The organism is Noviherbaspirillum sp. (assembly GCF_036563305.1).
Lineage (GTDB): Bacteria > Pseudomonadota > Gammaproteobacteria > Burkholderiales > Burkholderiaceae_D > Noviherbaspirillum.
This window is the reverse complement of sequence record NZ_DATCMQ010000008.1, coordinates 1-55,390: the sequence shown is the minus strand read 5'-3', so window position 1 is coordinate 55,390 and position 55,390 is coordinate 1. Positions and strand designations below refer to the sequence as shown.

57 protein-coding genes and 1 pseudogene (1 of these 58 cut by a window edge) are annotated in these 55,390 nt (G+C 65.1%); 24 read left to right on the top strand and 34 right to left on the bottom strand.

The genetic code is table 11. The features are described 5' to 3' along the window. From VIM12_RS05875 to VIM12_RS05840, 8 genes are all read right to left on the bottom strand, one after another. Positions 1 to 2, bottom strand: partial view of a head-tail connector protein gene (locus VIM12_RS05875; RefSeq protein ID WP_331940687.1) — a 2-nt sliver only. 583 nt of this gene lie to the left of the window's left edge; a 2-nt sliver of its 585-nt coding sequence is all that appears in the window; the start codon is cut by the window's left edge — 2 of its three bases fall inside, at positions 1 to 2; its stop codon lies off the left edge, out of view. Beyond that, a complete protein-coding gene (locus tag VIM12_RS05870; RefSeq protein ID WP_331940686.1) occupies positions 2 to 298 on the bottom strand; it encodes a hypothetical protein in 297 nt (98 codons plus the stop codon). The genes VIM12_RS05875 and VIM12_RS05870 overlap by 1 nt, the downstream gene beginning before the upstream one ends. 66 nt (positions 299 to 364) lie before the next feature. Next, entirely contained in the window at positions 365 to 1,693 is a 1,329-nt protein-coding gene (locus tag VIM12_RS05865) for a phage major capsid protein (protein WP_331940685.1), read from the bottom strand. A 9-nt stretch (positions 1,694 to 1,702) separates the two neighbouring features. Next, positions 1,703 to 2,389 carry an HK97 family phage prohead protease gene (locus VIM12_RS05860; protein WP_331940684.1) on the bottom strand — a complete coding sequence of 229 codons (687 nt, stop codon included), beginning with the start codon at positions 2,387 to 2,389 and terminating at the stop codon, positions 1,703 to 1,705. Next, positions 2,379 to 3,680, bottom strand: a complete 1,302-nt coding sequence (locus VIM12_RS05855) for a phage portal protein (protein WP_331940683.1) — start codon at positions 3,678 to 3,680, stop codon at positions 2,379 to 2,381. The genes VIM12_RS05860 and VIM12_RS05855 overlap by 11 nt, the downstream gene beginning before the upstream one ends. Beyond that, entirely contained in the window at positions 3,677 to 5,350 is a 1,674-nt protein-coding gene (locus tag VIM12_RS05850; RefSeq protein ID WP_331940682.1) for a terminase large subunit, read from the bottom strand. The genes VIM12_RS05855 and VIM12_RS05850 overlap by 4 nt, the downstream gene beginning before the upstream one ends. Further along, positions 5,347 to 5,736, bottom strand: coding sequence for a hypothetical protein (locus tag VIM12_RS05845; protein ID WP_331940681.1), 390 nt, complete (start codon positions 5,734 to 5,736; stop codon positions 5,347 to 5,349). The genes VIM12_RS05850 and VIM12_RS05845 overlap by 4 nt, the downstream gene beginning before the upstream one ends. 409 nt (positions 5,737 to 6,145) lie before the next feature. Beyond that, positions 6,146 to 6,481, bottom strand: a complete 336-nt coding sequence (locus VIM12_RS05840) for an HNH endonuclease signature motif containing protein (protein WP_331940680.1) — start codon at positions 6,479 to 6,481, stop codon at positions 6,146 to 6,148. Between the two features lie 320 nt (positions 6,482 to 6,801). Here VIM12_RS05840 and VIM12_RS05835 point away from each other — a divergent pair, with 320 nt between their 5' ends. Then, positions 6,802 to 6,981, top strand: a complete 180-nt coding sequence (locus VIM12_RS05835) for a hypothetical protein (RefSeq protein WP_331940679.1) — start codon at positions 6,802 to 6,804, stop codon at positions 6,979 to 6,981. Positions 6,982 to 7,584: 603 nt separating this feature from the next. Here the strand turns inward: VIM12_RS05835 and VIM12_RS05830 are convergent. From VIM12_RS05830 to VIM12_RS21285, 13 genes are all read right to left on the bottom strand, one after another. After that, a complete protein-coding gene (locus VIM12_RS05830; RefSeq protein WP_331940678.1) occupies positions 7,585 to 8,073 on the bottom strand; it encodes a response regulator in 489 nt (162 codons plus the stop codon). Positions 8,074 to 8,116: 43 nt separating this feature from the next. Beyond that, positions 8,117 to 8,758: a hypothetical protein gene (locus tag VIM12_RS05825; protein WP_331940677.1), complete on the bottom strand. Its 642-nt coding sequence runs from the start codon at positions 8,756 to 8,758 to the stop codon at positions 8,117 to 8,119. Position 8,759: 1 nt separating this feature from the next. Next, on the bottom strand, positions 8,760 to 8,954 hold the full coding sequence (locus VIM12_RS05820) for a hypothetical protein (RefSeq protein WP_331940676.1): 195 nt from the start codon (positions 8,952 to 8,954) through the stop codon (positions 8,760 to 8,762). Then, positions 8,951 to 9,307 (bottom strand): winged helix-turn-helix domain-containing protein, encoded by a 357-nt coding sequence (locus VIM12_RS05815; RefSeq protein ID WP_331940675.1) that lies wholly within the window; start codon positions 9,305 to 9,307, stop codon positions 8,951 to 8,953. The genes VIM12_RS05820 and VIM12_RS05815 overlap by 4 nt, the downstream gene beginning before the upstream one ends. Continuing rightward, entirely contained in the window at positions 9,307 to 9,765 is a 459-nt protein-coding gene (locus tag VIM12_RS05810) for a hypothetical protein (protein ID WP_331940674.1), read from the bottom strand. Before VIM12_RS05810 ends, VIM12_RS05815 begins: the two co-directional genes overlap by 1 nt. Continuing rightward, a complete protein-coding gene (locus VIM12_RS05805) occupies positions 9,762 to 9,923 on the bottom strand; it encodes a hypothetical protein (protein ID WP_331940673.1) in 162 nt (53 codons plus the stop codon). Before VIM12_RS05805 ends, VIM12_RS05810 begins: the two co-directional genes overlap by 4 nt. After that, positions 9,907 to 10,668 (bottom strand): hypothetical protein, encoded by a 762-nt coding sequence (locus VIM12_RS05800; RefSeq protein WP_331940672.1) that lies wholly within the window; start codon positions 10,666 to 10,668, stop codon positions 9,907 to 9,909. The genes VIM12_RS05805 and VIM12_RS05800 overlap by 17 nt, the downstream gene beginning before the upstream one ends. Then, positions 10,661 to 11,521, bottom strand: a complete 861-nt coding sequence (locus VIM12_RS05795; RefSeq protein WP_331940671.1) for a helix-turn-helix domain-containing protein — start codon at positions 11,519 to 11,521, stop codon at positions 10,661 to 10,663. The genes VIM12_RS05800 and VIM12_RS05795 overlap by 8 nt, the downstream gene beginning before the upstream one ends. Beyond that, a complete protein-coding gene (locus VIM12_RS05790) occupies positions 11,518 to 11,826 on the bottom strand; it encodes a hypothetical protein (RefSeq protein ID WP_331940670.1) in 309 nt (102 codons plus the stop codon). The genes VIM12_RS05795 and VIM12_RS05790 overlap by 4 nt, the downstream gene beginning before the upstream one ends. Further along, on the bottom strand, positions 11,823 to 12,344 hold the full coding sequence (locus tag VIM12_RS05785; protein WP_331940669.1) for a DUF1367 family protein: 522 nt from the start codon (positions 12,342 to 12,344) through the stop codon (positions 11,823 to 11,825). Before VIM12_RS05785 ends, VIM12_RS05790 begins: the two co-directional genes overlap by 4 nt. A gap of 39 nt (positions 12,345 to 12,383) precedes the next feature. Further along, positions 12,384 to 12,590, bottom strand: coding sequence for a hypothetical protein (locus tag VIM12_RS05780; protein ID WP_331940668.1), 207 nt, complete (start codon positions 12,588 to 12,590; stop codon positions 12,384 to 12,386). Further along, positions 12,587 to 13,030 (bottom strand): phage regulatory CII family protein, encoded by a 444-nt coding sequence (locus tag VIM12_RS05775; protein WP_331940667.1) that lies wholly within the window; start codon positions 13,028 to 13,030, stop codon positions 12,587 to 12,589. Before VIM12_RS05775 ends, VIM12_RS05780 begins: the two co-directional genes overlap by 4 nt. 144 nt (positions 13,031 to 13,174) lie before the next feature. Continuing rightward, entirely contained in the window at positions 13,175 to 13,423 is a 249-nt protein-coding gene (locus VIM12_RS21285; protein ID WP_414691760.1) for a YdaS family helix-turn-helix protein, read from the bottom strand. A 118-nt stretch (positions 13,424 to 13,541) separates the two neighbouring features. Between VIM12_RS21285 and VIM12_RS05770 the strand changes: the two genes are divergently transcribed. The 12 genes from VIM12_RS05770 (at position 13,542) to VIM12_RS05715 (ending at position 23,239) form a co-directional block, all read left to right on the top strand. Next, positions 13,542 to 14,240 (top strand): LexA family transcriptional regulator, encoded by a 699-nt coding sequence (locus tag VIM12_RS05770; RefSeq protein ID WP_331940666.1) that lies wholly within the window; start codon positions 13,542 to 13,544, stop codon positions 14,238 to 14,240. Beyond that, on the top strand, positions 14,240 to 14,440 hold the full coding sequence (locus VIM12_RS05765; RefSeq protein WP_331940665.1) for a hypothetical protein: 201 nt from the start codon (positions 14,240 to 14,242) through the stop codon (positions 14,438 to 14,440). The genes VIM12_RS05770 and VIM12_RS05765 overlap by 1 nt, the downstream gene beginning before the upstream one ends. A 101-nt stretch (positions 14,441 to 14,541) precedes the next feature. Next, positions 14,542 to 15,198 (top strand): hypothetical protein, encoded by a 657-nt coding sequence (locus VIM12_RS05760; RefSeq protein ID WP_331940664.1) that lies wholly within the window; start codon positions 14,542 to 14,544, stop codon positions 15,196 to 15,198. Positions 15,199 to 15,205: 7 nt separating this feature from the next. Beyond that, positions 15,206 to 16,309, top strand: a complete 1,104-nt coding sequence (locus VIM12_RS05755; protein ID WP_331940663.1) for an XRE family transcriptional regulator — start codon at positions 15,206 to 15,208, stop codon at positions 16,307 to 16,309. 1,619 nt (positions 16,310 to 17,928) lie between these two features. Next, complete coding sequence (locus VIM12_RS05750) at positions 17,929 to 18,141, top strand: hypothetical protein (RefSeq protein ID WP_331940662.1); 213 nt, start codon at positions 17,929 to 17,931, stop codon at positions 18,139 to 18,141. Further along, positions 18,138 to 18,278, top strand: coding sequence for a hypothetical protein (locus VIM12_RS05745; RefSeq protein WP_331940661.1), 141 nt, complete (start codon positions 18,138 to 18,140; stop codon positions 18,276 to 18,278). Before VIM12_RS05750 ends, VIM12_RS05745 begins: the two co-directional genes overlap by 4 nt. Then, a complete protein-coding gene (locus VIM12_RS05740) occupies positions 18,275 to 18,472 on the top strand; it encodes a hypothetical protein (RefSeq protein ID WP_331940660.1) in 198 nt (65 codons plus the stop codon). The genes VIM12_RS05745 and VIM12_RS05740 overlap by 4 nt, the downstream gene beginning before the upstream one ends. Positions 18,473 to 18,507: 35 nt before the next feature. After that, a complete protein-coding gene (locus VIM12_RS05735) occupies positions 18,508 to 19,446 on the top strand; it encodes a hypothetical protein (protein WP_331940659.1) in 939 nt (312 codons plus the stop codon). Beyond that, entirely contained in the window at positions 19,443 to 21,164 is a 1,722-nt protein-coding gene (locus tag VIM12_RS05730; RefSeq protein ID WP_331940658.1) for a YqaJ viral recombinase family protein, read from the top strand. The genes VIM12_RS05735 and VIM12_RS05730 overlap by 4 nt, the downstream gene beginning before the upstream one ends. A gap of 20 nt (positions 21,165 to 21,184) precedes the next feature. Further along, a complete protein-coding gene (locus VIM12_RS05725; protein WP_331940657.1) occupies positions 21,185 to 21,715 on the top strand; it encodes a hypothetical protein in 531 nt (176 codons plus the stop codon). Position 21,716: 1 nt separating this feature from the next. Then, the gene (locus VIM12_RS05720) at positions 21,717 to 22,163 is read left to right on the top strand and encodes a hypothetical protein (protein WP_331940656.1); all 447 of its coding nucleotides are present in this window, start codon (positions 21,717 to 21,719) and stop codon (positions 22,161 to 22,163) included. After that, complete coding sequence (locus tag VIM12_RS05715; RefSeq protein WP_331940655.1) at positions 22,160 to 23,239, top strand: site-specific DNA-methyltransferase; 1,080 nt, start codon at positions 22,160 to 22,162, stop codon at positions 23,237 to 23,239. Before VIM12_RS05720 ends, VIM12_RS05715 begins: the two co-directional genes overlap by 4 nt. A gap of 32 nt (positions 23,240 to 23,271) precedes the next feature. Here VIM12_RS05715 and VIM12_RS05710 read toward each other — a convergent pair whose 3' ends face one another. After that, complete coding sequence (locus VIM12_RS05710) at positions 23,272 to 23,940, bottom strand: hypothetical protein (RefSeq protein WP_331940654.1); 669 nt, start codon at positions 23,938 to 23,940, stop codon at positions 23,272 to 23,274. Between the two features lie 32 nt (positions 23,941 to 23,972). On the opposite strand from VIM12_RS05710, the gene VIM12_RS05705 reads away from it, so the two are divergent. From VIM12_RS05705 to VIM12_RS05695, 3 genes are read left to right on the top strand one after another with little or no spacing between them, the layout of a single operon-like run. Next, positions 23,973 to 24,698: a hypothetical protein gene (locus VIM12_RS05705; RefSeq protein ID WP_331940653.1), complete on the top strand. Its 726-nt coding sequence runs from the start codon at positions 23,973 to 23,975 to the stop codon at positions 24,696 to 24,698. An 11-nt stretch (positions 24,699 to 24,709) separates the two neighbouring features. Next, positions 24,710 to 24,949 carry a DUF4224 domain-containing protein gene (locus VIM12_RS05700; RefSeq protein WP_331940652.1) on the top strand — a complete coding sequence of 80 codons (240 nt, stop codon included), beginning with the start codon at positions 24,710 to 24,712 and terminating at the stop codon, positions 24,947 to 24,949. A gap of 26 nt (positions 24,950 to 24,975) precedes the next feature. Next, entirely contained in the window at positions 24,976 to 26,043 is a 1,068-nt protein-coding gene (locus VIM12_RS05695; protein ID WP_331940651.1) for a tyrosine-type recombinase/integrase, read from the top strand. Positions 26,044 to 26,057: 14 nt separating this feature from the next. Here the strand turns inward: VIM12_RS05695 and VIM12_RS05690 are convergent, their stop codons facing one another. Together VIM12_RS05690 and VIM12_RS05685 are read right to left on the bottom strand one after the other, a co-directional pair. Next, positions 26,058 to 26,804 carry a hypothetical protein gene (locus VIM12_RS05690; protein WP_331940650.1) on the bottom strand — a complete coding sequence of 249 codons (747 nt, stop codon included), beginning with the start codon at positions 26,802 to 26,804 and terminating at the stop codon, positions 26,058 to 26,060. A gap of 227 nt (positions 26,805 to 27,031) precedes the next feature. Beyond that, positions 27,032 to 27,625 carry a hypothetical protein gene (locus tag VIM12_RS05685; protein ID WP_331940649.1) on the bottom strand — a complete coding sequence of 198 codons (594 nt, stop codon included), beginning with the start codon at positions 27,623 to 27,625 and terminating at the stop codon, positions 27,032 to 27,034. Between the two features lie 131 nt (positions 27,626 to 27,756). On the opposite strand from VIM12_RS05685, the gene VIM12_RS05680 reads away from it, so the two are divergent. The 8 genes from VIM12_RS05680 to VIM12_RS05645 all read left to right on the top strand — a co-directional run bounded on the left by VIM12_RS05680 (position 27,757) and on the right by VIM12_RS05645 (position 41,434). Next, entirely contained in the window at positions 27,757 to 30,558 is a 2,802-nt protein-coding gene (locus VIM12_RS05680; RefSeq protein ID WP_331940648.1) for a bifunctional glycoside hydrolase 114/ polysaccharide deacetylase family protein, read from the top strand. Further along, positions 30,546 to 34,478 carry a tetratricopeptide repeat protein gene (locus tag VIM12_RS05675; RefSeq protein WP_331940647.1) on the top strand — a complete coding sequence of 1,311 codons (3,933 nt, stop codon included), beginning with the start codon at positions 30,546 to 30,548 and terminating at the stop codon, positions 34,476 to 34,478. The genes VIM12_RS05680 and VIM12_RS05675 overlap by 13 nt, the downstream gene beginning before the upstream one ends. An 8-nt stretch (positions 34,479 to 34,486) precedes the next feature. Continuing rightward, positions 34,487 to 35,029: a penicillin-binding protein activator LpoB gene (locus VIM12_RS05670; RefSeq protein WP_331940646.1), complete on the top strand. Its 543-nt coding sequence runs from the start codon at positions 34,487 to 34,489 to the stop codon at positions 35,027 to 35,029. A gap of 17 nt (positions 35,030 to 35,046) precedes the next feature. Beyond that, positions 35,047 to 36,444, top strand: a complete 1,398-nt coding sequence (locus VIM12_RS05665; RefSeq protein WP_331940645.1) for a PelD GGDEF domain-containing protein — start codon at positions 35,047 to 35,049, stop codon at positions 36,442 to 36,444. Continuing rightward, positions 36,437 to 37,456, top strand: a complete 1,020-nt coding sequence (locus VIM12_RS05660) for a hypothetical protein (RefSeq protein WP_331940644.1) — start codon at positions 36,437 to 36,439, stop codon at positions 37,454 to 37,456. Before VIM12_RS05665 ends, VIM12_RS05660 begins: the two co-directional genes overlap by 8 nt. Continuing rightward, entirely contained in the window at positions 37,453 to 39,078 is a 1,626-nt protein-coding gene (gene pelF, locus VIM12_RS05655; protein WP_331940643.1) for a GT4 family glycosyltransferase PelF, read from the top strand. Before VIM12_RS05660 ends, pelF begins: the two co-directional genes overlap by 4 nt. Then, entirely contained in the window at positions 39,066 to 40,436 is a 1,371-nt protein-coding gene (gene pelG, locus VIM12_RS05650) for an exopolysaccharide Pel transporter PelG (protein WP_331940642.1), read from the top strand. Before pelF ends, pelG begins: the two co-directional genes overlap by 13 nt. Positions 40,437 to 40,798: 362 nt before the next feature. Further along, on the top strand, positions 40,799 to 41,434 hold the full coding sequence (locus tag VIM12_RS05645) for an NAD-dependent dehydratase (RefSeq protein WP_331940641.1): 636 nt from the start codon (positions 40,799 to 40,801) through the stop codon (positions 41,432 to 41,434). A 13-nt stretch (positions 41,435 to 41,447) separates the two neighbouring features. Here VIM12_RS05645 and VIM12_RS05640 read toward each other — a convergent pair whose 3' ends face one another. From VIM12_RS05640 to VIM12_RS05595, 10 genes and pseudogenes are all read right to left on the bottom strand, one after another. After that, entirely contained in the window at positions 41,448 to 42,350 is a 903-nt protein-coding gene (locus VIM12_RS05640) for a radical SAM protein (RefSeq protein ID WP_331940640.1), read from the bottom strand. Between the two features lie 11 nt (positions 42,351 to 42,361). Further along, on the bottom strand, positions 42,362 to 43,243 hold the full coding sequence (locus VIM12_RS05635; protein WP_331940639.1) for a hypothetical protein: 882 nt from the start codon (positions 43,241 to 43,243) through the stop codon (positions 42,362 to 42,364). Beyond that, the gene (locus tag VIM12_RS05630) at positions 43,240 to 44,271 is read right to left on the bottom strand and encodes a methyltransferase (protein ID WP_331940638.1); all 1,032 of its coding nucleotides are present in this window, start codon (positions 44,269 to 44,271) and stop codon (positions 43,240 to 43,242) included. The genes VIM12_RS05635 and VIM12_RS05630 overlap by 4 nt, the downstream gene beginning before the upstream one ends. Then, a complete protein-coding gene (locus tag VIM12_RS05625) occupies positions 44,268 to 44,843 on the bottom strand; it encodes a hypothetical protein (RefSeq protein ID WP_331940637.1) in 576 nt (191 codons plus the stop codon). The genes VIM12_RS05630 and VIM12_RS05625 overlap by 4 nt, the downstream gene beginning before the upstream one ends. 4 nt (positions 44,844 to 44,847) lie before the next feature. Continuing rightward, a complete protein-coding gene (locus tag VIM12_RS05620) occupies positions 44,848 to 45,708 on the bottom strand; it encodes an efflux RND transporter periplasmic adaptor subunit (protein WP_331940636.1) in 861 nt (286 codons plus the stop codon). 23 nt (positions 45,709 to 45,731) lie between these two features. Beyond that, positions 45,732 to 47,750 (bottom strand): preprotein translocase subunit SecA, encoded by a 2,019-nt coding sequence (locus VIM12_RS05615; protein WP_331940635.1) that lies wholly within the window; start codon positions 47,748 to 47,750, stop codon positions 45,732 to 45,734. Next, positions 47,743 to 49,890, bottom strand: a complete 2,148-nt coding sequence (locus tag VIM12_RS05610) for a hypothetical protein (RefSeq protein WP_331940634.1) — start codon at positions 49,888 to 49,890, stop codon at positions 47,743 to 47,745. Before VIM12_RS05610 ends, VIM12_RS05615 begins: the two co-directional genes overlap by 8 nt. A 6-nt stretch (positions 49,891 to 49,896) precedes the next feature. Beyond that, the gene (locus tag VIM12_RS05605) at positions 49,897 to 51,753 is read right to left on the bottom strand and encodes an HlyD family efflux transporter periplasmic adaptor subunit (RefSeq protein WP_331940633.1); all 1,857 of its coding nucleotides are present in this window, start codon (positions 51,751 to 51,753) and stop codon (positions 49,897 to 49,899) included. Between the two features lie 123 nt (positions 51,754 to 51,876). Further along, complete coding sequence (locus tag VIM12_RS05600) at positions 51,877 to 52,287, bottom strand: DUF3467 domain-containing protein (RefSeq protein WP_331940632.1); 411 nt, start codon at positions 52,285 to 52,287, stop codon at positions 51,877 to 51,879. Positions 52,288 to 52,312: 25 nt separating this feature from the next. Further along, a pseudogene (locus VIM12_RS05595) lies at positions 52,313 to 55,390 on the bottom strand (hypothetical protein); the annotation flags it as partial.

Here is a 55,390-nt window from a genome sequence, read left to right as displayed (position 1 = left end):
ATTATTTCCTCTTCCCGGTCGGCGCAGGCTTTGCTGCTGCGGCGTCTTCGGGCTGCGTTTCAGACGGGGCTTCTAGCTTCTGCTCAGCTTCCGGCAACGCGGTGCCGCCGCCTGCCGGTTCGCCAGTGCCGCTACCTTCTTCGCCGCCGCCGACCTTCTCGTCCGCCTCGACGATCTCCGCCAGCCCGACCTTCTCCAGGTCTTTCGCTGTTGCCGGCGAGACCATTGCCTCGTCGCCGCGCTTCAGGTTCAGCTTGCCATGGGCAAAGCCCGATTTCGCCTTGATCTTCACTTCCATGCTGTTCTCCAAAAAAAAGCCAGCCAGTGTTTAACCGGCTGGCTTCGGTTTCGTGATCGGCGGTAATTACGCTGCCGGGGTCAGATCGCCCTTGACGAAGGCTTCCGGACGGTAGACCGCCAGCGCCAGACGCTCTTCGGCGAGGATGGTCACGAGGTTGTTGACGAAATCGTCCTCGTTTTCCGTTGCGATCGTCACGTTCGCCTGCTGGCGATCGAAGACCTGCGCGCCGAGCTGGAACGCGCCGACCAGGAAGGTGTCGACGTCCATTGCCTGCGTCGGCACTACCGGGCGGCCCCACAGCATCGGCTGGGCGGTCTGCTGGGGGTTGGCGAAGATGTATCCGCCGGTCGAGTCCTTGGTGAGCTCGATTGCCGCCCAGTCGATCGGGTTCAGCGTGATGCCGGTCGACGGATATTCCGCCAGTTCAGCCTGCAGCAGCGCCAGGCGGAGCACGTCGATCCGGGTATTGCCGGTCAGGGCGATCGGTGCCGAGTAGGCGGTGGCCTGGGTATAGATGCCGTTCAGGTTGTTGCCGGCGCCGGAACCCTTGAGCAGCTGCGCTTCTTCAACCAGCGCCAGACCGTAGCGAAGCTTGACGTCGATGATCGACTGCAGCTGGGCGAAGTCGGACAGGATCTCGGTCGACGCCTTCATGAAGTGCGGGATCTTCACGACTGCCGCTTGCTTCAGATCGAAGGTGATGGACGACTGCGGCTTCTTAGTCGCTTCAGTGGTCGGCGCCGCGTTGTTCGTGAAGCCGGTCTCCTGCAGGAACTGGATCAGGTTCGAGCCGGTGGTGCCAGGAGAGATCAGGTCGCGGATGGTCAGGCGACGCTGCGGCAGCAGCTGCACGCCGGGGCGGCGATCCGGTGCAACACCATCGCCGGCGCTTGCCGCGGCGCTGGTGATGCTCTTGATCGACACCGAGAAGCGGCGGTTCTTGCTGCCGGAGTCTACGAACTCCTTCAGGCCTTCGGCTTCGATGACCTGTTCGCCGAGACTCTTGGCGCGCTGGCCTTCGTCCCCGCCCTTGCGTGCGAACTTCTGCAGCGCATCCTGCAGTTGGACCTGCAGCTCGCCTTGCTTGACCAGCAGTTCGTCGACCTGCTGCTTCGTTTCCAGCGACAGCTTGCCGGCGTCGCCTGCTTCCTTCAGCGCCTTCTCGCCGGCCGATTTGACATCGTCGCCGATGCGCTTGAGCTCCCTGGCGATCGCCTCGGGATCCGTCAGCGTCACTTCGCCGGCGAAAGCCAGCATGCTGAGCCCAGCAAGTACGTCGGCATGCGGTGCGAGCAGCGCGCCCACATCCACGCCGGCCGCTTGGGCGCCGAGGGAGAACATTGCCAGTACGGCGAGGCCGACCAGCACGAAGGATTTACGTGTCAGTTTCATGGTGAGTCCTTATTTCGAGTTGAGGTTGAAATTCCGCAGCGCGGAAAGTACGTCGCCTTTTTCGCCACCGGGCTCACCCCGGGAAAGCAGGTCTTTCAGACCGCGGCCGGCGATGGCCGTGGCCTGAGATTTCGAGAACCCTGACTCCCTCAGGAAGTCCTCAAATTCAGAGAGGGTCGGCAGCTTGCCGGCCTTGATGATCTGTTCCATCGACTTGACGCTGTCGATCTGCGCCTGGTCGTTCGCTGGGAACGTGACGATGCTGATCTCGACCAGTTCAAGCTTCGTCAGGGTGCGGATGCGGTCCTTCTCGTTCCAGCTGTCCTCCAGGACGTAGTAACCGATGGACAGGCCCTTCACCACCCGGCGCTTCATCAGCGCGTAGGCCTCGGCTGCGCGCGGGATCTCATCCTTGAGCAGCCAACCGGCGACCTTGAGTCCGTGGGCATCCTCCTCGAGCTGGTCGAAGCCGCCGATCGGCTCGCCGGAGCGATGCTGCCAGAGTGCTGGCAGCGGATCGCCCGAGGACTTGATCGACTTCAGGCTGTCAGCGAACGCCCCGGGCGCCACGATCTCGCGGTAGCTGTCGACGTTGTCGAATACCGAGCCGTAGCCGGTGAAGGAGCCGTCGTCGTGCACAGCGTCCGCCTTGAAGGCGAACTGCTTGTGCTTCATCGCGATGTCTTTACGTTTCATTGCTTGGGCCCTTCGGGTCATCCTGGGAAAGCCAGTGGAGCAGCGCAGCCTTTGCCGCGCCGGCGTCGGTGTGTTCGCCGAGCTTGTCGATCGGCAGCATGTTCGATTGGACGGTCAGGACCGCGCTGTTCCCGCCCTTGGGCGGCAGATTTTCGAGGCGGCGCACTTCGTCCCGAGTCATCAGGCCGTTCTGCACCATGATCGAGTAGAAGGCTGCGCGGGCGGCAGTGTCGGCGCGCAGCAGGCCCTCGATCGCGAACTCGGCAAAGTACTTCCGGCGCTCTACCGGCGTCAGAAGCGACTTGCGGATACCCTGCTCAATGCGTACGCACCAGGTGCGCAGCGTCAGCATCAGGAAGCCGAGCATCTTCTGCTCGACGCCGGTACCCCAGTTGCTCTGCTTCTCGCCGTGGCCGATCAGCACCGGGTCGACGCGGAACCAACGGCACATCTCCTCGATATTGAACGCGCGGCTACCGAGCAGCTCGGCGTCCGCCGGCTTGAAGCTCAGCTGCTGGAAGCCGGCGCCCTTCTCCAGCACCATGACGCCGCCTTCCTTCGAAACCTTGTTGACGTGCTGCCGGATGTCCTCACGTTGTTTCGGCTGCAGCACCGAATCCATCGTCACGAGGCCGGGCGAGCGCATTGCGTCCTTGAACGTCTCGGCGCTGGCCTGGTCGGTCGCGATGGCGGTGCCGAACACGTTGGCGCCGTACTGCACGGGCGACAGACCGATCATCCCGTTCGTGGTGAAGGCCGGGATATGCATCATGTCGCCTTCCGGGATCTCCCTCGCCTTCCCGTCCAGACCCCGGTACCGGTATTCGATGCTCCCGTCGGTCCGCCGCCGAACGCTCACGCTGTCGGGCATCAGGAAGTCGAGCGCGATGATCCGGTTTCCGACCCGGACGATCTCGCAGAAGGCGTTACCCCAGAGGAGCATGGAACAGATCACCGCCTCCCAGAACACCACGGCCGTCATATCGGCGTTCGGCTGGTTGTGCAGGATCTCGTACAGTGGATGGTCGACGGCCACCTTGCGCGCGCCGTCGGGCGAACGCTCGTAGAAGTTGATCGGCAAAGTCGACAGCGTCTCGGCGATCAGGCGCACGCACGCCCAAACAGTACTGAGCTGCAGCGCCGCGTCGACGGTCACAGTTTTGCCCGACCAGGATTTCGAGCCCAGCCACGAGGACCAGAACGCGCCATTGGTCAGCTCGATCGGCACCCCCAGCCACTTCAGGACGCTGGACTTGAGCCGTCCCGGGCTTTTTTGTTTGGTTTCGCTCATGCGATGATCGGATTCGAGAGAAAGTCGTCCAGGGAGCCCGCAGCTGCGGGGTTCAGTGCCATCAGGGATACGGCGTTGAATGTGGCCATCAGCGGGTCAATCTTCCCGGTGCCGCTGGCCTGCTTCGTGATCAGGATGGAGTTCGCACGCGGCTCTACCTTGGCATTACCCACGCACCAGTTCATCAGCGGCTGTCCACCATGCACAAGGACGCCTTCCGCGAGCTTCCGCTCGGTGGTCTTGATCGCGCCGCCTAGCTTCCACCCCTGCGAAATGCCCAGGAACTTGTCCTGCGGGATTTGCCGCTCGACCATGGCGTCCAGAATGCTTCCGATACCCGCCGGGTCCATGCCGATCTTGTCCAGCATCCCAGTCGCCTCGAGCCGCGCCACGATGTCCGCCACCTGCTCGACGTCGTCGCCGATCTTCTCGACGATGGTCAAGTCGCCATCCTTTTCGAAGTCCAGGAGCCGCTGAGCCTCACTTTTCCGGCGTTCCAGCACCATCTTGTGCGCCCAGGCGTGATTCCAGAGCAGCCACTCCCGGGTTTCCCGGTCGCGTCCGACCGCTGCAAAGCCGAGCAAGTCGTCCAGACCGCCGCCGTCGATGCCTACGTCGATGACTTCGCTACGTTCAATCAGGTAGTCCAGCGTCACCAGCTTGCGGGCCTGCTGCTCCCAGAACAGCGCGCCAGCCCAGGCATCCGACCGGAGCGCGAGTCCGATCTCGACATTCAGGTGCTGCGAGGCCCAGGCGCGAAGCTCTTCCTCGCTGGTCGCCTCGGCCGTATGCATCTCCTCGACGAGGCGGTCGATAGTGATCGAGCGGCCAGCGTTCGGCGTCACCATGTGCCAGTGCGCCGGGTTCTTCCACTCGCCCTGCTTCTTCTGGATCTCCTCCGGAAGCTCGTACAAGACCGGCAGCATCGCGCCTTGCTGCCTGCCGTCCCGGATTGCCCGGGCCTTCATCAGCTCGGCCCGGAACACGCCTGCGGGCGCTTCCTCGCTCTGCGTGGTGATGAAAGCCATGAAGGCTTCCGGGTACGGCAGCATGCCGCCGCGCAGCTGCCGGATGGCGCTGGCCGCCTTGCTCATCTTGGCCACGACGTGCAGCTCATCGATGAGCGCGGCGACCGGTTTCTGTCCGGTCAGCGCCGCAGGGTCGAACGACATGATCTGCAGCTCGGCCTTCGTCTCCCGGTGGACGATGGTCTTCAGGTGCTCGCGGATGTGCAGTTTCTTCTCGAGCACCGGGTCGAGCCGGATCGCGCCTGCCGCGGCGTCGAATGCCAGCTGCGCGACGTCCTGCACGGGCGCCGTCATGATCAGCGAAGCATTCGGGCGCGCATTCAGCAGCAGCGCAGTCAGCATCAGCAGCGCGCCGTTCGTGGTCTTGCTGTTCTTCTTCGGCACCAGGAGGAACAATTCCCGGATGGCGCGGGCCCGGTTGACCGGATCAATGGAGCCAAACAGCGCACGGACCACGTCGCGGAACCAGTCGCCCCCGGCTTCGGCCAGCGTCGGCGTGCCGGGCACGTCCGCCAGGCGCAGCTTGTTGAAGATCGCTACCGCGCGATCGCCGCGCACGCGATCAATCGGCAGGTCAGGCACCAGCGAGCGGCCGGTGCGCAACCGCTCAGCCCAGTCAGGGCAGCTGAGGTCCCAGCTCATTGCATCCGCGCGCCGGGGCGCAGCAGGTCTTCCCACTCACTACCGACCTGGGCGGTCTGGGCATCGGCCTGCGCCTGCTCCTTCTTCCCGATCTTGGTCGGGGTGGCAGGCTTCTCCGGCGCCGGTGCGGTGATCGTAGGCGTCATCTGGATGTACGCCTTCTGAGCCGTGACGTTCCCGCCCTTGGCAGCCTTGAACATCGATTCCAGCACTTCCAGCCGCCGGGCGCACGCACCGGTCGAGAGCTCAGCGTCGAAGTGCTTGTTCAGGGTATTGCGCGAGATCCCGAGACCGAGGGCGATCTCCTCGTGCGACATGCCCGCACCAGCCGCCACGGCGACCTTGCGACGCATCGCAGCGGTCGGTTTGAACGGGGGACGTGCCATTTTTCTGAAATTTGCTCAAAAACTCGTTATCTGCCGGATTTCGGCGGCGGAAAAAAACCTCTGAATGGGGTACCAGGTGGTCTAGAGGGATCGACTCCCCAGACTTTCACACCCCCTACCCCTGTCAGCAATCGCCGGTGTATGAACGATCGCTGAAGAAGGGCAAGTCTCTTGTGAGGCGTCAAACAGACGGCGTTACAAGTTCTTACACTGGCAGGACAACCAACAAGGAGGCAGCATGGACGGCATTCGACAAGGACTCGCCAATGTGTTCTGGACAGTCGTATGTGTGCTGTTCGTTCACGTGTTGATATATGGCAGCGCCGTACTTGGCCTGGTAGTAGAGCGGCTAGGCTTCAAATTCCTCCACGCGCTCCCTGCGGCGCCCGCACAGGCTTCCGAACTTTAGCTACTGCTGACTCGCTTCCTCGCGCTGCTTGCGTCCGCTATGGCAAGGGGCACACAAGCTTTGCCAATTCGTCTGATCCCAGAAGAGTTCCTCGTTACCGCGGTGCGCAGCGATGTGGTCGACGACAGTGGCGGCAGTCACACGGCCATCGCACTCGCAGTACACACACAGCGGGTTGGATGCAAGGAAGCGGTCTCGCGCCTTCTGCCACCGGTAGTCGTAGCCACGGGCGGAGCTGCTCTGCTTCTCAGATCGCCAGGAGACGGACTCGAACACGCGTACGCGCCCGGTCGGTGCAGTAGCCAGCCGAGGCTTCAGGGTTTGCAGTCTTGTCATGGGTATCGAGATAGGTTGCTGCAGCCCACGTCTTTCAGCACGCCGCTCGCGCGACGGGAGCGCCTCCGTCCTTTGCTACGTCTGCAGCTGCTGGCGTTATTCATCCCGCCACTGGCCAGCGCTGGCGGGCCCGCACAACGTTCAGTGCACGACACCGGCAGCGAAGTGCAGCGCGCGCATCGCGGATGCCTCGCGGCGCCTGGAAGCAGAAAGCCAGCGTAGGATGAGATTGAAGAGACTCTTTGCTAAATAAACTTTGTCCATCCCGGGATTACCCAGTTATACGGCGCATACTGGGTCATTACCATAAGGAGACGGACATGAAATCCACCATCGCAGTAAAAGCCGCACCGACGTGGGCAACAATGGATTCAGTTGCACGAGCAATCTTCGTGGCAAAGGTTGGCATCATGGTCTGCACCTTCGGCTTTGTCTTCGGGGGCGTTCTGGTGGAGGGCATGGTGTATCCCGAGCTTCCAGGCGGTGACAAAGGGCGATAGCACAAACGTTTGCGAACTCGAAATAGCAAAAGGCCCGCTGATTAGGCGGGCCCTTCTGACACTGATTCGCAGTATGGCAACATAATAGTGCCTGAAGGACATTTACGCAAGGCGCTTTGTAAGGAATCTCGTAACGCTGCGAGGCGTACCATACGCAGCTCATCCTCTGCCGTAGTTCCGCACTACTCGGGCCGCCCGCAGCGGGACGTCGACATCTGCCGCACGCGCCTACGCAGTCGCGAGGAACTACTCATCAAACTCATCCGTCTAGCGAGGAACGCGCAGCGGTCTAAGGACTCGAACGAGGCACCTGTATTTGAATCGAGGTAGTAGGATGGGCTTTATTAACGAAACCCAGGCTCGCCAACATATGTCTCGTGCTTAGGCTGTCCGACAAGCCATCAACGATCACATTAGCGTGACTTCAGGCTACGTGGATGATGCGGATGTGCGCCGATACTTTGTCCTCATCGAGGATCACGACCTGCCGGCGCCATACCTATACGTCGAGCAAACATTGCTGCTCAGTGAAGTGATGATACCTTCGTTACCTCGGACCACACGAGAGACAGACCTGGATGACGACGATTTGCGTAGTCGGGCTTAGCGAGTGGGCTTAGCGAGTAGCCGAAGGACGTCAGAAATGCGGTACGGCTTCATTAGAAACTCGAAGCTATCGACCAGACCACTGGCGTCGGTCATCGTCAAGTTGCCCGACACCAGAATAATCTTCATGTCCCTCCGCAGCCGTCGTGCTTCGTGGGCGAGCTGAACCCCACCTAGACCAGGCAGCGCGACGTCGGTCAGGAGCACTTCGATGTCTTGTGTGCAATTCAATACCTCCCGGGCCTCGGTTCCGTCGGTGGCCGTAACGACCTCGTAGCCATACTGCCGAAAAAGCGTCGCCGTTACCTCAAGCAGGTCAAGGTCATCGTCAACCAAAAGCACCTTACAGGCCTGGTCATCGTCGTGTCGGCCGTCATTCGTTGTCGCCATGTAGCCTCGCATTCGATGCCGTCCCAAACGGGCGGCCGCAATCACCTTGCAAGGGCATTGTACTTCAAGCTGCCGCCCTGCCGATTTCTGCACCATTGAAGGGCCGCTCCTGCCTTGTTACGGACATAGCAGGCGAGGGCTAAGCAACCCAATACGAGCTCTCCCGTTCGAATGACACCAGACCGTCCCGCTGAAACATGGGAGTTAGTCGCGCTTCCGCCATCCCAAGCAAGATGTTCGAAGTGCGCGAGATGATCGCGTTCGCCCTGTGCAGCGTCTTAATGTGGATGTCGCGCTGCTCGCTGATCTCCTGGTAGGACAGCCCGCCCACGTTCTTCTTTGGATCGAAGGGCTTCCTCTTCGAGCTGTCGAAGTAGCCGTAAACGAGCGCACGGATGGCGATGTCGTCTGTGATGGTGAGTTGGGGCGCAAAGTACTGGGACAGTCCCTGCACCCCGTCGCCCTTTTCCTTCTGCTGTCCATACCGTGCCCAGACGGCGTCCCGCTCGGGCGCCGGCAGGTGGTCGGCCACCGCCCTGGTGACCATCGCGCACTGCCCGCGCACCTCATACGGGTCGAGACCCGCGAAGTTCACGGTTCCCGCCTCACCCTGCAGCTCCTTGTACCAGGCGCGCAGCTTCGCCGTCGGCTGCTCGACCGACTCGATGATCCGCATAAGGACCAGCCGGAAGGCATTCTTCTGCCGCGCCTCGACCGACATGATCAAGAACGAGACAGCCAGCGCCTGCCCAGTGGTTTGGAATATTGGTTCGTCTCGCATGTTATTTCTCCTTGTATGCCTTGCAGCGCTTCCCGTAGTTCCGGCGCAGCCCCTTGGCGTCCAGCTTCGTGCAGATCACGATCGTCTTCCCGAACGCCTCCGCCTTGAACTCACCCTCGCAGCCCTTGCAGGTCCGCTCCTCCCGTCGGATCAGCACCTCCAACGGGTTGCGATACTCGGAGGCCAGCAATGTCATACAGCGCCCCCGAACAGTGCCGCGACCAGCGGATCCCGGCGAACATCGACGACCGTCGGCGCGCGCGGTGGCTCGGCGTCGTCGTCGAGCTCGACTAGATCTGGCCGCGGCACGTCCTCGCTGTGGCCTGCCCTGAACAGGCGGACGGAGCTCGTCTTGCTCCTCCGCCAGCCGGACACATAAACCCGACCGACGTCGCGGAGCCTGTCCAAATAGTGCCGGGTGGTGGATTCCGAGATGCCGAGGGCGGCCGCCGCCTCGGCGTAGCTCATGTCGCGCACCAGGATCGCCTCGAGCTGCTGCAGCCGCCGATCACGAGCAATCGGCTTCCGGGATCTGATTGGAGATACCATCAGGCGCCCTCCTTCACCCGAGCCAGGTCGAGCAGCGCCAGCGCGTCCGCGTGGTTGTCGTCGACAGGGCGGAAGCCGCGGCGCTCGGCCTCGGCGATCATCTCGTCCTTCTTGGCGTTGCCCTTCCCGGTCCAGTGCTTCTTGATCTGGCCGACGCCGACCGGCTTGCACGGGATCCGGTTCATCTCGCACCAGTACTGCAGGTGCGCCAGGAAGCCACCGTAGATGTGGCTGGCCAGCACTCCGGCGTGGTTCTTGACGTCCTCGTAGTAGACGGCGTGCAGCTCTCCGGAGGAGCGGCCGATCTCGGTCAGGAAGGCGCGGAACTTCAGCCAGCGCTGCGCCGGACCGTCGTGTTTGCCTGCGGCAAAGGATTGGCTGCCGCTGTGCACGGCGCCGCCACGAGTGCCGAGGGCGTAGCCGGTTTTGGTACCGAGGTCGAGGGCGAGGATGTTCATTTCGTACCCATGAAGGTGATGGAGATGTTCAGCGCTGCGGCGGCGAGCCAGTAGGACGCCTGCGGCCAGTTGCGCGCGTACGCCCAGCGAAGTGCGGCGGCCAGGAACATCAGGATGATCGCGACGTTGAACGCGCGGGGATCAAGAAGCCACCGCATGCTTGCCTCCGTGGTAAGCGGCGACGCGCTGCGCGAGCTCGGCCTTGCGTGTGGCGACATCATGCTGTTCGGCGCGGATCTTCTCGGCTCGGCGCTGCGCCATCTTCTCGTCAGCCGGGACTAGCTTTGCCAGCTCGGCCTTCAGGCGAGCCAGGCCGGCGTGATCAACCTCCTCCCGGAAGGCAGGTGCAGGCAGGAGTGCCTGTGCCTGGGCGGCGGGGAGCAGGCCTGCGACCTGCGCCTTGCTGATCACCTCCGTCCGTCGGCCGGCATCTGTGCCAAGCGACACCTGCCACTTCACCGGCTTGTGCTGACGGTTCGCCTCGGTCACCAGGCGGGTGTATGCATCCTTGAACGCCATTCGGGCGCCGATCTTGTCGCCGGTGTTGAGCACCGGCCGGCATGCAGCGAACGCGGCGGCCGTCTCCTCGGTCCAGACTACCGTCTCGGCCTCATCCACCGCAGCAAGCGCCTGTGCCCACGCTTCGTCCACACCCGGGCGGCCGGCCGCTCCTTGCGCCGCCTCGATCTGGGCGATCAGGTCGGCAGGCGCTGGCTGGAACTTGCCTCGCTGCGGGTCGCGGATGTGGGCGGTCATCGCCTTGCTCACTGCATCGAACGGGTACAGCTCGAGCGCGCGGAAGAACAGCGCCTTGCCGTTGGCGCCCAGCGGCTTCCAGTTCGGGTTCAGGGAAAACGCGTCATCCAGCAGCTGGGTGAAGCGAGAAAAGTCACGTTCAAACATCGATCACCTCCGATTTGTTCTTCCCGAAGAGCATCCGGTACGCCTCCTCGTTGTCGGCCTGCCGCTGCGCGTCGCCAGCCGGGCCCTGCTGTGCCCGCTGGCGCGGCTGTACCCACTCCGCCTTGAACCCCGTCCAGCCACGCTGGCAGCCGAGCTGCAGTGCGGAGGCCAGGGGTATGCCGGCGAGCTCGGCCTCCTTCACGATCACTTCGAGCGCTGTCTTCGTGACGACTGCCTTTTTCGCCTTCCGGAGCTGCAACCAATCCCGCGCCGTCTGCTCATCGACGCCGAGACTCAGCAGCGCATCGAGCGGAACGAACTTCTGTGCCGGGAGGGTGGCGAGCGCTATCTGATGGTTCCCTGATGGTTCCTCTGACGGTTCCATGACGGTTCCGGGGCCCGTTTTTGGGCCTGTTTCGCGGGAAAAACGGGCCTCTTTGCTGGGAAAAACGGGCCTGTTATGTGGGAAATTTGGGCCTGTTCCGTTTTCGGAACTGTTCCGTTTTTGGGCCTCTTTAACAGGCCCGTTTTCGGGCGTGTTTATTGTGCGTTTCTCATTGTCGGACGCATCAGAAACAGGACCGTTTTCGGGTGTCTTCAAGCGGTACACGATCACCTGCTTTGTGCTGCCCTTCCGCTCGCCCGTGTCCTCGATGAACCCCCACTCGCGCAACCGGCGGATGTTTTCCTGCACGGTCTTCCTGTCCTGCGCAGTCTGCTCGATCAGGTGAGGAATCGAGGGCCAGCAGAAGCGATCGGCGTCCGCGTGGTTTGCCATCGCCACCAGGACGAACTTGGCAGTCGAATGGCGGATGGGCTGGGCGAATGCCCAGGAGATAGCTTCGACGCTCATCGATGAACCTTCAGCAGTCCACGCTCGACCAACTGGATGTGGGTCCAGGTGATGAAGCGCGCAGTCATTTCAGGCATTTCGGCCTTCGAGCAGAGCTTGTACTGATCGAACTTGTCGTGGCAGCCGACGCGGCCTGGTGTCGTGGCGCACAGAGGGAAGGTGGCGGCGTCGCTGGATTTCAGGCCGCGTCCCTTGCCGTGCTCGTACAAGTTGGAGTGCGCAGTCTGCGACAGCCCCTCTACGTTGCAGTACGCGCAAGGGAGGGATGCGACGGTACGGCGCAAGGACTCGGAACGGAACGTCATTCGTGAAACCTCACCAGGACGCCTTCCACCATCTCCTGCGCCTTCTCGGCAGGCAGGTGTGGCCACAGGTATTTCTGCGCGTGCACCGTGCGGAGGAAGACGATCGCGTCCTCGTGGAACTGGCGCATCGTGTCCTCGTCGCACTTCTTGTATGAGATCGACCGCGGCACCGGAACGACGCCGCCTTTGGGTCCAGCCATCCAGTCGACGAAGCCGGCGCCGATCTTCAGCCAGGTGCGGAACTGCTCGAAGCCAGTGATGCGTTCCTGTGACTTGAACACCTCGGCTTCGATCTTCATGTGGCGGCGGTGGAACCGGCTGTTCCGGGGCGTCCATGTCTCGATCGACAGGATCTCGCCGGCGGTCGCCTGCATCACCCAGTTCCACAGGCGCCGCCAAGTCTTCTTGTCAGCGTCGGACAGCCCGTCGATCAGCTCGAAGAGCGCCATGCGCAGTGCCTGACGCTGCTCCTGGGAGAGCTCCGCGTCGGTCTGCTTTACGAGCATGATGTCGGACAAGGGTGACCTCTGGAACGGTTGACGCAGCGCAGGCTGGCTTTACCAGCAGGCGAAAGAATGCGAGACGTGGGAATTCGCGTGCGCGCCGGAGGTGGCGGCGATCCGCTCGTGATAGAACTGCAGCCAGGCGTCGTGCCGGCGCGGGTCCTGATTCCTCGGGTACGGGTTGGCGACGACGTCCAGCCCCACGTCGGCGGCGAATTCCGCGTCCTTCTTCACGTCGTCGATGCGCAGCAGCTCACTCATTTCTCGGACATCCCTTCCAGGCGCATCAGCATCTCGTTCAAGGCTTTCTGCTGGCGGTAGATCGCCGCGCGCACCCTAGCCAGTTCCTTCTTCTCGACCTTGCCGTCGGCGAGCGTCTCGTGCACGGAGGTGCCGACGTCGCCGTTCGACTGCCAGACCTTCGTGACCAGTTCGAGCACCGCCATATCGGACGAGTCGCGGTCAGCAGGCACCTCGATACACACCCGTCCGTGGGCGGCAGCCAGGGCGTCGAGGATCCGGTAGTCGCCGGTGATCGCCATGATCTTGTCGGCATCGACCAGCAGCGGCTTGTTGTGGTCCTTGGACTGGTCGGCCTTGTTGCGCAGGATCGCGGCGGACATGCCCATGCGAGGCGCCAGCGACTCAGTGCCACCCGGGTAGTCGTGCACGGTGTTGAAGAAGGCGTCGAGGAGATTCATACGTTTTCCCTGAAATCTGATGATTTTTTTGATATTTCTTTTGAGTACTATTCACTCATCATCATTGCTGCTCAGAAGGAATGAAGCGTGAAAGATTTAAACCAAGTACAACGGGGGCGAAGCGATAACGAGGTTCGTGGCGACCTAAGCCGTCGGCTTTGGATCGTCACGACGGCGGTTCTGCCCGGACGGTGCCTCGCCGAAAACTTCTGGGTTCAACTCGTAACGGGTCACCTCGCCTGCAAATGCGTCTTCGATTGCGCGACAGCGCTCCGCCGGCGCGTATCCCTGAGCAACCCACTTTTGAACTGCCTGCGGCTTAACTTTCAAGATGCATCCGAGGGCAGTTTGGCTACCGGCTAGGCGAACCGCCTTTTGAATTCCTGTTTCCATGGTGGTCGGTTTTCGAGTTGCCTTACAACCGCAGGTTACAGCAAGGCAGGCCTTTCTACAACTTTCTTTTGCAGTGCGCGTTACAACCAATGCTTGTATTCTTGCGCGCATGGAAACCATGGCTAACCGGATAGAGCAGGCACTGGCACAAAAGAACGGCGGAAATCAGTCCGAGATGGCTCGCTTCGTAGGCGTGTCTCCTCAGGCAGTACAGAAATGGGTTGCGGGAGACAGCGAGCCACGCGGAGCCAACTTGAAGCGCGCGGCAGAGTTCCTTGGCGTGTCGGAAGTGTTCCTGAAGTTCGGCCTTCAGCCGATGGCCGAGAAGACCGTGGTTCCTCAATCCATCCCCGGCGCCCGTCGCGTCATCGCGGTCGACGACGAGGAGGAGCATCCCGACCTAGTGCGGGTCCGGAAGGTGAAGTTACGTCTGTCGGCCGGCATCGCTGGTTTCGCCGTTGAGGATGAGATCGAGGACGACAACCCGATCAGCTTCCGTCGGAACTGGCTGGAGAAACGCGGATTCACCCGCGAGCAGCTTATTGCGTTGCCGGTGAAAGGCCAGAGCATGGAGCCTGGCCTGTATGACGGAGATACCGTCGTGGTGAATACGGCGGACCGGAAGCCCCGGGACGGCGAGGTCTTCGCGGTCAACTATGAGGGCGAGGCCGTCATCAAGCGGATGGTGCGCGAGATCGGCTTTTGGTGGCTAGTTTCGGACAATCCGGACCAGCGCCGCTACCCGCGGAAGCAGTGCACCGGCGACATGTGCCAGATCCTCGGGAAGGTCGTGCACAAGCAGAGCGAGCATATCTGATGTTCGAGACGGCCTACTTCGCGCTGCGAAACCACTTCCTGGCGCGGCCGGGGGAAGAATTCACGCTCCAGCAGGCGCACGAGCTCTGGAATGACCCGTACGGACCGCAGCAGCCGGTTCACCTGACGGAGAAGGCGCTGGAAGCGCTGGAGCGGCAGGGGACGGTGCGTATGAGGGACACTTTCTACTACTTCGGGTAACGGCATTAATGCGGCCTGGGACGATTCAGTCTGTAAATAGTTCTTGTCATGTCCATTTTTTCGACTACAATTGAGGTGTAAAAAATGGACATGGAGGTCTTGTGCCTGGTACTGTACGTCAAGAACAACTGGATGTGGCTCACCGGCTTTCCCAACTCGGCCTGACGCGCGAGAAGCTGATGAGCATTGTCCGCGCCTGCGTCGCTGGACACGGCGGCTGTACCGATAACGATCCGCCGAACGCTAGGGGGTTTGAGTCGTGGCGCTGGGGAGTGCGTCGCGCACGTGAAGAATTGCGTCCAGAAGGCTGGGAGAAGAACGATGCTGGTAACTTCTCCACGGTGATCAATCGCGAACTCAAGATTCGGCTCGCAATTATGAACGCGGATGATGGTGCAGGTCTGCCCAATCGCGTGCCGCAAAACCGTTCGAAGAAGGGCCCGAACTCCGAGAGAGTCGCTGCGACGAACGAGGATTTGCAGTTCAAACTTCCAGGGATGGAACTCTGGCCCGCCCCCGGGGCACAAGACGACCCTGGACTTGAGGAATTCTCGACTTGGCACCTCTGCGTCTATATCAGCGGCGATAAGGTACGCGCTGAATTAACGTTACTCCGAGGCTTCGTGAACGGCTTCTTCACTGACTTCATCGAGAAGATTATCATAGTAGGCGACGGTGAATGGGACAGAGAGAATGTCTTCGACGACCCCAATGACGCCGACGATAATGAGTACGAAATTGAAGTGGTAAGGAAATAATTAAACAATGTTCAATCCGCTTCGACTAAGTCTGGCGCGGCGGCGAAGAAAGCTCACAAAAAAAGCACTCGCCGAAGCGGTAGGCTTCGATCAGAAAACCGTCATCCGTTACGAAGCCGGTGAGGTTGAACCTCCTGCGGACAGTATTGCTGCCCTCTCAGCAGCCCTCGATTTTCCTGAGTCTTTTTTCTTTGGCACGGACGTCGACGAACCACAAGCTGAAGCGGCCAGTTTTAGATCGCTCAGCTCGATGTCTGCGCGTGATCGCGATGGTGCTCTTGCTGCCGGCGCCTTCGCCTTTCTATTGAGTGACTGGGTGGACGAACGGTTTAAGTTACCTATCCAGGATCTTTTGGACTGCAAGGAAGATTCCGATCCTGAAGCGGCAGCTCGTATGTTGCGGCAAAAGTGGGGGTTGGGAGAGCGGCCGGTTAGAAACATGGTGCACCTACTTGAATCAAAAGGGGTGCGAGTGTTCTCGCTCGCTGAGAACACTCAAACCGTGGATGCCTTTTCAATGTGGCGTAACAACACGCCATATGTATTTCTCAATACGTTTAAGACTGCAGAAAGAAGTCGGTTCGATGCAGCCCATGAGCTAGGCCACTTAGTGTTACATAAACATGGTGGCCCACAAGGGGGGCGCATCGCGGAGGACCAGGCGAATCAGTTCGCATCTGCTTTCCTCATGCCCGAGGCGGAAGTGCGAGCGAAGCTTCCGCGTATCGGCTCTCTCTCGGAAATCGTTGAAGCAAAGCGTTACTGGCGAGTGTCCGTCGCAGCTCTGAACTATCGCCTGCACAAGTTGGGTATTACAACGGATTGGCAGTACCGAAACTTCTGCATTCAAATTGCTGAGCGATTTCGGAAATCAGAACCTTATGGAATTGAACGCGAGGAATCGATTGTCTGGGAAAAAGTATTGGCGGATCTAAGGTCTACGGGCACCACAAAACGACATATTGCCAGCGATATTGGCCTTCCAGTTACGGAAATTGAGAATCTTCTATTCCGTCTCACAAACATGCAGACCTTGAGTGGGAAAGGAACCGGAAGCGGGCAGAGCCGAGCGAAACTATCGCTCGTGCAAGACGATGACTTGGCAGCATAAACGACGTGTTCAAACCCTCCCTCACGATGGGTTTTTCATTTCTGGCGTCACTTACTCGTCATTTTCGTTATGTACTATTCCGGACGTGGGGAAAGAGCGATACCGCCGCCCACCCTCCGGAGCTGGCGGTCGGCAGTAATACCAGCATCAGATCTCACGGCCCTCCCTTCGCGGAGGGCTTTTCATTTCTTGTTCACGACCGGCTGCTACTGACAGTGGAACCTCCCCTTCCCTCTCGGTCTAACCACCCACTTCCACGGCCCAGCCCCCGCTTTGGAAAGGACTAGATCGATGCCGAATCAACAGGTGATGCGGTGCCTGTCCCCTGACTGCCACCGCCTGTTCAAGATTGCTCAGTTCTCGTTCCTCGATACCTCATGGGAGAGAGGAAAGATCGTTTGCCCTCATTGCAGCGCATCTGCTGTAGGCCCCTCGGATTTCGTTTATCTCTCATACGCCCTGACGGAAAGGGAGGAAGAACGAGCCAACCAGGATGGGATGGGTCCTCCGCTCGAAACAGGTGGCGACGCAGGTCCTTCTTGAACTTCCGCCACCTGCATGGTCGAACCGGCACACGGCCCCGCTTCAACTCGCAAATTTCTGAGCCGCGGCTTCTTCTCTGTCGCCTTACTCTCTCCCTGGGAAGCACCAGGGCCGTGCCTACTCCTCCGGCCATGCCTCCAGCTCCCGCCGGATCCGCCGGCTGACATAGACCTTCCTCGGATCGCCGCCGGCCTGCTTGCCGCAGTGGGGACACTCAATCACCCCGACAGCTCTCCCCGGACCGAAGACCGCACTGCACTGCTCGACCTCGAATAGGTGGCCGCACGCACTCTCCCCGCACTTCTCAATGTGCACCGACATGGTTCCCTCTCGTTTTTGTTCTCCAGAGCAGGATTTCCAGCATAGGAGATGTTCGTCAGATGGCAAGGTCGGTGGATGTATACCCCTACTCGGGTTTACGGTTTAATTGCCAATCGACAAGATGAGAGGAGAAACATGGCGCTTATCACCTGCCCAGAATGTAGCAGAGAGGTCTCCTCCGCTGCCGTCGCGTGCCCCACCTGCGCATACCCACTGTTGGCACCTGTAGCAGCCCAATCCGAACCCGAAATTCGACGCCGCCAAATGCCAGAGCGGAAGAAACGACTCGGCGTGCTCCCCAAAATCGGAATATTCGTCGTGGCAGTGTTCGGAGCATTTCTGCTTTTTGGAGGGATAAGCGGACGTGACCCTGCAACCGCCGAGCGATGGCGCGCAGCGGATGCGATCGACCTTTGCTGGGAAGAGCAGAAGCGGAAGTCGCTTAGCCCGAATTCTCAACAGTTTGTAGCAGGGACGTGCGAGATGATGGAGAACGATTTCCGACAGAAATACGGCAGGAATCCGTAGGTCGCCGCAGACCTCTGCAGATCCCGCTTCGACGGGATTTTTTATTTTCTCTCGTCGGCCGCGCCGCCTATTACAACTTTTTATTGCAAAACCTCTGGTCGTGCTGTAACCTTTGGTTGTAGTGATTTAGCGGTTTATCTCGACGGACCGGTTGCTGACCCGTGAAGAGACAAGAACCGCCAGCCCGGTGAAACGCCGGGCGCCTGATCAACCAACAGGAGAGCGCGGTGAGCACGACCGACACCCAGCAAACGCCCGAGCAGACCCTTCAGCGGCTGCAAGCGGCAATCCGGAGCGCCTTCGAGTACGCATCCAAAGATCCGAACGCCGGCATGCGGCCGCGCTCGTTCGTAGCCTGCCTGGCCGGCGAGATCGACAGCGTCCTCGGCAGGGACGAGGGCCACCGGCTGATGACCTTGCTGAAAGCGAGGCAGGCATGAAGTACCAGCTGACCCTCGCCCGGCCCGGACAGCCCCCAGAGCACCGCATCGCAATTGGTGACGGCGACGCCCTGATGGACGCCGCCTACGACGAAGGCGCCCTCGGCGTGACCATCCATGTCTGGAGCGCCGCATGACGGCCCGCGAACTCCTCGCCTTCTCTCTGCGCCCTGCCCTGCGCAGCTTCCGTCGCTGGTGGATCAACCGCCAGCTCGAACACATCCGGTACCAGATCGCGCACCTGCAGAGCCAGCGCGAGAACGACCGACAAGTAGAGCGCGTGCTGCAGGGTCGCGAGGCCGTGCTGCGCTCTGATCTTCGCAATTCCTGATCCCCCACCCCCGCAATTCCACCTGGAGAACGTGCATGGAAGGCACTGAAGTAATGAACGTCGAGAGCAGCACGATTTCGCTACTCAACAAGTCCGAGATCGATCAGCAGATCGCCACCGCTCACAAGTACCCGCGCTCGATCAAGCGCTTCCGTGACGAGACGCTGTCCATGGTCACCCTGAACGAGAACGTAGCGCAGGAGTGCATCTACGCCCTGCCCCGCGGCGACAAGACGATCGAGGGCCCCAGCGCACGCTTCGCCGAGGTGGTGGCATCCGCCTGGGGCAACAGCCGCGCCGGCGCCCGGGTGGTCAATGACCAGGGCGATTTCGTCACCGCTCAGGGCGTTTTCCATGATCTGGAGCGGAACGTTGCCATCACCTACGAGGTGCAGCGCCGCATCACCGACCGTCAGGGCCGCCGCTTCAATGCCGACATGATCGGCGTCACCGCGAATGCAGCCTGCTCGATCGCGCTGCGCAACGCCATCCTGAAGGGTGTGCCGAAGGCCTTCTGGTCCGACATGTACGAGCAGGCCCGGGAGACGGCCATCGGCAACGTGCAGACGCTGGCCAACCGCCGTGCGCGCGCTATCGCCGTACTGCAGAAGTACGGCGTGAAGCCGCAGCAGATTTTCGACTTCCTCGGTATCAAGGGCGAGGAAGACATCACTCTCGAGCATCTGACCACCCTCTTCGGCATCACGACCGCTCTCAAGGAAGGCGATACCACGCCAGAACAGGCTTTCGCGCCGGCAGCCGCCGCGGTGGTAACGACTGGCGGCGACGGAAAGAAGCAGCTGCCGACCTGCAGCGCCGAGGACTTCGAGAAGAAGAAGGCCGGCTGGAAGAAGGCAATCGAGGGCGGCAAGCCGGTGAACGACCTGGTCGCCATGATCCAGTCAAAGGAGCTGCTGACCGACGAGCAGAAGATGGAAATCGCCTCCTGGGCGCCGGCAGTGGGAGGTCAATGATGCAGATCCACGACCTTATCCAAGGCTCCCCCGAGTGGGACCAGTTCCGCCTGCAGCACTTCGGCGCCAGCGAGGCGGCCGCCATGCTCGGCCTGTCCAAGAAGGTAAAGCGCTCCGAGCTGCTGCACATGAAGCACACCGGCAACCCGAAGGAGTTCAGCCGCTGGGTGCAGGAGAACATCCTCGACTACGGCCACGAGGTCGAAGCGCTGGCGCGGCCGATGGTCGAGCAGCTGATCGGCGAAGACCTGTATCCGGTCACCTGCTCTGACGGCGGGATGCTGTCGGCGTCCTGCGACGGCCTGACGCTTGCCGGCGACATCGCTTTCGAGCACAAACAGTGGAACGAGGAACTGGCCGCCGCGGTGCGCGCTGGCCAGCTGCCCGAAGACCACATGCCGCAGTACCAGCAGATCCTGCTGGTCACCGGCGCCGGGAAGGTTATCTTCGTCGTCTCGGACGGCACGCCCGACCGAATGGTGCATATGGAGGTTTTCCCGGACCTCGGCTGGCATGCGCGCATCGTCGCCGGCTGGGCGCAGTTCAAGCAGGATCTGGAAACGTACGTGCCGCCCGCGGTGACCGTAGAAGCCGTCGGCCGCACTCCGGAATCGCTGCCGGCGCTGCGCATCGAGGTCACCGGCATGGTCACCGCGAGCAATCTCGACCTGTTCAAGGAACATGCGATCGCCGTCTTCGGCGGGATCAACCGCGAGCTCAAGACCGACCAGGACTTCGCGGACGCCGAGAAGGCCGTGAAATGGTGCGGCGACGTCGAGGACCGGCTGAAGGCCGCAAAGCAGCACGCGCTCAGCCAGACCGAGAGCATCGATGCCCTCTTCCGCGCCATCGACGAGATCAGCGCCGAGGCTCGCTCCACCAGGTTGGAACTGGACCGGCTGGTGAAAGCACGGAAGGAGCAGATCCGCGCCGAGATCCTGAAGGAAGGTGTCGACGGCCTCGCCGCCCACCTTGCCGGCCTGAATACCCGTCTCGGCAAGCCGTACATGCCGGCAGTACCGGCCGACTTCGCTGGCGCCATGAAGGGAAAGAAGACGGTCGCCAGCCTGCGCGACGCGGTCAGCACCACCCTGGCCAACGCGAAGATCGAGGCGAACGCCATCGCCGACCGGATTGACGCCAACCTGAAGACGCTGCGCGAGCAGGCCAAGGATCACGCGTTCCTCTTCGCCGACACCGCGCAGCTCGTACTCAAGGCGCCCGACGACTGCCAAGCCGTGATTACCGCGCGCATCAGCGAGCACAAGGCAGCGGAGGAAAAGCGCCTGGAAGCGGAGCGCCAGCGCATCGCCGATGAAGAGCGCCAGAAAGCTGAAGCGATGGTGCGCGCCGAGCAGGAAGCAGCCGCCGCGGAAGAGCGGCGCCGCCGGGAGGAGGCCGCCGCGCGCCAGCCGCAGGCGCCGGAACCGGAATACCGGCCCACGCTGCCGCTGGCCGAGGTGCGGCATGCGGCTGCCCCGGCCGAACTCGCACAGGCCATCGCGCCGCGCACCCCGTCCCTGCGCCTCGGCCAGATCAACGAACGGCTCGGTTTCACGATCACCGCTGACTTCCTGTCCAGCCTCGGCTTCCCGCCGGCGGCCACCGACAAGAGCGCGAAGCTGTACCACGAGGCCGACTTCACCCGCATCTGCTCGGCGATCGCCCAGCACACCATCGGCGCTGGCAGCCGCTTCGCCGCTCAACTCGCAGCCTAACCACCAGGGAGAACAGACCCATGTACAAACCGCAATTCGACCTCGACAAGCAGCTCGTCAAGATCGTCAACATCAACAGCCGCACCGAAAAGCACGGCGACGACAACGTCCTCGCAATCGACCTGCAGATCGAGGCGCGCATGCCGAACGACTCGCTCTCCATGTTCAGCTCGACGCTGAAGACCGCCCTCTACTTCAAGGACGAGTCCGTGCAGGGCGATCTGGTCGACGACAAGACCCACGCGCCCAACCTGCGCAACCCGCTGCTCGGCCCGCTGAAGTGGGGCGCCGAGCTCGAGCACATGCAGCTGCGCGTGCACCACGGCGTGCGCGGCGAGGACGACATCGTCTTCTCGGAGTCGAAGATCAACAAGTTCAAGTTCATCTGCCAGGAGGGCGGTACCGTCGTGATCGCCTTCCGCGCGCAGGTGCATCCGACCGAGAAGGACGCCGCCAAGCTGCTCACCCTGATTCAGAGCGAGGTGCACGTTAGTGTGATCTCGGAAATCTCCGAGGAAGGCCTGCAGGGCGACCTGAAGGAAGCCGCCTGATATGGGACTCCCCTACGAGAACGCCACCAGTGGCAGCGCCGCGCTCGACGACATCCGGAAGGTGCTGACGCGTTTCGGGTGCCCGCGATTCGGCACGATGACGGACAACGAGAAGGGCGAGCTGCTGGTGCAATTCTCGTACCGTGGGCGCGACGTCACCGTGAAGGCCAGCTACCGCGGCTACGCGGCCGCCTGGCTGCAGGAGTATCCGTACAACCCGTCCCGGCACCGTCGGACCCGCGAGCAGCACGAAGCCCGGGCGATGGATCAGGCGCAGGTCAGCGTCTGCTCGGTGCTGCGCGACTGGATCAAGGGACAGACCATCGCGATCGAGGTCGGCATCCTGACCTTCGAGGGTGCATTTCTCGGCCAAATCCTGCTGCCGAACGGGAAGACGGTGATGGAACATGCCGTCGCCGCCGGGCTGCTCCAGATCGAGGGGAAATGACGGTGACCGTCCGCATCCTCATCGGGGACGTCCGCGAGCAGCTGCGCACCCTGCCGGCCGACTTCGTGCATTGCGTGGTCACCAGCCCGCCCTACTGGGGGCTGCGCGACTACGGCGTCGCCGGGCAGATCGGCCTGGAGGCCTCGCCGTCCGAATTCATCGCCACCATGGTCGAGGTCTTCGACGAGGTGCGCCGGGTGCTGCGGCCGGACGGTACCTGCTGGGTCAACATGGGCGACAGCTATGCAGGCAACCGCGGTAGCACGAACAGCCCCGCCATCGGTCTCAAGCACCGGTCCGCCAGTGGCGACGCACAGCGGCAAATGATCACCAGCCGACGCCGCGATGACGCGCCGATTCCTCGCTCCGACGTGCGTGTGCCCGGGCTGAAACCGAAAGACCTGGTGATGATGCCGCACCGCCTGGCCATCGCCCTGCAGGATGCCGGCTGGTGGGTGCGTCAGGACATCGTGTGGCACAAGCCGAACCCGATGCCAGAATCCGTGCGAGACCGCTGCACGAAGGCTCACGAGTACATCTTCTTGCTGACGAAGAGCGAGAGCTACTACTACGACCAGGATGCGATTTCCGAACCGGTGTCCCCGAACACGCACGCACGCCTGGCACAGGACGTGCAAAACCAGAAAGGCAGTGCTCGAGCAAACGGCGGCACCAAGACAAACGGCACCATGAAGGCGGTCGGCCGCAAGTTGGCCGACGCCGGTAGCGGCATCAAGAGCAATTCGAGCTTCGATGCTGCTCTGGCCATGCCGGTCGACCGCCGCAACAAGCGCAGCGTCTGGACCATCACCACACAGCCCTTCTCTGAGGCGCACTTTGCCACCTTCCCGCCGGAGCTGCCCGAGATGTGCATCAAGGCTGGCTGCCCGCCCGGAGGCCTGGTGCTCGACCCATTCTTCGGCGCCGGCACCACGGGTCTGGTCGCCGACCGGCTGCAGCGGGACTGCATCGGCATCGAATTGAATCCGGCGTACGCAGAGATCGCGCGCCGGCGTATCCAGGGAGAAGCGTCGCTTCTCGCCGACGTCACGCTCGAAACAAAGGAAGCAGCATGAACAAAAAGGTTGAAGGCTCAACGCCAGGAGCACTAGAAGTCTTCGAGATCGGTGATCCAGGGACCGTATATTTCCTCATGTGTGGGCAGAGGGGCTCCTATCTCGGAAGCTTTGACGCATTCAAGTTGGGCAACCTTCAAGAGATCGAAAATCTGATCAATTTGCTTCGACCATTTCTTCGCATAGTGTTCACGTCCAGCCGCAGTAACTTGCTGCCAGCGGGAGATATTCATGTAAGGCTCCAGCTCTTCAGAGAAGCCATGAATCATTCCCACTGCACGAGCAATTCTGTGCGCGGCTCGATTGGGAAGCGGCGACAGCAAAACGAGACGATCCGCGTTACCGAGAGCGCTGATCGGGTCTGGCTTCAGCGCGAACACGTGAGTCGCGAAAGCCGGACCAAGTTCTGCCGGGTTCCCGAATGTGAGTCTTGCCTGGATCTGCTCGACTCGGTCAATCATTGCTGCAAGCTCCCCCGACATGCGCGCGGCAACCAGGTGTGCAATATCGGCGTCCGCCTTTTGTTTCAGACGGTATTGAGACGTAGCGAGCCAGATGGTGCCGGCAAAGGCAAGAAGGGTTCCCAACGCAGCAACCCATGCGGCCCATGCTTCGGCAGAGAGGCAGAAGAAGTACTGAACAAGAAAAACCACTGCGATCGTGGCCACCAGCGCCGGATAGCCAATCAAAAACCAACGCATATCCCTCCCTTAATTCCGCGAGGCATCCTAGCATGAAAGAACGCCCCATCCTTTTCAGCGCGCCGATGGTGCGCGCCATTCTCGACGGCACCAAGACACAGACGCGCCGGGTGGTGAAGCTGCCGCACCAGAACCCGCTGGGACAGTGGGAGCCGACCACCGTGGGCGGCCCGACCATGACCACCAGCGCCGGACAGACAATCCCCGAGCAGGACGCTATCTTCCACACCCGCACCGGCGACACCCTGATGTGCCCCGATGGCGGGCCCGGCGACCGACTGTGGGTGCGGGAGAACGGCTGGGAGCGACCCGAGCGCACCGCTCGGATGCTTCGTGACGGCGCCGACACCTGGCCACCGTATGAGTACGACGTCGAGCCGGTCACCTGCTGCACCCGTGGTGACCTGCGCCAGTGGGGCTGGAAGCGACGGCCTTCCATTCACATGCCGCGCTGGGCTAGCCGTATCACCCTGGAGATCGCCGGCATCCGGATCGAGCGGCTCAACGACTGCAGCGAGACCGACGCGATCGCGGAAGGCATCGAGGGGTGCGACGTCGTTATCAACGGCCGCAGTCAGGGAAAGACGTGGCTCGACTACAGCTTGAAGTGCGATGACCCCTGTGAGTGGTTCAGCAGCCCGATTGTCAGCTACCGGACGCTTTGGGAGCAGATCAACGGCGCCGGCAGCTGGGACCTCAACCCATGGGTATGGGTGGTCGAGTTTAAGCGTGTCGACGCACTGAAGAAAGCAGCATAGGAGGACCGACTATGAGCGCATACCTCACAGCGCAGGAGTTGGCCGAGATGATCAGCTGCGAGCCGAACAGCTACTCATGCATGCGGCGCTACCTGACAAAGCACGGCTGGCCCTTTGAGCCGAACCGGCGCGGATTCCCGCAGGTGAGCCGCAACTATTACGACAAGCGCATGGCCGGCGAGCTGGGGCAATCCGCCCAGAACGGCGGCGACTTCGAAGAACCTGATTTCAGCATGTTCAAACTGGCATGATTGGTCGACGCAAATCACCCGACGGGATGCCCTTCCGCCTATACGAGCGGAGCGGCAAGTTCAAGGTCAGCTACGGCTACAAGCTGCCGAACGGGAAGTGGGAGTTCCGGCTTACCGCGCCCGCCAGCGATGCCGAAGCCGTTGCGCGGGTTCGCACCGAAGCAATCGAGCGCGCGAACGTGCTGAACGGCGCCGCTCCGACATCCGGGCCGACCGAGGATTTGTTCCAGAAGTACTTCGCTTGGCAGAAAGGCCTGCCGGCCGACAGCGAGGACCGGAAGGCGGCATCAACCCTCTCCGAAAACGAAATCGAGTCGAAGCGTTTGATCAAGGTCTTCGGGAAGGTGAAGCCGTCGGTCATCAAGCCGGTCCACGTCTACAAGTACCTGGCCGGCCGCGCTCAGGAAGGCGCGCCCGCTAAGGCAAACAAGGAGATCGCCCTGCTGTCCGCCGTGCTCGAGTACGGCCGCCGGCTGGGTGAGTTGGAGACGAACCCTTGCCGGGGCATCAAGTACAACAAGACACGGCCGCGCCAGAAATATGTCGAGGAGGCAGACATCAACATGATGATGCGTGTTGCGCGCGAACGCGGCGGCAGCTACCTGATCCTGGCGCTGTGCCTGCAGGTGGCTTACCTGACGGTGAGCCGGCCGGAGGAGATGCGCCAGCTCATGCGCCAGGCGGTGAAGGACGGCGGCATCGAGGTCGCTGTCGGCAAGCGGAAGAAGGGCCATGCCGTGAAGCACAAGCTGATCGAGTGGTCGCCTGCTCTGCACGCGACGGTGCAGGAGGCGCTAAGCCTGCAGCGTACCACTAGCCTGTACGTGTTCGGGAATACCGCCGGCCAGCCCTACACCCGCAGCGGCTTCAATACGATCTTAGGCCGACTGATGAAGTACTGCGCGCAGCAAGCTGCTGAAGACGGGGGTACCTTCAACCGCTTCACTTTGGCGGACATGCGTCCGACGGCGGTGACCGATCGGATGGAGGAAGGCGACACCAAGATCACAGACGCAACCGGCCATAGCGACGGAAGGATGGTTGCAAAGGTGTACGACCGGCGCCGGATCAAGACCGCCAAGGCAACGAAGTAGCCCCTTTTGTCGCTTCAGAAATAAGAACGCCCGGCACTCTTCGCAAACGCGTCGGCGTACTGCGCAATGCCCAGCCTCATCTGTTCGCGTTCAAAGGCTGCCGCTGCAAATGCAAAGGATAGAATGGCGCGGTACACGTAGTTCCACAGATCATCCCTATGCTCTCTGTGACGCCGCGTACCCGCCATTCCACGCACATGGAAACGAGGCGGATTGCCGCCATACATGTCCAAGATATGAGGGGCGCCGCCGTGCACGTATCCTGAATAGGAGGTGTAAAGCGTGCGATTCAGCTCCACGAGCTGCCTGCGATCAACGCCGGAAGAACCATGCAGCTGCTCAGCAATATATGCCCGAATCCTCTTTCGCGGAACCATAGGCCTTCTCTGGCTCGACTCCAGGGCGGTCGCCTTGTCGAATTCCTCCTCCCAAAACCCCGCCAAGTATTCTTCGTGCAGCTTCGTCTCGCCACGAACGGCACCCAACACTAGCAGGAGGACATCCTCGTCGAACTCGTCCTGCACACGCTGAAGCACCGCCTGCTCTTGCACGAAACCGTTCATAATGAGGAGCCTCATCGCATGCACTCCCGACAAGATCCGAACGAGTTTGAGAATGATGGCCTGTTGCAAAGTCTTTTCACGATATCGAACAGCTAATCCCATTGGCGTTGAAACCATCGTCGGTGGTGGAACCGAAGCCGAGAAACTCTCCAGCGTCTTTTCCATTTTTTCGAGCGCGTCGTCGTACAGCGATTCCATCAATCCCCCCTTTTCTGAGCCACGGCCATCATACCGGAGGGGAAGTTCATGGGAAATTTCCCTGGAAGATCCGAAAAATGATCACGGCTACATGCGGGTTTCAGCGGGCTTGATGTTCCAAGAAAATGGCGTATGCAGTTAGTAGAATCAAGCACTTAGGACAGTTTGCGAACGGGATTGTGATTCCTGTCGTCGTGGGTTCGAGTCCCATCGGCCACCCCAGAGATTCAAACAAAAAGCCCGGTTTTCGAACTGGGCTTTTTGCATTTTTCGCCTGACAGGAAAATCATGGTCGCGTCATCGCGAAGGTGACGGCAACGCCATGTTCCTTCCGCACACGCGGTAACGCCTCTACCTGGTCGAGCATGCCGAGCTGTGTCGGGCAATGTCGCAAGCGATCTTCCTTGATGCAACCGTGCGCCCTGCGCCCATACGTTCCAGATTTGCACCTTGAGAAATCGATGACTGCCGCTGCGTATTCTGCAGTGGCTGTTGCACGAGGCAAAAAGGGCGAGCGCCTCGTCAAATCCAAATTCGAATCGTTGCCCCGACAGTTCTGCACCAGCAAAACCGTGACGCACGGCGGCGCGCGCGAGTGATGCCACTTGCCTCGGTTCACCGATTGCAAGTCGTTTCAGCATCGTTTTCAACCGGTATTTCTCATGCTTGAGAAATTGAGGCCAACGAGAACTGTTTTTCCCATTTTTTTGCGCTCGAAAGCAAATAGTCCTATTCGGATACAGCACTTGCACCCGTATAATCCCGCTCCGTGTGCGCGCTGTAAGTTCTTGATTTAAAGAAAAATAATTGTTTGATTGCATGGCGATCGCATCAGCACGGTACGCTCGTTTCGAAAGGAAGTTTCCTCCTTTCGTCGGCGACAACTACGTACAAAAGACATATGCGATTGGCCGCTTTCATTACATCACTGCTTCTCTGCCTCACGACGGCATTGGCCGCTGCCAACGCGGCCGCCGCCGACGCGGCGCATTCCATCTCCTCCATCGCTTTTTTCTACGGACCCAACCCGCCGTTGACGGACCTGCAGGCATTCGATGTCGCCGTGGTCGAGCCGGATCATGTCAAGAATCCCCAGCGCTATCGTCGCTCCGAAGACCGCGGGTCCCATGAGCTGTTCGCCTATGTATCGCTGGGCGAAGTGCAGCCTTCACGGTCCTGGTATCGGCAACTGCCCAAGGGGGCGCTGCGCGGGTCCAACGAGGCCTGGGGCAGCCGGGTCATCGATCAGGACGCGGCGGGCTGGAGCGCCTTCTTCGTCAATGAGGTCATTGCTCCGCTGTGGGAGCAGGGCTGGCGCGGCTTCTTCGTCGACACGCTCGACTCCTACCAGCTGTTTGCGAAGGATGATGCGGAGCGGGCACGCCAGACGCGGGCCATGGTGCGCACGCTGCGGGAGCTCAAGCGGCGCTTTCCCGAGGCGAAGCTGATCCTGAACCGCGGCTTCGAACTGCTGCCGGAGGTGGCGGAATTGACATGGGCGGTCGCCGCCGAGTCGCTGTACCAGGGCTACGACGCCGGGCGCGGGCGCTACCGGCCCGTGCCCGAAGCGGATCGCGCCTGGCTGCTGGCGCGGATGGAGGAGGTGCGCGACCGCTACCGCCTGCCGGTGATCGCCATCGACTACGTCGATCCCCAGGCGCCGGGCGCCCGCGATCTCGCGCGCGAAACCGCGCGCCGCATTCGCGGGCATGGCTTCATCCCGTGGGTGACCGATGGTGCGCTTGCATCGGTCGGTATCAGCAGCATCGAGGCGGTTCCCCGCAATGTGCTGGTGGTGGTGCGCAGCAGGGGCGGCGAGCTGCATACGGTAGACGCCCAGCGCTACCTGGGCATGCCGCTGAATCATCTCGGGCTGCGCTACGAGTTCGTCGACCTCAGCACCGAGGCGCTGCCCGAGATGATCTTGCGCGGACGGTATGCCGGCGTCGTCACCTGGCTGGAAGAAAACGTGGACCAGCAGCGGCTGGTGCCCTGGCTGCGCAAGCGCATGCGCGAAGGCGTGCCGGTGGCCATGTTCAACGGCCTCGGCAGCGCGCCGGAGCCGCGCTGGCTGAGTGAACTCGGCTTGCACAGGGTTGCCGCCGGTGCGACCGGCCGTGTCAGCGTGCAGTCGATGGACCGCAGCATGATGGGATACGAGGTGGAGCCTGTCCCGGAACGGGGACAGGAAGTGCCGGTACAGCTGCAGCCGGGCGTCGGCCACAGCCTGCTGCGTCTGGCGGATGAGCGCGGCAGTGTCTACGACGCGGCCGCGCTCACGTCCTGGGGCGGCTATGTGCTCGCGCCCTTCGCCGTGGTGCCGGTGCCGCTGCAGGACCATGCGCGCTGGGTGGTGAATCCGCTGGCCTTCCTGCGTCGCGCGCTCGCCCTGCCCGACCTGCCGGTGCCGGACGTGACGACCGAGGGCGGCCGCAGGATGCTGATGGTGCATGTCGACGGCGACGGTTTCGCATCCAGGGCCGAGCGTCCCGGCATGGCCTTTGCCAGCGAGGTGATGCTCAATGAATTCCTGGCGCCGTACCAGGTGCCGACCACGGTCTCGGTGATCGAGGGCGAGGTCGCGCCGCATGGCCTGTTCCGCAGCATCGCCCCGCGCCTGGAGGACGTTGCGCGCCGCATGTTCGCCCTGCCCTGGGTCGAGGGCGCCAGCCATTCGTTCTCGCATCCGTTCAACTGGGCCGGCGCGGTGCGCGCTTCCACGCAGGCCGACGGCGGCGAGGCCAGCTACCATCTCGAGCTGCCAGGCTACGACTTCAGCCTGGAGCGTGAAGTCAAGGGCTCGTTCGACTACATCAACACCCGGCTGATGCCCGCTCACAAGCGGGCCGAAGTTTTCCTCTGGACAGGCAACTGCGTGCCGCCCCCGGCGGCGCTGGAGGAGACCTATCGCCACGGCCTGCTGAACATGAACGGGGGCGACACCCTGATCACCGAGAGCAACAAGACGCTGACCGCCATCGCCGGCCAGGGCATCCGCAAGGGCGGCTACTATCAGGTCTTCGCACCCAACCAGAACGAGAACGTCTACACGAACAACTGGCAGGGGCCGTTCTACGGTTTCGAGCGTGTGATAGAAACGTTCCGCCTCACCGGCGAGCCGATCCGCTTCAAGCCGATCAACATCTACTACCATACCTATGCTGCCAGCAAGCCGGCCTCGATCGCGGCATTGCACAAGGTCTATCGCTGGGCGCTGGCGCAGCGGACGACGCCGGTCTACGGCTCGCAATACATCCGCAAGGTACTGGATTTCGAGTCGACGACGGTGGCGCGCGACCTCGCCAGCGGCGACCTGCTCGTGCGTACCGGCGGCGACCTGCGCACGCTGCGCATGCCCGCCGGTGCCCGTCCCCCTTCCCTGCTGCGCAGCAGCGGCGTGGCCGGCATCGCCCCGGGTCCGGCCGGCGACTACCTGACGCTCGGCGCGGCGCAGGTGCGGCTTGCGGCGGCGGAGGGTGTCGAAGCGCCGGTGCACGTGCAGGATGCCAACGGCGGCGTGAGCGACGTCGCGCGGCGCCGCGCCGGCGGGGGAAGCGAGCTGTCGTTCACGCTGACGGCCAACGTCGCGCCGGCGTTCGCGCTTGCCAATGCCGCCGGCTGCAGGGTGAGCGTCAACGGCAAGGCACTGGCGGGAACGAAGGATGGCGCCGCGGGCAGCGCCGTGTACCGTTACGCGATGCCGACGGCAGCGCCCGCGGGCGCCCATCGGATCACCGCGGCGTGTCCGGCGTGAACGCCCGCCGCTTGCCGATGCAGCTGCCGGTCGACGACCGGGACGAGGCCTGGTACGCGTTCAACGCGCCGTACCGGCGCCTGCGGCTGTTCTCGGTCGCGAATATTGCCGGCATCGGCTTCGCGGTGTGCGTCGGACTCACGCTCGGATTTCCCTACAAGACGCTGGAGGAGCAGCTCGCCTCGAGCGAGCGGCACCGGCAGGCGGACCGGCTGACGGTGGAATACCTGAAGGTGTTTCTCGAAGCCGATCCCGGCGCGCACGGCCTGCGCGCGCAGCTCGCGCGCCAGCTGATCCAGCTCGGCGCGTTCGCCGAGGCGAGGACGGCGATGCTGCCCCTGACGCGTTTGCCGGACGCCCGCTGGCGCGAGGAAGCGGCCTGGCTGGAGCTCGACATGACCGAGCAGGAGGCCAACGCCGAGCCGGCGGGCAGCGCGCGCCATGCGGAACTCAAGCGCGAGGTGCGCGCGCAGTTGCAGCGCCTGCTGCAGTATCCGCAGGATCCGACCCGGCTCAAGCAGCTGGCGGACAAGGCGCTGGCGGACCAGGATGCGGAACTTGCGCTGGTGGCGCTGCGCGCGCTGGCCGCCACGCAAGGCGGCCTGGATGCAGGCAGCTATGCGTCGGCGGCGGCCGCCGCGCTCGGCCTCGGCAACTATGAGGTCAGCGCCGGGCTCTACCTGCAGGCGATGTCGCGCAGCAGCGGCCTCGACGCCCGCCGCGCTTACTTCCTGGACGCACTGCGCACCTATCAGAGCGGCGGACGCTACCGCGAGGCGATCGCCGCCGCCGACCGGCATCTCCGCCAGTTCGGCGACGACCGCGAAGTGCTGCTGTTCCTTGCGCGGCTGGCGCAGGCGGCGAACATGCCGGAGGCCGCGGAACGTTATGCGAAGCGGCTGCTGAAACTGGCGCTGCTGATGCAGATGGACATGCACGAACCCGTGGTCATGCATGCGTCCTGGGTCGGCGCACGGCCGGCGACGATGCGGGTGGCGAGCGGCGGCGACGGTCCCGGGCTGCCCTTCGACGAAGAGGCCTATCTGCTCAGCTTCAATATCTTCCTCGCCAACCGCAACCTGGCGGACGCGCACCGGGTGGCGGCATCGGCGGTGCGGCAACGGCCCGACAGCGCGCCCTGGCGCCGGCGGCTGGCGGAAGTCAGCGAGTGGACCAATGCGCCCGACGACGCCCTGACGCACTGGATGGCGTATGCGCGCCTGACGGGCGACGAGACAGCCTGGAACAATGTGCTGCGCCTGGCCGACAGCCTGCACGACACCGCGACGCTGACTGCCGCGATCCGGCACAAGCTGGCGATCGAACCCGGCAATGCCGCGCTGCTCGATCGCCTGCTTGCCTCCTACGAAACCGGCGGCGAACCCGAGCGCGCGCTGCAGCTGCTGCGCGAGCGCAGCGCAGACCCGCGCATGCCGGCCGCGCAGCGCCGCCGCGAACTCGCCCTGATGGCCGAGATCGCCGAGCGCAGCGGGCGGGATGCCGAGGCGCTCGACACCTGGCGGCGCCTGCAGCACGAGTTCGGCGTCGACGCCGATACGGCGCTGCGCATCGCCACTCTGATCGGAAAACGCGGCGGCACGCAGGATGAAGCCTACCGGACGCTGCTGCAGGCGGCGCCTGCGGCAAGACCGGAAGCGGTCGCGTTCTGGCGCGCGCTGGCGGAATATGCCCGGCTGCGCCAGGATGATGCGCAGGCCGAAGCGGCGTACCGCAAGCTCGTCGCCGCCGACGGCGAGGAAGCCTCCGATCTGTTCAACCTGATTTCCCAGCTCGAGACCGCACAGCCGCTGGCCGCCTCGCGCGCCGCCATGTACGGGTTCAACAAGACCGGCAATCCGCGCTTCGCCCTCTCCGCGCTCTACTCGGCCATGCGCGCTGGCGACAATGCCGGCGCGCTCGCTTTCATCGGCGGCCTGGACGACAAGCGCATCGCCTTGCTGCGCAGCGACGCGCGCTTTCTTGCGGCGCGCGCCGGCCTGCTGCAGGCCGGCGGCGACCTGCCGGCCGCGGAGCGCGATCTGCGCGCGGCGCTCGCACTGCAGCCGCAGGACGCCGGCCACCGCGCCGCGCTGCTGTGGCTGCTGATCGCGCGGCGCGACGCCGGCGCGCTGCAGCGCGCGCTTGCGGCATGGGCCGGCGATGCCGAGCACGAAGCAGCGCTCTGGGGACCGTACGCCGCCGCGCACATGGCGCTCAACCGGCAGCGGGAAGCCCTGCACTGGTTCCGCAAGCCCGGCTTCCAGCGCGACGACTACCTGTGGCTGATGAGCTATGCGGAAGCACTGGAGGCGACCTCGCAGCCGGACCTGGCGTGGCAAATCAGGCGCCACGCCTGGCGCGAACTGCGCAAGCCGGACGTGCTGCGCCAGGCTGATCCGGAGACGCTGGGCGCGCTGCGCGACCGGGTTGTTGCGCTCGCTCCCCTGTTCGCCGGCGGCGACCAGGCCGCCTCGCTGCTGCGAGCCCTGCTCCATGCCGACCTCGCCGCCCTGCGCGACCCGATGCCGCTGCGCGCGCCGCGCAACGGGCAGGAATTGCTGGCGGAACTGGACGCGGCCACGCGCCCGGTCGCGGTCCCGCCCGAACCTTCGCTGCCGTCGCTGCTTGCACCGGGCAAGGCCGAGCGGCCACGGGACGACCGGCGGATGAGCGCCACCGTGCGCGAGCTCGCGCTTGCCTTCGCCCTCAATCGCGACGCCCACGACCTGGCCCGCGCCTGGCTGGTCACGCGCTTTGCGCAGCAGCTCAGCCGGCCGCTGTGGGGCGAGCTGTCGCTGCTGCTGGCGGCCGAAGACCGCGCGGGCCTCGATCGCCTGCTCGACGATATCCCCGACTGGCTGCCCATGTACGACCGGGTCGAGGCGGCGCAGCGCGCGGGCCGGCATGGACTGGCGCAGACGCTGGCATTCGAGCAGCTGGACTACCTGCAGCATGACGAGGAATTGCATTCCCGCTTCCTGGCGCTCACGGCCGAGCGGCCGCCCGGCTTCGCGTTCGGCATGCGCAGCCTGCGGCAGTCTCCGCTGGCGAGCACCGGGCTGGAAACCGATGCGGCGATTTCCCTGGGCGCCGGCACGAACCTGACGCTGAAGCTGCGGCAGGCGCGACAGGAGAGCCGCGACAGCGCCCAGCTGCGCAATGTGCCGGACAACGACCGCAGCGCCGAGATCGGGCTGCGCATGGACGTGCCGCGGGGCGCCCTCACCGCCGCGGTCCAGGGCCGCAGCGCCGACCGCCGGGCAGTCGGCGTGCGACTGGCGGTCGGCATCCACGCGGCCGACGGCGTCGACCTGGCAAGCGAGCTTGGCTGGCGGCAGCCCGCAACCGAAAGCGCGCTGCTGCGCGTCGGCGCGCTGCGCAGCGGTGTCACGGGGAGTCTCGGCTGGTCGCTGAGCAAGACCGAATTCGTACGCCTCGGGGTGGGCGCGCACCGTTTCGAGACGCAAGACGGAACACCACTGGGCACCGGCGCAACCTGGAACGCGGAAGCCGGCACCCACCTGCGCATCGAGTATCCGAACCTGACCCTGCGCGCATCCGCCGGCGGCGGCAACTATTCGGCGAGCGGCCGCAGCGACCAGCAGATCCTGCGCCTGCTGCCGGCCGGTTCCGATCCGCAGGCCTATCCCTTCCTGCCGCGGGACAGCACGCTGTTCGGCCTCAGCCTGGGCATCGGCACCGCGGTGGACGGGCGCTACAGCCGTGGCTGGCGTCCCTTCGCCGATGTCGGCCTGACCTACGGCGCCGAAAGCGGACGCGGACTCAACTTCTCGGGCGGCATCGCCGGCAGCGTCGCCGGGCAGGACACGCTGCAGATCAGGCTGTACCGCAATGCCGGGACCGCCGCCTCCCCCCAGGGCTTCACCGAATTCGGCATCAACTACTTCTGGCTCTTCTGAAAAAAACCATGCACATCTCCTTCCCTCGCCGCCTGCAGGCAGTCTGCCTCCTTCTCCTGGCCATGCTCGCCGCCTCCTGCTCCACCATGCGCACCGGCGCCGTACCCGCGCTGGATGCAAATGCGCAGTGGGCGCTGCTGCCCTTCACCAACCATACCGAGACGCCCCAGGCCGGCCTGCGCGCGGAGGCGATCACCGAAGGCCTGCTGCGGGCGGGCGGCATCGCGCGGCTCAAGCGCTATCCCGCCAATCTCAATACCGAAACCCTGTTCGAGCCGATGGACCGCAAGCAGGCCGACGCCGCGCGCGCCTGGGCGCAATCGGAAGGCGTGCGTTACGCACTCACCGGCAGCGTCGACGAATGGCGCTACAAGGTCGGCGTGGATGGCGAACCGGCAGCGGGCGTGACGCTGCAGCTGATCGACCTGCAACGCGATGAGGTGGTCTGGTCCGCGACCGGCGGCCGCACCGGCTGGAGCCGCGAAGCGCTGTCCGCCATCGCGCACAAGCTGATCGCGAACCTGGTCGACCCGCTGCTCGCGCGGCGCTGAACCGGGGAAGCATCCGCATGCCGACATCACTGCCCGACCTGCTGCGCCTGCCCACCCTGCTGCGCCGGCGCGCGCCCGGCCCCGCTGCCCCAGGCGAGGAAGCGAGCCTCGCCGCGCGCTGGGCCTGGGTCGCGGTCGAAACCCTTGCCGGCAACGCGCTCTCGCTCGCGTTCATGTACTGGGTCGCGCCCGCCGATCCCTTCGGACTGGACGCGGCCTTCCCCTGGATCTGGATCATGCCGACGCTGCTCGCCATGCGCTACGGCACCGCCGTCGGCGTGGCCTCCGTGCTGCTGCTGGTGATGGCCTGGGCATGGCATGCGTCGCTGGCCGGCAGCGGCCATATCCTGGACCTGTTCCCGAAGGAGTTCTTCCTTGGCGGGCTCTTGCTCAACCTTGTCGCCGGCCAGTTCTCCGATGTCTGGAGCGCGCGCACGCGACGCCTGCGCGCCGTCAATGCCTACCTGGACGAGCGCCTGAACACGCTGACCAAGAACCACTTCCTGCTGCGCCTGTCGCACGAGCGGCTCGAACAGGACCTGCTCGCCAAGCCGCTGACGTTGCGCGAGACGCTGCTGCGGCTGCGCGACCTGTCACGCCGGCAGGACGGCGGCGGCACGCTGCCGGGCGCGCAGGAATTCATGCAATTGCTGGCCCAGAGCTGCCAGCTCGAGACGGCATCCCTTCATGCGGTGGTGCAGGGGCGCCCCGACGCGGTGGCCGCCGCCGTGCTGGGCGAAGCCCGTCCGCTCGATGCCGACGATCCGCTGCTGCGCTACTGCCTCGAGCAGAACACGCTGGTGCATGTGCAGACCGAGGCGCTGGCGGCGGATGCCCGCGATGCCAGCCGCTACCTGGTGTGCGCGCCGGTGCTGTCCTCGGACGGACGCCTGGCCGGCCTGATCGCCGTCGAGCGCATGCCCTTCTTCGCGCTCAACAACGACCTGCTCAAGCTGCTGGCGGTGCTGGCCGGCTACTACGCCGACGGCCTGACCATGCATGCCGCCGCGGCGCAGGTGCTGGACCGCCTGCCGCATTGCCCGCCGGAGCTGGCGCTCGATGTGGTCCGCCTGCACCGCATCCGGGAGCAGGCCGGCATCGAGTCCACGCTGGTGGCGCTGGTCTTCGGCACCGACGGCAACGCGCGCGACATGTTCGAGCAGGTCCGGCGCTTCAAGCGCGGCGTCGACCTCGCCTGGGAATTGAAGGCCGGCGAACGCCGCACCCTGATCACGCTGCTGCCGCTGGCGGGTCCGGCGGCGGTCGAGGGCTACCTGATCCGGGTCGAGACCGCCCTCGCCGCCCAGTTCGGCGGCGGCTTTCTGGACAATCACATTGCGACGCATACGGCGCGGATCGGCAAGCTGCCGCCGGTCGACACGCTGGCTGACCTGGTGGGGCGCTGCGGTGGTTAGCAAACTCTTTTACTACGCGGCCTTTTTCGAGCTGAGTTCGATCGGGGTGCTGTTCATCCAGAGCAGCAGCCTGGCGCTGCTGCTCAGCTATTTCCTGCTGCACGCGGCCGGCAGCGCACTGCTGTCGCTGGCGCTGTCCTTCATCGTGCCGGCGCGCTACCGCAAGCCGCGCCACTGGCTGCTGGGCTATCTCTTCGCATTCAACTTCTTCATTCCGCTGGCCGGCCTGATCTGCGCGGTGTTCGCCATCCTGCTCGGCGCCTGGATGCCGCGCATGAAGACGGAGGACCGCTTTGGCAAGACCGAGCAGCCGCGCTTCACCACGCACCGCAACCACGAGGGCACGGGCTTTCGCGGCGGCCAGGTGCGGGCACAGCTGGGCAATGCCGGCACGCCGCTCGACTTGCGGATGAAGGCGCTGGTGGCGGTGCAGGATGCGCCGGCGCGCGCCAGCGGGGACCTGCTGCGCACCCTGCTCGCCGACCCGGCCGACGATGTGCGCCTGCTGGCCTACGGCATCCTGGACGGCAAGGAGAAAGGCATCAGCCAGCGCATCCTGGCGCTGGAACAGGAGCTCGACAAGGAAACGCGCGCCGCGCGGCGGCGTCCGCTGCACAAGCAACTTGCCGAACTGCACTGGGAGCTGATGTTCCAGAACCTGGTGCAGGGCGACATGCTGGACTTTTCCGCCGACCAGGTCCGCAGGCATGCGGAAGCAGCGCTGCGGGAAGGCGACGATGCCGGCCTCTGGTTCATGGTCGCGCGCCTGGAGCTGCGCGCGCACCGTACCGCCGAAGCCGAACACGCCATCGGGCAGGCAAGGCGCCTCGGATTCGCGGGCGAGCGTCTGCTGCCCTATCTCGCGGAGCTGCGCTTCCAGCAGCGGCGCTACGACGAGGTGCGGCGGTTGTTTGCCGCGCTCGGCGAGCAGCGCGCCATCCCCGCACTGGCCCAGGCGCGTGCCTACTGGCTGAGGCGACCGGGCACGCCCTCCATGGAGCCTGCGCCATGAGCGGCTTCGAGATGCCCGTGCGCAGCGCCCCCGAATGCGACGTCATGCTGCTGCTGGAAGGCACCTACCCCTTCGTGCGCGGCGGGGTGTCGAGCTGGGTCGACCAGATCGTGCGCGGCTTCCCCGACATCCGCTTCGGCATCTGCTTCATCGGCAGCCGGCGCGCCGACTACGGCAAGCCGCGCTACAGCCTGCCCGACAACGTCGTGCACATCGAAGCGCATTTCGTGCACGAGCACGATACCGGGGAAGCCCCGCGCGCGCGCCGCGGCAACGACCGCGCCTTCGCCATCTCGCACAAGATGCACGAGCGATTCCGCTCGCCCCATCACGGCGGCGAGGGCGACGCGCCGCTCACCGCCGCGCTGAACGAGGTGCTGCCCCTGATGGACCACGGCCAGCCGCTGGACGAGGCCGCATTCCGGCACAGCCAGGCGGCATGGAAAATCATCACCGAGCAATACCGGACCTTCTGTACCGACCCGTCGTTCATCGACTACTTCTGGACGGTGCGCATCATGCACATGCCGGTGTGGACCCTGCACGGCATTGCCCGCAAGCTGATTCCGGCCCGCTGCTACCACGCGGTGTCGACCGGCTATGCCGGCCTGCTCGGCGCGATGCTCAAGCAGTTCACCTGCCGCCCGCTCCTGCTGTCCGAGCACGGCATCTATACCAAGGAGCGCAAGATCGACCTGTTCCAGAGCCAGTGGATACGCGACAACCGCGGCGTGTTCGAGAAGGATGCGTCGCAGCTGTCCTACTTCAAGGACTTGTGGATCCGCTTCTTCGAGGCGCTCGGCCGGCTCTGCTATGAGTCGAGCGACCGTATCGTCGCCCTGTACGAGGTCAATCGCCTCCGGCAGATCGCCGACGGCGCCGCGGCCAGCCGCACCCGCAACATCCCCAACGGCATCGACCTGCCGCGGCTTGCGCCGTTGCGGGCGGCGCGGCCCGCCGCACCGCCGCCGGTGCTGTGCCTGATCGGCCGCGTGGTGTCGATCAAGGACGTCAAGACCTTCATTCGTGCAATGCGCACCGTGGTCAGCCTGATGCCGGAAGCCGAAGCCTGGATCGCGGGGCCGGAGGATGAAGACCCCGAGTACGCGCTGGAATGCCGCGCGATCGTCCAGGGGATGGGCCTGGGCGACAAGGTGCGCTTCCTCGGTTTCCAGAAGATCGACGAACTGATGCCGAAGATCGGGCTGGTCGTCCTTTCCAGCATCAGCGAGGCCTTGCCGCTGGTCCTGCTCGAAGGTTTCGCGGCGGGCGTGCCTGCGGTCGCCACCGATGTCGGGTCCTGCCGCCAGCTGGTGTACGGCCTCGATGAAGAAGACCGGGCGCTGGGGGCGGCCGGCGCGGTCGTCAACATCGCCGAGCCGGAAGCCCTGGCGCTGGCCGCCGTCGGCCTGCTATCGGACGATACCCGCTGGCGCCGCGCGCAGGCGGCGGGCATCGCCCGCGTGGAGCGGTATTACACCCAGGAGCGGATGTTCGCCCAGTACCGCGAACTGTACGACGGGGCACTGCGCAAGTCCGGCGCGGACGCAGGGGCAAACGCAGGCACAGGTACCGGCGCGATGACTTGTCCACGACACAGGCAATCAGCATGGCAGGCATAGGATTCGAACTGCGCAAGATACTCAAGCGCGACAACCTCTTTTCGCTGCTGCAGGCATACTCGTTCGCCGCGGTCATCAGCTCCGGCCCCTGGATCCTGTCCATCGTCGGCATGCTGGTCATCGGCGTGCTCAGCAGCACGGTCGTGGTGCCGGAGTTCCTGATCGTCCAGTTCCAGGTCAGCGTGACCTATGTCATCGCCTGCTCGCTGATCTTCACCGGCATCTGCCAGCTGGCGCTGACGCGCTTCGCCGCCGACCGCATGTTCGAGAAGCGCTTCGCGGTCATCCTGCCCAACCTGCATGCGGTGATCCTGGCTGTCAGCGTGGTGGGCGGCAGCCTGGGGCTGCTGTGCGTCGCCTTCCTGTTTCCGGAGCAGTCGGTCCTGTATCGCCTGCTGCTGCTGGCGGCGTTCGTCATCCTCTGCAATATCTGGGTCGCGACGATCTTCCTGTCCGGGATGAAGCAGTACAAGGAAATCGTCTGGCTGTATCTGATGGGCTATGGCATCACGGTGTTGGCGGCGCTGCTGCTGCGCCGCTTCGGGCTGGAAGGGCTGCTGGGCGGATTCGTCATCGGGCAGGCCGCCATGCTGCTGGCGATGCTGGCCCTGATCCTGTACAACTTTCCCGCAGAGCGCTTCATCTCCTTCGAGTTCTTCGACAAGCGCTTCAACTATCCGATCCTGATGTGCATCGGCCTGCTCTACAACGTGGGTGTCTGGCTCGACAAATTCATCTTCTGGTACACCCCAGGCACCAGCCAGACCATCATCGGACCGCTGCGGGCCTCGCTGATCTACGACCTGCCGGTGTTCCTGGCCTACCTGTCGATCATTCCGGGCATGGCCATTTTCCTGCTGCGCATGGAAACCGACTTCGTCGAGTACTACGACGGTTTCTATCACGCGGTGCGGACCGGCGGCTCGTTGCAGGACATCGAGGATTGCCGCAACGGCATGGTGGAAACGATCCGCCTCGGCATCTTCGAGATCATCAAGATCCAGGCGATCGCCACCCTCGGCCTGGTCGTCGCCGGCGAGTCGATACTGGAATGGCTGGGCATTTCGACGCTCTACCTGCCGCTGCTTTACATCGACGTGATCGCCGCGGGATTGCAGGTGGTGCTGCTCGGCGTCCTCAATGTCTTCTTCTACCTGGACAAGCGCCGCGTGGTGCTCGGCCTGTGCCTGGCGTTCGTGGTGCTCAACGCCATCCTCACCCGTCTTTCGATCGCGCTCGGCCCCGCCTATTACGGCTACGGTTTTGCCGTCGCGCTGCTCGTGGTGGTGCTGGTGGGGCTGTATGTGCTGTCGCAGAAGCTCGAGACGCTCGAGTACGAGACCTTCATGCTGCAGTAGGCATGCGCGGGAGGTCGACGGCCGGGGCAAGATAGCCCACGGAACACGGCCGGTCGCAAAAGCCACTCATCAGTCATGCCGACGGAATCGCTGTTGATCCGTCCCTAAACGCGCGCGCGACTTCTCGACGAGGCAAGGATGGACCCGGATCACGCACAGGTCAGCTCCCGGCTTTCCGTGCGTCCGGCATTTTCTGCTTTCCTTTGGCCCGGGGCGTGCCCCGCCCGTCAAACTGGTGGCCACAGGCTGACGGGACGGTACGGACAATCGGCGGCAACGCGGCGCAACATGCTGCGGATGACGGAATGCGGGTTTGTACTGCAGAATCGCCAGTCAAGACATAACAGACAGGAGAGGCAGAGATGGGCGCAACGCTGCTGCTGGTAGGATCGACCGGACTGGTCGGAAAACATGTCCTTGCGCTGGCCCTGGCTGACGGGCGCGTGGGCGCGGTCGTTGCACCCGTGCGGCGGGCTCTCCCCGCCCATCCGAAGCTGCTTGCGCCACGCGTCGATTTCGATGACCTGCCTGCGGATGCTGACTGGTGGCGCGCCGACGCGGTGATCTGCACGCTCGGAACCACGATGCGTCAGGCGGGATCGCAAGCGGCGTTCCGCCGCATCGACCACGACTATCCGTTGATGGTGGCGCGGCACGCATGGCAACATGGCACGCCCGCGTACGTGCTGAACTCGGCGGCGGGCGCCAACCCGGGGTCGCGCTTCTTTTACAACCGGGTCAAGGGCGAACTGGAACGGGACCTGTCGCGCGTCGGGTTTGCGTCGCTGACGTTTGTGCGGCCGGGACTGATCGGCGGGCAGCGGGAGGAATATCGCCCCGGCGAACGCTTGCTTGGCCTTGGACTTGCCGCGGCGGGTCCCTTGCTGCCGCGGCGCTGGCGTCTCAATCCCGCTTCGCACATCGCCCGGGCGATGATCGAGGCGGCGCTCGCGGCGCGGGCCGGCGAGCATGTCATCGGTTCCGAGCGCCTCGTCTGAAACGTGCCTGGATTCAGCCCGGCGCCAACGGCTGCAGGCGATCCTCGTGCCAGCCGAACTTGCGGATGTAGGCGGTGTTGAGGCCGAGGCACTGGCGCGATCCGCAACGCGACCGGTGCGCGCACTGGTAAAAGCCGTTGCGCGCAAATTCCTTCCAGAAAGCGTCGTCGATGAACAGCTCGGGCTGGTCGTTGTAGAGGGCGGCGCGCTCGTCGCCGAGCAGGCATTCAGGGAAGTTCTTGACCTCGATGCCGCGACCGAGGGCGCGGGCGGCGGCGATGGCCCGCCGCAGCGGCGGCAGGGTGTCGAGATGGGAGGCGACCAGGTTCTTGTCGTCGGTCTCGCTCATCGGGAAATAGAACCAGAACTCCATTTGCGCCAGGCGCTTCAGGTGCGCCAGGCGCTCCACCAGTGCAGGCATCTGGCGGTAGCTGCGTTCGGTGACGACGGTGTTGGTGATGGTGAGCACGTCGTCGCGGGCGTCGAGCAGTTCCAGGCCGCGCAGCGTCTTGTCGAAGGAGCCGGGCACGCCGGTGATGCCGTCGTGGGTGGCGGCGTCGGCAGCGGCGACGCTGACGAAGAACTCGTTCACGCCGGCGTCGACCAGCTCGGTGCAGTAGTCGGGGTTGGCGAGGCGCATGCCGTGGGTCTGGATGCGCACGCGCTCGAACCCGCTTTCGCGGGCGGCGCGGGCCCATTCAGGCAGATCGCGGTGCAGCGTGATCTCGGACCCGGTCAGGATCAGGCCCTTCCACTTGCGGTGCATGCGGTTCTGCACCAGCAGCGCGTAGAGCTGGTCCTCGCGCTGCGGCGCGAGCCGGTCCATCGTGCCCTCGATCATGCAGTGGGTGCACTTGAGGTTGCACCGGAACTCCATGGTCATCGACACATATTCGCGGTGGTCAAAGCGGCCCATGCGGGCTCCTTTCAGAACACGCCATAGTAGGCGCTCTTGAGTAACTTCAGTTGCCCGTCTTCCATCCGGTAGTCGATACCGACGTCGAACAGCAGGTGATCGAACCCGGCGCGGTGCTGCCGCGCGAATGCCAGCTGGTCGGCCGGATAGCGCATACGGGCGAGGAAGATCAGCAGCTGGTCGATCGTGATGCGGGAAAAATAGATGCCGTCGTGCGTCGGCTTGTTGGCGACGACGATGGTCTGGCAGTCGCGCAGCTCCGGCCACAGCAGGGCGTCCAGGTCGAAGCGGGCCAGGTCGAGGAAGACCGACGAGGTGATCTTGCCGACGATGTCGCGCATCTGCGTGCGGGCATCGAAGAAGAAATAGAAATTCTTCATGCGCAGCGCATCGGGGCGCAAGGCGTAGCAGATGCCCGACGACACCGCACTGCCGGGATTGCCCATGTAGAGCTGTATCTCGTCCAGCGGCCGGCCGTGATCGAGATTGGCGGCGTCGAAGTCGAGCGAGAACATGAAGTAGTCGCTGGCTTCGTTGATGCGGGCGCGGGTATCGGGGTTGCAGCCGACCCAGGGACGGATGAGGTCGAGCACCCGCGTCATCGAGCGGCTGCGGGCACGCCGCGTGTAATCGTAGAAGTAGAACTCCCAGGCGAGCGTGTCGCCGGCCTGCTTTACGCCCCACACGGTCTTCATGTCGCCGAGCCCGTCGCGCAGCGCCTGCACCATTTCGTCCGCGCGCGCGCCGATGCCGGCGCCGCGCAGGGAATGCCTGAGCAGGTTGACGGGGCGCAGCTTGCCGTCCGGGGACGCGGGTGGCGCGTAGTCCCACAGGCAGAAGTCGACGTGGGCGTCGGCGGGCGAGCTCGCTTCGAGTGGAAACAGGGTCGTCATTTGCGTGCGCTGATCAGGTGGAACGGGGTTTCCAGTTGCACGGATTGCAGCGTGATGTCGCGGAAGCCGGCCCGTGCGAGCGCGCGTTCATAGTCGCCGGCGTCGCGATACGAGCGGAAGAACAGCAGCAGGGGCAGCTGACCCCAGGACAACGGCTGCGGCAGCTGCTCCATGCGGGCACGCTCGAAGATCAGTATCGAACCGCCGTCCGGCAGCGCGGCATGGGCGCGGGTCAGGAAGCGATGCATGTCGGCGTCGGGCCAGTCATGCAGCATCGACTTGAAGCTGATGAGGTCATGGCCGGCAGGCAGCAGCTCGTCCCGGCTTCTCGTCTTCTGGAAGGCGATGCGCGCGGCTTCGGGCTCGCCGGCGACATGGGCGGCGCCGATCTCGCAGACCAGGGGCAGGTCGAGCACCGTGCCGCGCAGCGCGGGATGCGCGCGGCAGATGCGCAGCAGGAATTCGCCGCTGTTGCCGCCGACGTCGAGCTGACGCCGGTAGCGGGAGAAGTCGAAGGCATCGATGCAGGCCAGCGCCTCGTAGCTTGTCAGCGCGGTGGTGATGCGCATCCAGCGCGCGGTGGCGTCGAGGTTGGCCTGACTGCGTTCGAAACAACGGTCGTAGGAGAACAGCTCGAACAGCCGGGCGCGGCGGAAGAACGCGTCGGGCTCGGCGAACAGCGCGGTGGCGAGATGCAGGAAATCGGGGCCGACCAGCTGCGCGAAATACAGCCTGGCTTCCAGCAGGTCGCGGAAGGCCAGCGCTTCGGTGAATCCGCTGCTAAGGGCGACGGCGCAGCCTTCCGCTGTAGCCGTCTCCTCCAGCACGTTGTGGGCGCGCAGCATTGCGAGCAGCAGGTGCAGGCCGCGCGCGTCCAGCGGCAGCGCCGCGCCGAGTTGCGCGGGCGACTGCGGGCCCGCGACCAGCAGGTCGACCAGGCCGAGCTCGAAGGCCGAGGACAAGGCGCGCGCACCCGTAAAATCGGCGAGGAAGGCTTCGATGCAAAGCCAGGGATAGCGGTTGCTCATGCCGGCATGCCCATGTGATGCAGCACCTCGCGCAGCAGCGTCGGGGTGTCGGCGCTGCCGTCCAGGACGACGTCGGCCGCGGCCGGCACGCGCGTGCGCTGCATGGCGAGCACCCGGTGGATGGTGGCGGTGTAATGGGCGAGGTAGTCGTCGATCCAGCGCAGCGCATCGCGGGCGCTGTGCGCCGGCGCGGCGCTGGCCGCCGCCGCCAGTTCGCGCAGCTTGCGCGCCAGCGCGATGTCGGCCGGCACCTCGAGCCAGACCAGCAGGTCGATGGCGGCTGCAGTGGCGCGCCAGGCGCGGCCAAGCGGCATCTCGAACACCACCCAGCCGTCCTGCCCCTCGCTGCGGCGCAGCTGCTCGAGCCGGGCAGCGAGGCCGGGCGCTTCCAGCAGGTCGAAGTCCGCGCCTTGCGCCAGCCATGCGTCGAGCGTCTCCACCGACTGGCGGGTGGCGCGCTGGAAATCGTCGAAGCGCAGCACCGGGGCGTCATCCAGCGCACGCGCCAGCGCCGCCGCCAGCGAGGATTTTCCGCCGCCTACCGGCGCCGCTATCGCGATGACCCGGCGCATCGCTTCAGCCGGCGAAGCGCACGTTGCACTTGAGGCCGGCCGGCAGCCGGTTGCCCGGGTTCGGCAGTTCGAGGCGCACGCCGAAGGTGCCGCTGGCGGCGTCGATGACGCGGTCGACGACCGTCACCCTGGCCTTGTAGCTGCCGCCCATCGCTGCGACCCTGACCTCGCCGGCCATGCCGGGACGGATGCGTCCGAACAGGCCGACCGGCGCGATCACCTCGACATTGAGGGGATCGATCTGTGCCAGCTTCATGATCTTTTCCTGCGCGACGCGATCGCCCGGGGACAGGTAACGTTCGACCACGACCCCGTTGAGCGGGCTGGTGATGGTGCGCAGGTTCAGCACCTCCTGCTGCTGCTTGCGCTCCAGCGCGGCGATGCGGGTCTGGGTCTCCAGCTCGTCCTTCTCGCTGGCGGAGATCAGCTCCTTCTTGAACAGCTCCTCGTTGCGCGCCATCTTGCGCAGGCCGTACTCCTCCTGTGCGCGGCGCAGGTTGACGGTCGCCGACTCCACCGAGGAATTCAGGCGCGCCACGACCTGGCCGCGGCGCACGACCGCGCCGCGATCGACCAGGACTTCGGACAGGGTGCCTTCCACCGCCGCGCCGACATGCGCGACCAGGTGCGGCTCGAGCAGGCACTCCATCTCGTCGCCGAGCTGCTTGGCCTGGTTGCCGCCCTGCGCCGGGGCGGCGGGCGCGGCGGCGGGCGCGGGCGCAGCGCCGCGCGGCGCGAGATTGGGGACCGGCGGCGGCTTGACCGGCACGAGATCGGCGGGCGCCCTGGTCTGCGCGGCGGCGCCGCTGCTGATGAAGGCGCCGAGCAGGACGGCGGAAAGGCTGGCGGTGATGCGGGTTTGCATGCTGATTGACTCCTCTTGTTCCATTATTCCGGCCTGCCCGAGAACGACAGGATATTGCCCATCTGCTGGTCGGCCTTGAGCAGGTTCCTGCGGATCCTGGACTGGCTGTTTTCGGTGCGCAGCTGCGCGTAGCGGATGAAGCGCGCGCGCAGGCGTTCGGCGCGGGCGGCGCCTGCGGGAGCAAGGCGCTTGAGTGCGAACTCCAGCAGGCCGCCGCGATACGGGGCCAGCACCGCATCCTCCATCGACAGGATGGCCTGCACCTGCCCGGGATCGCCCTGGCGCGCGCAGCGTCCGGCGATCTGGCGGTCGATGCGTCCGGCCTCGTGTCGTTCGGCCAGGATGACGAACAGGCCGCCAAGCGCGCGCGCTTCCGGCGTGAGCTTGATGTCCGTGCCGCGGCCGGCCATGTTGGTGGCGATGGTGATGCGCCCCGGCTCGCCCGCGCGCGCCACGATGGCCGCCTCTTCCGCGTCCTGCTTGGCGTTGAGCACCTGGTGCGGCAGGCCGCGCGCGTCGAGCATGCGGCTCAACAGTTCGGACGCCGCAACCGAGCGGGTGCCGACCAGCACCGGCACGCGCTTGGCATGCTGCTCGGCGATGGTGGCGACCACGCAGTCCCAGCGCTCGGCCTCGGTCGCGAATACACGGTCGGGATGGACCAGGCGCTTGCTCGGATTGCCCGGCGGGATAGGCACCACGGCGAGTCCGTAGATCGCGCCCAGCTCGCCGGCGACTTCGCGGCCGGTGCCGGTCATGCCGGACAGGTGCTGGTAGCGGCGGAAGAAGCGCTGGTAGCTGATGCGCGCCAGCGGCTCCTTGCGCGAGGTGATCTCGCAGCCTTCCTTGACCTCGATCAGCTGGTGCAGGCCCTGGCCCCAGGAACGGTCGGCCATGACGCGCCCGGTGAATTCGTCGATCACCTGGATCTTGCCGTCGCGGACCAGGTATTGCTCGTCGCGCACGAACAGGTGCAGCGCGGTCAGCGCCTGCACCACCAGTTCCTCGCGGCGCAGCGACAGCAACCAGGCGCCGCCGAAAGGCTTGCTGAGGTCGATCGCGCGCTGGTAGCCGGCTTCCTCGACCTCGATGCGGCGTTCGCCGCGCAGCACGCGGAAGTCGCTGCCCTCCTGCATGTGGCGGGCGATCTCGATTGCCTGGCGGGCCAGTTGCGCATCCTGGCCGTCGCGCACCTCGGCCGAAATGATCAGCGGCGTGCGGGCCTCGTCGGCCAGCACGCTGTCCGCCTCGTCGACGATGGCGAAGGACAGCCCGCGCAGCAGCAGCTTGCGGGCGCGCGTATTGTCGCCGTACAGGCGCTCGAGCTTCAGGTGCAGCGCGTGGCTGCGGCTGCCGAGCACGATGCGGTCGCGCAGGTAGTCGAACACCACGGTCTTGTTGGTGCAGTAGACGATGTCGCAGGCATAGGCCTGCTGGCGCGCTTCGTGGTCCATCTCGGCGGTGACGGCCGCGCTGCTGATGCCGAGCGCGTCGTACACCGGCTTCATCAACGCCAGGTCGCGCTCCACCAGGTAGTCGTTGACGGTGATGACGTGGACCGCGCGGCCGGCGAGCGCGGCCGCACACGCCGGCAGGGTCGCGGTCAGGGTCTTGCCCTGCCCGGTCTCCATTTCGCCGACCATGCCGTTGAGCAGGACCCAGCCGCCGATCAGCTGCACGTCGAAATGGCGCATGCCGAGCGTGCGGCCGGCGGCCTCCCGCACCAGGGCGAAGGTGTGGGCGACCAGGTCGTCGCGCAGGCCGTGCCGGCGCAGTTCGGCCGCCAGTTCGCGCGCGCGCTGGCGCATGCCGCCCTGATCCAGCGCGGCAACCTTCTCCGTGAAGACGGCGACCCGCTGCACGATGCCGCGCACGCGCGACGGGCGGGCGCGCAGCCGGCGCGCAACGGCACCGGCGAGCGCCGTGCCGGCGCGGTCGAGCCAGCCTTCCTCGGTCGGCTCCTTGCGTTCCGGATAGACCTCGTCGAACGGCTCGTAGCGGACCATCCCGGGACGGAATAGTTGCAGGATCGTGTCAGACACTGAATTTCTTCATGAAGATGCGGCGGGCGCCGCGATACCACTGCCAGGCCAGCGGCTCCGGCGTGTGCTCGAAACGGACATGGACGCGGCTGCCGAGCAGGGACAGGCCGGAGCCGGGCGGCACTTCGAGATCGACCACGAACAGCTTCTCCAGCGCGCGGCCTTCCTCGGGCGCGCGCGGGTCGAGCGCGATCTCGCCGCCGCCCTGCATGCTCAGGGTCATGCTGGGCAGCTGCTCGGTCGCGCCCGGCAGCGCGCGCAGCACCCGTGCATCGAGGGTACGGTCAAGCCGCTCGGAGGCGCGCACCCGCACCGCCGCCGTGTCCTCCCGCACCAGGTCGGCGTAGGCCTGGGCTACCACCACCCGCACGGTGCGCAGCTCGCCGCCGGTCACGAAACCGAGCAGCTCGCCGCGCTGCACGAAGCGGCCCTGCATGTTCAGTTCGTCGGCCAGCACGAAGGTGCCGTCGGACGGCGCTGCGATCTGCATCTCCTGCAGCCGCTTGCGGGCGTCGGCCAGCGTCACGCGCGCATGGGCGATCTGCTGTTCGAGGATGTCTGCCTGCACCCGGCTCGCGACCATCGCCGCATCGCGCCGCGCTTCCAGTTCGACCAGCGCGGCGGCGGCCACCGCTTCCCGCGCGCGCAGCACCGGATCCTCGCTGCGGACCAGCAACTGTCCGCGGGCCACGCCGGCGCCCGCCCTGGCCGCGACCTCGGCCACGAAGCCGTCGACGTTGGCGCGCACCTGCGCTTCCTCCGGTGCCCAGACCACGCCCTGCGCGTGGGTGTAGCTGGGCGCGGGCAGCACGAACAGCAGCAGCAGCGCGCTGCCCGCCGCCGCAACGCTGATCGCCAGCGCCCGCCCGCGGCGGGTATGCAGGCGCGGGCTGTTGGCCAGGTACTTGACGTTCTTGAAGACCGGCATCAGCAGCATGGTGAAGACCGACCAGACCGCCATCAGCAGGCCGAACAGGAAGAACCTGCTGGCGACCACGAGCACGATGGTGACCATCATGAACATGCGGTAGGCGAACGAGGTGATGCTGTAGAACACGAACCAGCGGGCCTCGCCCCGGGCCACGACCGGCGATTTCATGTCCGGCACGCCGAACAGGTAGCGGTTGATCAGGTAGCCGAGGTACTCGTTGGAACGTTGCCCGAGGTTGGGAATTTCCAGCCAGTCGGAAAGGATGTAGTAGCCGTCGTAACGCAGGAAGGGATTGCCGTTGAACAGCAGGGTCGAGACGCCGGTGATGAGGATGACGTTGTAGGCGATCGCGCGCTCGAATCCCGGTTCGAGCCAGACCCAGGCGATCATCGCCAGCGCCGCGATGAACAGCTCGGTCAGCATCCCTGCGGCGCCGACCAGCATGCGCCAGCGCTTGTCCTCGAATGCCGCGGCGAACGAGGCGTCGACGTAGGGCACCGGCATCAGGAGCAGCAGCATCACGCCCATCTCGTGCACCTGGCCGCCGCGCGCCTTGACCGCGAGGCCGTGGCCGAACTCGTGCAGCACCTTCACCAGCGGGAAGACCAGCCACATCACCAGCAGGTTGTCGACCGAGAACACGTGGTCGAGCATGCCGTCCGAGAATGCCGGCCAGTGCATCGCCGCCAGCAGGCCGGCCGCCGCCAGGGTCGCCAGCCACAGCAGCAGGCCGAACCAGCCGAACAGCGGCCGCGCGAACGGCATCATCCGCTGCAGCAGCGCATCGGGGTCGTACAGCGGAAAGCGCAGCGACATCGGATTGCCGAAGTACTGCTTGAAACGGGTGCGCCAGTGCTGCTTGCGGCGGCGCTGGATCTCCTCCAGGTCGGGCGGCGCGTCGCTCTGCAGGACGTCAGCCCGGTGCAGGTCCGAGATCAGCTTGATGATCTCGTCCTGCGACGGCACCGCGTCGCCGAGCTGGACGCAGGCCAGGTCCCAGATCTCCTGCACGCTGCGCTTGCCGTCCATCAGGCCGATGACCGCGTTGGCGACCGGCGTGAAGCGATGGAAACGGCCGCTCGCATTGTCCTGCAACACGTACCAGACGGCGCCCCGGTAGGTGTGGCGGTGCACCTGCGCATGGTTGCGCAGCCGCGGGCGCAGGCTGGCCACGCGGTACCAGGAATCGCTGAACAGGGAGTCGTTCACGGCGCCTCAGACCCAGGACCAGAAGGCCAGGCGCATCCAGTCGAACATCTGGTGCGTCCACTGCCAGAACAGCGTGCGGCGGCCGACCTCGATCTTGCCGACGCCTTCCATGCCGGGCCGCATGCGGTCGGACATCCGCACCACCGTGGCCTCCACCCGGAAGAAGCTGCGCCCTTCGCGGGCCACCGTCACCGGCGAGACATGGCGCACCGACAGCGGGAATTCCTCGCCGGGCAGCGCCGTCAGCATCAGGGTGCCGGCCTGCCCGTTCCGGACATGGGTGATCTCGCCCTCGGGTACTTCGAGGATCACCCGGTAGGCGTTCAGCGGCGCCACCTCGAACAGGGTCTGGCCGCGCTTGACCGAGCTGCCCAGCGCCTGGCTGAGGTCGCCGTGCACCACCACGCCGGGGAACGGCGCGGTCACGCTGGCGCGCGACAGGTGCTCCGCCAGCAGGTCCATCTGCGCCTTCGCCTGCTGCATCTGCGCCTGCGTCACGTTGACGGCGACGCGGTCGGCCTTTGCCAGCGCCTCCTGGTATTGCTTGGCGTACTGCTCCGACTGGCTCGCCCAGCGCAGGTACTCCAGCTGCAGCTCGCGCTGGTCGAGTGTGGCCAGTACCGTGCCCGCCTCCACCAGGTCGCCGGCGCGGTGCGGCGCGGATTCGAGATAGCCGTCGAAGGGCGCCACCAGCACCCGCCGCACCGCGCCTTCCAGCGTGGCGTCGGCGCCGACGGTATAGGTGCTGCTGGCGAAGCTGAAGAACAGCACCGACAGCATCAGCACCAGCGCCGCCAGCTTGCGGCCGAAATGGCGCGGCCCGGTCAGTTTCAGCAGCTGGTCGCGGGCGGCGTCGCGCACCCGCAGCGCCAGCGGCCGGTCGTTGCGGCGCTTTTCTTCGAGCACCCGGCTGCACAGGGCGACCGCGGCTTCGCACAATTCCACGCTCGCGCGGTCGAAGGCGCGCTCGCCAGATCGTTCAAAGCAGAACGCGCCGGCGGTGGTTTCGCCGATCACGAAGGGAATGGTGAGGATGGCGTCGCTGCCATGCTGGCGCGCCAGCGCCGCATGGTCGCGGGTGACCAGCACTTCGTCGCCGGACAACGGCAGGCGGATCGCGGATTTCTGGTCGATCGCCTCGTCCATCGCAGTGCAGATGGCGCGGATCAGGTTCATGCGGGTGCCGAACTGGGCGCTGTGCGAGACGGCGGCAATGTCGGTATGCAGGCCCTTGCGGAAGCCGACGCTGACGCGATCGCAGTCGAGCCGCAGCGCCAGTTCGGTGACCAGCGCATTCGCGGCCGGCTTGAACTGCTGCTCCGTCATTGTGGACGCGACCAGGTCGAGGGTCGTCATCAGGCGCTCGCGGCTGGCGTCCTCCTGCTCGGCCTGCAGACGGTACAGGCTGGACTGCAGGCCCTGCACGCCCCATTGCAGCGCCCGCATGGCCTGCTGCACGCGTGCCTCGCCGGACGGCGCCAGCTCCACCGCGACCAGACCGTGCAGATGGCGGTCGAGGAGCACCGGGCAGGCCAGCGCGACGGCGCCGTCGCCCTTCACGGTCAGCGGCTGGTGGGACTGGATTGCCTGGTCGGCGGCTTCGGCCAGCAGGGGCGTGGCAGGCTGCCCTTCCGGCCAGAAGGCTTCCGGCACGAAGGGGCCGGTGTCCGGCGGCCCGAGCACCACCACCGCGCGACGCACCTCGGCCAGGATGCCGCACTGCAGGCGCAGCCATGCGGCGGCGCAGGCTTCGATGCTGCCGGCGGAGGACAGCGCGGCCCAGGCTGCCGCCTCGCTCGCCGCGGCAGCGCGCCCGGATTCGGCGCCGGTGGCGGCGCTGCGTTCGCTGAGGGATGACTCCATGTTGTTGTGCCTGGCCGCCGGCCGGTATTTTTACGAGAAGAAATTATAGGCGGCGAGCGTGCGGCTGCCTACGACGACAGGCGTCGCGGCGGCGGGCTGATGCGCCCGGACGACGCCCCGATGTCAAAGTTCTATCTTGCCGAAGCGCTTTTCATATTCGGCCAGTCCCTTTTCCAGCATCAGCGCCAGGCGCTTGGCGGTATAGGGTGTGAGCACGATGCGCTCGCCCAGCGCCACCCTGACCTCGCCGGCCTGCAGCTCGCCCGGCTGCCAGACCTGGTTGGTGCCGAACAGGAGCGTGATCTCCTCGCGCGAGCCGAAGACATTGCAGACGTTGGCATAGGCGGTGCGCATCTGCGCATCGTCCCACTTCAACTGGGTTTTTCCCGGCGCCGCGCCAGGCTGCGCCGTCGATTGCAGGCCGGCCGGGGCGGCGGCGCGTGCACTGGCTTGTTCGTTGGCTGGCGCACCCGCCGCCTGCGCGGCGGCGTTGTCGGTTGCGGCTTCCGTCTTTCCCTTGCTGCTTCTTGCCATGTTGCTGTTTCCCGATGTTGTTTGATCAACGACGCTTGCCGCGGCCGCCGGCGGTCCAGTCGATGCCCTGCTTGCGCGGCTGTTCCACCGCTTCCACATGGGCGGCTTCCCCGAATGCCGGCTCGGCTCGCTTGGCGTCCTGTGCCGGTCCCTTGCCGGCGCCCTCCTTGGCGGCGCGCGGCTGCAGCAGGGCGTTGCGATCGAAGATCGCGCGCCTCGCGCCGCTGCGTGCCGCCTGGGCGCCGAGCAGGCCGGCAACGGCCACCGCCGCGCCCTGCTCCGCCGCCTGCCCGAGGGCTTCGGCTTCTGCGTCTGCTTCTGCTTCCGCGCTGGTCTCCGCTTCCGGCCTGGGCTCGGCGTCGCCGCGCGGTTCTCCCGTCGCTGCGTCGGCGGGTGCTGCCGCGCCTTCCACCGGCGCCGGGCTCTCGCCTTCCGCCGGAACGGCGGCCGGTGTTTCCGCCGGCGCTCCGGTGCCCTCGGCGGGAGCGGAGGCGGCGCCGGCCTGCTGATCGGCCTGCTTGCCCTCCGCCTGCGGGGCCTGCTTGCTATCCGCCGACGGGCGGCTCGACGCCGCATCGCTCTGGGCCGGTTGCTGCGCCTCGCTGCCCTGCGCCGCCGACGACTCGGTGCTTTCGCTGGACGAGGAGCGGCTGTACGCATGGGTTGCCGGGGCGCTGAACGGCGACTGCTGCGGCTGCGTGACGACCGGCGCCGGCGAGATGCTGGCAAGGACCAGGTCCATGCGCGACAGCACGCCGAGATTGATGCCCGCGCCGGCGCCCTCGCCGACGGCCTGCGCAGCCGGCGCGCTGTACACCGCATCCTGCTCGCGGGCGATCAGGTCGGGCGCGTTGTGCGCGCCGCCGAAGCGCTCCAGGTTGGTCGGCTTGTCGTCGACCAGCGTGACCGCCGCATAGTCGCCCACCATCACGTCGCGGTTGAACACGCCGTACAGCAGGTCGCCGCCGGCGCCGCCAAAGATCAGGCTGTTGCCGTTGCCGCCGTGCAGGATGTCGTCGCCGCCGAGGTAGAGGTCGATGGTCTGCGCCAGGCTCCAGCGGCCGCCGGTGTAACGGACCTGGGCGTTGTCGCCGATGATGATGTTGTTGCCGTCGTTGCCGAACAGTTCATCGTCACCGAAGCCGCCGAACAGCACGTCGTTGCCGCTGCCGGAGATCACCAGGTCGTTGCCGCCGATCGACGGCGCAATGGTGATCACGTCGTCGAGCCAGCCATTGGCGCTGAGCCTGATCGATCCGTTGTCGCCGATCAGGACGTTGCCGCCGTTGCCCGCTTCCAGCCTGTCGTCGCCGACGCCGCCGAAGATCAGCTTGCGGCCCTCGCCGGTGCGGATGCTGTCGTTGCCGCCGAGTCCGGCTTCGGTGCTCGCCATGCTCAGCAGTTCGCCGCCGGCGCCGAAGCCGAGCACGCCGTTGTCGCCGACCAGCACGTGTTCGCCGTCGCGGGTGTCGATGCTGTCGCTGCCGTTGCCGCCCAGGATGAACTTGCGGCCGTCGGTGGCCCCGATGACATCGTTGCCGCCGCTTGCGGCGTTGCGGTCGAGCGTTTCCATCCGCCCGATCGAGCCGTCCGGGTTGAACACCAGGCGCCCGTTGTCGCCGAATGCCAGCGTCAGGCCGGCGCCCGCGTTGATGGCATCGTCGCCGACGCCGCCGACCAGGATCGATTGGCCGTCTCCCGCCGCGATGCGGTCGTTGCCGCCGAGTCCGGCGTCAAAGCCCTCGCTCAGCACCTCGGCCAGCAGCGCGCCGCCGGTGGTCAGGCTGATGCGGCCGTTGTCGCCGAGGACGACGTGCACCCCGGCGCCGAGCGTGATGCTGTCGGCACCGACGCCGCCCACCACATGCTGGGTGCCGGTGCCCGCCTGCAGCGTGTCGTTGCCGCCGCTGGCATTGCTGGTATCGGACGACGCGATGAGGACGGCACGCCCGCTGGCGTCGAACACGATATTGCCGTTGTCGCCCACTAGGATATTGCTGCCGTTGCCGGTCACGATGCTGTCATGGCCGATGCCGCCGACCAGGATGCCGTCGCCGTCGGCCGCCGACACGCTGTCGTTGCCGCCGGTGCCGGCGTCGTGGCCGGTGGTCGTAATGCCGCTGGCGTGTCCGCTCGCCGGATCGAACGTGATGTTGCCGTTGTCGCCAAGGACGATGCGTTTGCCGGCGCCGAGCGTGATGCTGTCCGCCCCCGCGCCGCCGAGCACCGCATGCTCGCCGGCGCCGGCACGGATCACGTCATTGCCACCGCTGGCATTGCCGGTGTCGAGCGTGCCGAGGAAGCCCAGGCGGCCGGCCGCATCGAACAGCACGCTGCCGTTGTCGCCGGTCACCACGCTGTCTCCCGCGCCAAGCTGGATCAGGTCGCTGCCGTAGCCGCCCAGCACATGGCTCACACCATCGCCGCCGGTGATCGTATCGTTGCCGCCAAGGCCATTGTCATAGCCGGTGGAGACAATGCTTGCCAGCGCGGCGCCCGCCGTGCCGTAACGAATCGCGCCGTTGTCGCCGAGGACAATGCGATCGCCGGTTCCCAGCGTCACCCTGTCGCTGCCGATGCCGGAAAGGACGTGATGGCTGCCGTTGCCCGCGCTGATCACATCGTCGCCGCCGCTGCCGTTGACCGTGTCCAGCGTCTCCAGGACCAACAGCTTGCCGCCGTCGTAGAGGATGCGGCCGCTGTCGCCGAACAGCACGGCCGCGCCATCGCCGATGGAGATCAGGTCGCTGCCGTAACCACCGAGGATGACGCTGTCGCCATTCCCGCCCTCGATACGGTCGTTGCCGCCGAGGCCTTCGTCGTAGCCGGTCGAGGTGACCTGCGAGAGCGCGCCGTTGGCGTCGTAGTCGATCCTGCCGTTGTCACCGATGACAACACGCCTGCCGTCGCCCAGCGCGACCTTGTCCGCGCCGATGCCGGCCAGGACATGATGGACGCCGCTGCCGGCGGTGATCGTCTCGTCGCCGCCGCTGGCATTGGTCGTGTCCAGCGTTTCCGCCGTCACCAGCTTGCCGGCGTTGTAGACCAGCCTGCCGTTGTCGCCGACCACCGTGGCGTCGCCGTCACCGAGGGTGATCAGGTC

Coding starts and splice junctions, on each gene's coding strand:
- VIM12_RS05870 (WP_331940686.1), bottom strand. CDS start 298: ATGGAAGTGAAGATCAAGGCGAAATCGGGCTTTGCCCATGGCAAGCTG.
- VIM12_RS05865 (WP_331940685.1), bottom strand. CDS start 1,693: ATGAAACTGACACGTAAATCCTTCGTGCTGGTCGGCCTCGCCGTACTG.
- VIM12_RS05860 (WP_331940684.1), bottom strand. CDS start 2,389: ATGAAACGTAAAGACATCGCGATGAAGCACAAGCAGTTCGCCTTCAAG.
- VIM12_RS05855 (WP_331940683.1), bottom strand. CDS start 3,680: ATGAGCGAAACCAAACAAAAAAGCCCGGGACGGCTCAAGTCCAGCGTC.
- VIM12_RS05850 (WP_331940682.1), bottom strand. CDS start 5,350: ATGAGCTGGGACCTCAGCTGCCCTGACTGGGCTGAGCGGTTGCGCACC.
- VIM12_RS05845 (WP_331940681.1), bottom strand. CDS start 5,736: ATGGCACGTCCCCCGTTCAAACCGACCGCTGCGATGCGTCGCAAGGTC.
- VIM12_RS05840 (WP_331940680.1), bottom strand. CDS start 6,481: ATGACAAGACTGCAAACCCTGAAGCCTCGGCTGGCTACTGCACCGACC.
- VIM12_RS05835 (WP_331940679.1), top strand. CDS start 6,802: ATGAAATCCACCATCGCAGTAAAAGCCGCACCGACGTGGGCAACAATG.
- VIM12_RS05830 (WP_331940678.1), bottom strand. CDS start 8,073: ATGGTGCAGAAATCGGCAGGGCGGCAGCTTGAAGTACAATGCCCTTGC.
- VIM12_RS05825 (WP_331940677.1), bottom strand. CDS start 8,758: ATGCGAGACGAACCAATATTCCAAACCACTGGGCAGGCGCTGGCTGTC.
- VIM12_RS05820 (WP_331940676.1), bottom strand. CDS start 8,954: ATGACATTGCTGGCCTCCGAGTATCGCAACCCGTTGGAGGTGCTGATC.
- VIM12_RS05815 (WP_331940675.1), bottom strand. CDS start 9,307: ATGGTATCTCCAATCAGATCCCGGAAGCCGATTGCTCGTGATCGGCGG.
- VIM12_RS05810 (WP_331940674.1), bottom strand. CDS start 9,765: ATGAACATCCTCGCCCTCGACCTCGGTACCAAAACCGGCTACGCCCTC.
- VIM12_RS05805 (WP_331940673.1), bottom strand. CDS start 9,923: ATGCGGTGGCTTCTTGATCCCCGCGCGTTCAACGTCGCGATCATCCTG.
- VIM12_RS05800 (WP_331940672.1), bottom strand. CDS start 10,668: ATGTTTGAACGTGACTTTTCTCGCTTCACCCAGCTGCTGGATGACGCG.
- VIM12_RS05795 (WP_331940671.1), bottom strand. CDS start 11,521: ATGAGCGTCGAAGCTATCTCCTGGGCATTCGCCCAGCCCATCCGCCAT.
- VIM12_RS05790 (WP_331940670.1), bottom strand. CDS start 11,826: ATGACGTTCCGTTCCGAGTCCTTGCGCCGTACCGTCGCATCCCTCCCT.
- VIM12_RS05780 (WP_331940668.1), bottom strand. CDS start 12,590: ATGAGTGAGCTGCTGCGCATCGACGACGTGAAGAAGGACGCGGAATTC.
- VIM12_RS05775 (WP_331940667.1), bottom strand. CDS start 13,030: ATGAATCTCCTCGACGCCTTCTTCAACACCGTGCACGACTACCCGGGT.
- VIM12_RS21285 (WP_414691760.1), bottom strand. CDS start 13,423: ATGGAAACAGGAATTCAAAAGGCGGTTCGCCTAGCCGGTAGCCAAACT.
- VIM12_RS05770 (WP_331940666.1), top strand. CDS start 13,542: ATGGCTAACCGGATAGAGCAGGCACTGGCACAAAAGAACGGCGGAAAT.
- VIM12_RS05765 (WP_331940665.1), top strand. CDS start 14,240: ATGTTCGAGACGGCCTACTTCGCGCTGCGAAACCACTTCCTGGCGCGG.
- VIM12_RS05755 (WP_331940663.1), top strand. CDS start 15,206: ATGTTCAATCCGCTTCGACTAAGTCTGGCGCGGCGGCGAAGAAAGCTC.
- VIM12_RS05745 (WP_331940661.1), top strand. CDS start 18,138: ATGAAGTACCAGCTGACCCTCGCCCGGCCCGGACAGCCCCCAGAGCAC.
- VIM12_RS05740 (WP_331940660.1), top strand. CDS start 18,275: ATGACGGCCCGCGAACTCCTCGCCTTCTCTCTGCGCCCTGCCCTGCGC.
- VIM12_RS05735 (WP_331940659.1), top strand. CDS start 18,508: ATGGAAGGCACTGAAGTAATGAACGTCGAGAGCAGCACGATTTCGCTA.
- VIM12_RS05730 (WP_331940658.1), top strand. CDS start 19,443: ATGATGCAGATCCACGACCTTATCCAAGGCTCCCCCGAGTGGGACCAG.
- VIM12_RS05725 (WP_331940657.1), top strand. CDS start 21,185: ATGTACAAACCGCAATTCGACCTCGACAAGCAGCTCGTCAAGATCGTC.
- VIM12_RS05720 (WP_331940656.1), top strand. CDS start 21,717: ATGGGACTCCCCTACGAGAACGCCACCAGTGGCAGCGCCGCGCTCGAC.
- VIM12_RS05715 (WP_331940655.1), top strand. CDS start 22,160: ATGACGGTGACCGTCCGCATCCTCATCGGGGACGTCCGCGAGCAGCTG.
- VIM12_RS05710 (WP_331940654.1), bottom strand. CDS start 23,940: ATGCGTTGGTTTTTGATTGGCTATCCGGCGCTGGTGGCCACGATCGCA.
- VIM12_RS05705 (WP_331940653.1), top strand. CDS start 23,973: ATGAAAGAACGCCCCATCCTTTTCAGCGCGCCGATGGTGCGCGCCATT.
- VIM12_RS05700 (WP_331940652.1), top strand. CDS start 24,710: ATGAGCGCATACCTCACAGCGCAGGAGTTGGCCGAGATGATCAGCTGC.
- VIM12_RS05695 (WP_331940651.1), top strand. CDS start 24,976: ATGCCCTTCCGCCTATACGAGCGGAGCGGCAAGTTCAAGGTCAGCTAC.
- VIM12_RS05690 (WP_331940650.1), bottom strand. CDS start 26,804: ATGGAATCGCTGTACGACGACGCGCTCGAAAAAATGGAAAAGACGCTG.
- VIM12_RS05685 (WP_331940649.1), bottom strand. CDS start 27,625: ATGCAATCAAACAATTATTTTTCTTTAAATCAAGAACTTACAGCGCGC.
- VIM12_RS05670 (WP_331940646.1), top strand. CDS start 34,487: ATGCACATCTCCTTCCCTCGCCGCCTGCAGGCAGTCTGCCTCCTTCTC.
- VIM12_RS05665 (WP_331940645.1), top strand. CDS start 35,047: ATGCCGACATCACTGCCCGACCTGCTGCGCCTGCCCACCCTGCTGCGC.
- pelF (WP_331940643.1), top strand. CDS start 37,453: ATGAGCGGCTTCGAGATGCCCGTGCGCAGCGCCCCCGAATGCGACGTC.
- pelG (WP_331940642.1), top strand. CDS start 39,066: ATGGCAGGCATAGGATTCGAACTGCGCAAGATACTCAAGCGCGACAAC.
- VIM12_RS05645 (WP_331940641.1), top strand. CDS start 40,799: ATGGGCGCAACGCTGCTGCTGGTAGGATCGACCGGACTGGTCGGAAAA.
- VIM12_RS05640 (WP_331940640.1), bottom strand. CDS start 42,350: ATGGGCCGCTTTGACCACCGCGAATATGTGTCGATGACCATGGAGTTC.
- VIM12_RS05635 (WP_331940639.1), bottom strand. CDS start 43,243: ATGACGACCCTGTTTCCACTCGAAGCGAGCTCGCCCGCCGACGCCCAC.
- VIM12_RS05630 (WP_331940638.1), bottom strand. CDS start 44,271: ATGAGCAACCGCTATCCCTGGCTTTGCATCGAAGCCTTCCTCGCCGAT.
- VIM12_RS05625 (WP_331940637.1), bottom strand. CDS start 44,843: ATGCGCCGGGTCATCGCGATAGCGGCGCCGGTAGGCGGCGGAAAATCC.
- VIM12_RS05620 (WP_331940636.1), bottom strand. CDS start 45,708: ATGCAAACCCGCATCACCGCCAGCCTTTCCGCCGTCCTGCTCGGCGCC.
- VIM12_RS05605 (WP_331940633.1), bottom strand. CDS start 51,753: ATGGAGTCATCCCTCAGCGAACGCAGCGCCGCCACCGGCGCCGAATCC.
- VIM12_RS05600 (WP_331940632.1), bottom strand. CDS start 52,287: ATGGCAAGAAGCAGCAAGGGAAAGACGGAAGCCGCAACCGACAACGCC.